Source organism: Nostoc sp. 106C (assembly GCF_002154725.1).
GTDB lineage: Bacteria > Cyanobacteriota > Cyanobacteriia > Cyanobacteriales > Nostocaceae > Aulosira.
In genome coordinates, this window is record NZ_MTAW01000162.1 from 1 (window position 1) to 57,671 (window position 57,671).

Consider the following 57,671-nt stretch of genomic DNA (forward strand, 5'->3'; position numbering starts at 1 on the left):
AAATTACTTTAATCTCGCTTCAGTATTTTCTCACAAATGATTCCGGATTGCTATATTAGTCCAGCACAAGCTTATCCATGTTATTCCGAGTGGCAAAATTACCGAACAAAAACCACTAAAGATAAAGATTATGAAATTGTCAGTCTTGCATTGCCATCTAACATAAATAATCGACCTAGTTCTCAGGAAACTTATCAACAAGTCCAAACAGGACATCTAGGTAAAGTTGCCCCAATTTGTTTACAGTACGCTGATTCTAAAGATAAAGTTAAAAACTCGGAAAATCAGCAAACGGTAAAAAGCATTGAGCAGAAACAAGCGAAAATCAGCACCCTTGAACAAGCCAATCGCAATATTCACGCTCAATATGATTCAACACTTTTAGAAAAAATTGCCGGACAACCTCGTGAGCAATCAATTAATCAAGTTGCTGCTGAAAAAGCCAAAGAGAATTTAGAAAAAAATAATAGCCAAATTTCTACTCTAAAAAATGAAATTTCTAATCTTAAAAGTGGATTGGTATCAAAACCAGAAAGTGTTAGTTTTCTAACCTTTATTAAAGATGAAAATAAATTCAGCGAAGTTGAAAAAGGCTACAAACAAGCATCATTTTGGTATCCAAGTATCCAACTTGGTTTTCAATCTCTCTTTCTGATGCCGCTAATTCTTATCGCCTTTTCAGTTCACAACTTTGCTCAATGCCGAAGATATGGACTGATTTCGCTAATTAGCTGGCATTTACTAATCATCTTTTTTATACCACTAATCTTAAAAATATTTGAATTCCTGCAAATCGGTGTAATATTCCAATTTCTCTTTGATATCATTAGTGCGATTTTTGGCGGGTTGCTATTTCTAATCAGTTATATTTATATCTTGCTAATTCCACTTGTGGGTTTTGGCATTATCAAGTTTTTTCAACAATTTGTTTTTAACGCTAAATTACAAGCAGCTAAGAGAGTTCAAAACTCTTGCTGTGTTAAGTGTGCTAAGAGAATTCGGCAACAAGATAACTACTGCCCACACTGCGGTTATTATCAATATATGGAGTGCGAAAACTGCCATGAGCTTACTTACAAACATTTACCGTATTGTAAACATTGTGGAGACTTTCAAGATTCCAGTAATTTGTAAATAGTCATAAAAACGAAAAACCTCAGTTTTCTTGTTTTTTTACTAATCTATAGTTACTATAGAAATCTGATTTTATTCTTGAAAAAATCTAAGTATGTGTATGGTGTGTTATGGCGTAGCCTAACGCACCAATCAAAAGTTTTGGTACGTTAGTCTTTGGTTGTGATGTTAATATAAAAAAAGGTGTATGAGTCTCTATACATTAATTTAGAGAGTAAATTAACGCCTATGAATCTACAAATTCAGTCAGAACTAGAAGTAAGAAGGATAAACTTTGAGTTTCCTGAACAGATTGAAAGGTACTGGTTTGGGAAAAGTGTCTTTAAAACTCATTTATTAAATAGTTTGACAATTCTGCTTCCTGATATTGAACAATACCTGATTCATAATATAAAAAACAGAATCAAGCAAATCGGCAATCCCCAACTAAAACAACAAGCTCAAGCATTCATTGGACAGGAAGCACAGCATTCACAGCAGCACAGCAAGTTTTGGGATAATTTACACCTTTTTGGTTATAAATTTGATTCATATCTGCACTCTCTGCGAGCGATTCTTTTTAAGGCTTTGGAATCTCGACTGAGTATTAGCTTAAATTTATCTATCAGTGCAGGTATTGAACACCTAACAAATTTGATAGCTGAATACGCCTTAGAAAGTGATTTCATGGCAGAAGCAGAGCCAAATTTAAAACAGCTTTTTGAATGGCACGCTGTTGAAGAAATTGAGCATAAAACTGTTGTATATGATGTCTTTCAAAATAGAACTAAGAATTACTTAATTCGCATTCTTGGTTTGTTCATATCCAACATTTTGGTTTTATTTTTCCTAATTTGGGGTTTAGTAATTCTTTTATACCAAGACAAAAAGCTGCTGGATAGAAAAGTTTGGCAGGAAAGTATTGATTTCTTCTTGTTCAAAGATAAATTTTTCTACAGAGTCTTATTAAACTCAAGAGATTATTTCCGTAAAGGCTTTCATCCTTCACAAAAAAATAATTTATTTTTGATTTAAGAGGTAAGCGCCTTTTGAATTGGTATTAGATGAATTGGAAAGCCTACACACAACCGTTTTCCAGCGTAGGTAGTTTACAGCAAAGCGTCTGGGTCTACACCAAGTTCCCGTAACTTTTGTGCTAGTATTTGCACACGTTCCTCTGGTGTGCGTAAACGCAGTCCTTGCTCGTTATACCAGAACAGCCACTCCCTCGTAATACCTTGGTAAATTCCTTGTTCGCTACCAATTCCTAAACCTACCTCTGGTAGCCACACTGGATTTCCTGAGAGCAACTGATATTCATTACTGACCAATTTATAAACTTCTAGGCGTGACTTACGGCGACGCGTTGGATGATAAATGACGTAGTACAACACTCCCAATTTTGCGTACTGTTCTTTCTTAGTTGTATATTCTCCACGGTAAGTTTGAGATACAACTTCTAGAACCAACATTGGGACTTGTTCTTCTTCCCAAATAGCATAACTGAGGCGGAGGTTTTCATCAAAAAATCGCTCGACTCCTAGACTTAAAAATCCATCTGGTACTATTGCTGGTAAATTTGGGTCATAGTAAACACCCATATCAGCCCCAAAAAACCAGTCCATTCTATCTGCCCATGCGATCGCTAAAATAGCTTTGAGTAACCCAGGAATTAAATCTTGTAGTTCGTTATCCACAGCAGTATCATCTGAGTCAGGCAGTTCCTCAGAGGAGGGCAAGCAGGCTAATGGATTGTAGTCTAACATGATAGTTTTGGTGATTTCTCAACAATCCAGATCTTTTAAATTCTAGCTAGATTGTATCTGACAAAGTACTGATACCAATTCTATGTGAGGCTGCACATTAACGCTTCTCGTCTGAGGTGCTATTTGCTGAAAATTAATGCACCCGTTGCGGTTTGCGGTAGTGGCTTGGGATTAACGAAATTACTTCCCTTTTTATGTTCCGGTTGCAATTACAAATACTACAATTTGATTGCATACTTATACCAATAGAAACAAAGAATGCGACTATGAAAGCTCTCTACAACTGGTAACCAGCTATCTTTACTGTAAAAAAAATTAGGGTAACCCTAGAATTTCTAGAATTACCCTAAATTTATCAAATTTCAAATTTCAGTCAAAACTGCTTATGCAAAAGCGGCAGTTTTCACATCATTATTTGCCAGAATTTCTTGCAACTCATCAGCATCTACTGTTTCTTTATCAACCAGCATTTGCGCGATTTGATCGAGGATGTGGCGGTTGTTTACTAACACTTCTTTAGCGCGAGTGTAAGCTACTTCTACTAGTTGGTGAACTTCTTCATCAATTGCCGCAGCAGTTTCTTCGGAGAAATCGCGCTCTGACATGATATCCCGTCCAAGGAACATATTGCCTTGCTGGCGACCGAGAGCTACGGGCCCGAGTTTATCGCTCATACCAAAGCGTGTAACCATCTGACGAGCAACACGTGCTACCTGTTGTAGGTCGTTAGAAGCACCAGTGGTAACTTCTTCTTCACCAAAGATTATTTCTTCGGCCAACCGACCGCCTAAAGCTACTGCCATCTGATTTTCCAGATAAGCGCGGCTGTACAAGCCAGTATCCATCCGGTCTTCGCTAGGGGTAAACCAAGTTAAACCACCAGCACGACCACGAGGAATGATGCTAATCTTTTGTACTGGGTCATAATCGGGCATCAAAGCACCAACTAAAGCGTGACCAGCTTCGTGATAAGCAACTAAGGTTTTGCGCTTTTCGCTCATTACCCGGTCTTTCTTCTCTGGGCCAGCTAACACCCGATCGATCGCATCATTGATTTCATCCATCGAAATTTCGGTTAAATTCCGCCGTGCTGCTAGAATTGCGGCTTCATTCAACAGGTTGGATAAATCTGCACCAGTGAAACCAGGTGTACGACGAGCGATTTTATCTAAGTCCACATCTTTCGCCAAGGTCTTACCACGGGCATGAACTTTGAGAATTTCGCTACGTCCAGCATAATCTGGACGGTCTACAACAACTTGACGGTCAAAGCGACCGGGACGCAACAAGGCTGCATCTAATACATCAGGACGGTTGGTAGCAGCAATAATGATGATACCAGTATTACCTTCAAAGCCGTCCATTTCAGTGAGCAGCTGATTGAGGGTTTGTTCCCGTTCATCGTTACCACCGCCTAAACCTGCACCCCGTTGACGACCGACGGCGTCAATTTCATCAATAAAGACGATACAAGGAGCATTAGACTTGGCTTGCTCAAATAAGTCACGGACGCGGGAAGCACCCACACCGACGAACATTTCGACAAACTCAGAACCAGAGATGGAGAAGAATGGTACGCCTGCTTCACCAGCCACAGCACGAGCTAGGAGAGTTTTACCTGTACCAGGAGGACCAACTAGCAACACACCTTTAGGAATTTTTGCGCCAACTGCGGTAAAGCGATCGGCGTTTTTAAGAAAGTCTACAACTTCATTTAGTTCCAGCTTGGCTTGGTCAATACCCGCAACATCACCAAATGTCACTTGGGTTTGTGGTTCCATTTGCACTCTGGCTCTAGATTTACCAAAGTTCATCGCTTGGCTACCTGGGCCACTTTGAGCACGGCGTAGCAAGAAGAATAAGCCAACTAGAAGCAATACAGGGAAAAATAAGCTGCTGAGTGCCTTAAACCAGAAACCTTCGTCGGTTTGGGGCAATACAGAAATATCAACGCCTTTTGCAGTAAGAGTATTAATTAAGTCAGGGTCATTGACTAATGTCACTACCTTTTTATTACCGTCTCTGGATGTAACCAAAGCTGTAGAACGGTCTGCACTTAAACTGACTTTATCTATTCTGCCTTTTTCAACTTCTTGAATAAACTGGCTGTAACGTAATGGCTCTCTGCTTTGAGGTTGCTTGTCAAAGAATGCTGTTCCTAAGGCAATGACAACTATAAAAAGCAGCGCGTACAGCCCCGCATTTCTCCATCTTTTATTCACTGAGGTGAATCCTCCTAATATTTTTCGTGCGATCGCGTAACTTCTCTGAAAAGAGAGGGCATTTTTAAGAATTATGTTAACTTATCTTAACGTATACCAAAATGGTGACGTTGTCATGCTAAAAAAACTCCGGAGTATTTGCAAGCTAGGATGGTGAGGATTATATTCTAACGAGCCTGCGGGCTGCTTAACGGTATGGATAGGAATGATTTCCACCACACTGTTGCTGTAAGCGATCGCTTCAAATCCTTTAACTAAATTCATTGTCCAAGGTTGCTCTTTCACTTGTTGTTGCTGGTATTGCAGCCATTGGATAAGCTGCGATCGCATAATTCCTGGCAAAATACCCACAGTTAAAGGCGGCGTCCACCAACAGCCATCACGCCATCCCCAAAGGTTACCTGTACTGGTTTCTAGCCAATTTCCCGCCCTATCTATTAAAATCGCTTCTTGGGCATTTAACTTTTGACTAGTAGTTTTGGCTAACCAAGCACTCAGGTAGTTACCTGTTTTATGAGAAGGAAGGCTGCGACCAAATTCCGCACTAGCAACAGCGCAGACAACACCATTTGTTTGTTTTTCTGTCAAATCCTCTGGTAACAACCTACCTGTTATCCACTCCCTTCCATCGGAAAACAGAGTAATTCTGAGAATGGGGAAGTGGGTGAGGATAATTTTTGCACCTTGACGTACAAGATTCCAATCAGGTTGCTGCCAACCAAAAGTTTTGAGTGATAATAGCAAGCGATCGCAATGTAAAAGCCAGTGAGTCAAATTGCTATCGAGCGAGTTCTCATAAACCCGCATGGTAGTAAAAATTGTCGCCCCGTAAAGCAACCCCAGATCGTTAATATCTAACTCTAGGGATTGGGACTGAATTAATTTACCCTTATACCAATAAATAACACTAACCTCAAAAGGGGGATGGGGAAGCAGAGGGAGATGAGGGAGCAGAGGAGAAATAAATCTTGCCTTTTGACTCTTGACTCTTGACCCTTGACCAATTACTAATCTTTTGCAGGCATGATAATTTTGTTACCTTGAGGAGTAGAAACTACCTTAGCGCCTAATGTCTCGATTTCCCTAATTGCTCTTTTACGACTTTTTTCATCAACTCCGTTATTTAATACCATTGTCCATGTAGAAATTCTAGCAATTTTACTATTAGGATTACGATTTAAAAATTCAGTAGTTTTTTGAGAATTATAAGCTATTAGCTTGCTTTCTTCGTCTGAAGATTGGCTAGCCCAATCAGCAGTTTTGATAAAAGATTTCTTGGCAGCTTGAGAATCCCCTAAAAATAATAATTCATCTATGCCTTTGTAACGCCATGCATAATAAGACTTCTCTGGAAGTTTAGGCGATAAGAATTGTAAACTTTGTTTCATCAAGTCTATAGAGCGTTCAGGTAGCCCAGCATACAGAGAAGTACTAGTTGATAGACTTAGATAAGCAGCTAAAAATCGTGGATCGCGTTCTAGAATGACTTCAAAATATTCGGGGCTAAAACTGTAGCCTATTTTGCTGCGTGCTTCGTCATCGCCAAAGTATTGCAAAAAATTAATATATACCCAATCGGCAATCAAGTTATCGTAACCAAAACTAGGTATTTGTTTAAGAAGATTGAGCCGAATTTTTTCTGCTTTAATTTCTGCTTCTAGAGTTTCTAAAGAAGAAGTTTCTCGACTATTTAATAGTTTTTGCAGTTGAGGATATTGCATTAAGCCAACACCTAACATACACAAACAAACTGTCAAAGATGCACCAATAGTTTGACGGTATAGAGCGAACATGACGCTTGACTGACCTTTTTGTTATAGATCTGTTGATATGTATATATAATTACAGCACAATCTAAATCAGCAGCCAAGGCTAATGGCAACGCAGAGAACAACTAAACAAAGATTGTAGGTGTCATTTTTTACTTTCTCAAAATTTGCCAACATTGTTGAGCGATCGCCCAGTCTTCCTGAGTATGGATTACCAATACTCGCACGGCTGATTCTGGGGTGGCAATATCAACATCGACAGGGTTTGTTTGATTCTGCTGTGGGTCGATTTTCAGCCCTAAGAACCCAAAAGCTTCCGAGACCGCTTGGCGAATTCCAGGAGATTTTTCACCAATACCTGCGGTAAAGACCAAAGCATCTAATCCGCCCAAACTGGCAAGCATAGAACCAATACCAGAACGCAAGCGATGTACGTAGATATCCCAAGCAAGTTGGGCACGATAGTTACCTTGGGCGATCGCCGCAATTACTTCCCGTAAATCGCTAGATATCCCAGAAATACCACGTAACCCAGAAGCCTTATTGAGAACATAATCAAGACTTTCAGCGGAGTAATTAGATTGTCGTAGCAGGTAAATTAGAATTCCCGGGTCGATGGAACCAGAACGACTGCCCATCATCAGCCCATCTAAGGGTGTGAAGCCCATAGTAGTATCAATGCTGCGACCGTTTTTAATAGCTGCTAAAGAGCAACCGTTGCCTAAATGACAAGTAATTAATCGCAAGGACGCTAAATCTTTTCCGAGGATGTCAGCTGTACGTTGAGCGCAGTATTGGTGACTGATGCCATGAAACCCATAGCGACGGATACCTTGTTCCACCCATTCATAAGGGCCGGGGTAGATAGCTGCGGCATCGGGGATAGTCGCATGAAATCCGGTATCAAAAACTGCTACTTGTTTTACTGAGCCTAAGCTTTTCTCTATCGCTTCTATCCCTTCTACAGCCGCAGGATTATGTGCTGGTGCTAAAGTCGCAAGTTGAGTGATCGCTTTTTTCACATCCTCAGTAATTACAGTACTATTACGGTAATCTTGTCCACCATGTACTACACGATGACCTACCACATCAATTTCTGATAGCTGACCAATCACCTTAGTGGCACCGCGAGTCAGAGTATAGAGCATATAGGTAACGTGGGCTTGTCGAGAATCCGCATAGATAGATTCTTGCAGCTCTTCACCTGTAGCTGTTTTCACCTGAATTTCTGCCACACCTCGGTCTTGCGTCCAGTTGACTTTGCCTTCCCACAGAGGGTGAGGTGCTAGCTTAGGCAAAGCATCATCAGTTATCTCATACAGACAACTTTTTTGACTACTAGATCCGGCATTCAGTACAAGGATTTTCATGATTATTCAGAACTTAGTGCTGATCGATAGGCTCTAACTTGGATGTCAATACCAGTGATTGCAGTGCCAACTACAACAGCATCAGCCCCTAAATCTAAGGCTTTACGAGCCATTTGGGGTGAGGCAATACCACCTTCACAAATCACGGGAATGTTTACCTGTTCTACCATCTGGCTCAGGAGTTCCCAACCTGGAGGCTGAAGATGCTTGGTTGAGGCAGTGTAACCAAAAAGAGTCGTTCCCACAATATCTGCTCCAGCATCCGCTGCTGCTTTTGCCGCCTCAATTGTATCGATATCTGCCATCACTGGCTTATTTAATTCCTGATGAATTCGGGCAATCATCTCTGCTAATTTTTCATCACCAGGGCGGCTTCTGATCGTCGCATCTATGGCAATAATGTCTGCGCCTGCTTGCGCCACAGCCACAGCATGGTGAAACTGTGGCGTAATGTACACATCAAAGCCAGCTATTACTTGCTTCCATAACCCAATAATTGGCACTTTCACACTGGCACGCACAACGCTAATGTGGTTTGGGGTATCTATGCGTACACCTATAGCACCATTATTTACAGCAGCTTGTGCCATTGCTGCAATCACTAGCGGTTGATGCAACGGTGAATCAACAGGAGCTTGACAGGATACAATTAGTCCTTTTTTTAAGTTTGTCATTTGTCATTTGTTATTTGTTATTTAAGCAATAACTCTTGACTATTGACTCATCCCCTCACTACCGTTATCGGCTGGGCTGGTATCCAGACAGTAAAAATTGAGCCGATGCCTACAGTAGACTCTACTTCAATTCGACCGCGATGAAGTTCCACAAGTTGTTTAGTTAACGCTAAACCAAGTCCTGTACCTTCGTAACGGCGACGATAGGGTGTATCTAGTTGCTGAAATTTCTCAAACAATAATGGTAATTGTTCTTCAGGAATGCCAATACCAGTATCTTCTACTTGAAAGATAGCAGTGTCGTCTTCTACCCAAAGTCGCAAGGTAACGTTGCCACCTTGAGGCGTAAATTTAATGGCATTAGCTAATAAATTGGAAATAATTTGTTCTACTCTTGTAGCATCGGCAGTAAAGCGATCGCGTCTTGGGTCAATTTGCAAATCAACTGTGAGATGCAGCTGTTCGTTTGTAGCTTTGTCTTCTAGCGCTTTCACAGTATTTTCCGCCACATTCCTTAAGGAAAATTCCGTAATATTTAAAACTGTTTTGCCAGCCTCAATTTGAGATAAATCGAGGATGTCATTAATCATTTCTAATAAATGTTCGCCACTGTCGTGGATTGTTTGTAGATAATCGCGTTGTCGTTGACTCAACTCACCCAAAGGCCAGCGTAACAGTGTAGAAGACATGCCAATGACATAAGTTAAAGGAGTCAGCAATTCATGGCTGATGGTGGCGAGAAATTCATTTCTGAGGCGGCTAGCGGCTTCGGCGGCAAGAAGGGCATCACGCAATGCCATTGTGCGTTCCACAACTCGTTGTTCGAGAGTGTGTTTTTCTTGAGTTAGCGATCGCATTAATTCTGATTGGTGAATTGCGATCGCTAATTGTTCCGCAATCGAAGTCAGCAAGTTTGTTTCGCTTTCACTCCATTCTCGCGGACTATTGCACTGATGAGCAATTAATAACCCCCACAGCTTTTCCTCAAACATAATTGGGGCAGCTAACTTTGCTCGTACCTTGACTTCCCTTAAAAAACTTAACAAACACTCTTCTAGAGCATAAGTTTTTTCGACATCATCCACAGCCAAGGTAAAGCCTTGACGATACTTCTCCCAACATTGGGAAGTGTGCAGAAAGCACATTTCTTCTCTGTAATTCAATACTGAGGGAATTGTATCTGTTGCCCGGACTTCATAAACAATACAACCCCCATGCTGTTGATAGTCTTGTAGTGGGGGTTGGGGGTTGAGTGGCGTTTTTGGTGAGTATGGCCCGTTGAACGACTGGGGAAGATCTCCTCGTTGAGCACCCAGCCTTGTACGAAGGTTCGTGCCATTTAAGGCAGCAGTGTCAAACGGATGTTGTAAACTTGTACCTCTAGAATCCTCAAATTTATAAATTACTAATCTATCTAATTCTAGAAACTCACGCACTTGTGTAACTGCCGTCGCCATAATTACTGATAAATCTAGGCTGCGGCGGATTTGGTTTATCACCTGATTCAACAGTCGCTCTTGAGCAATCTGTTTTTTCAGAGCATCTTCTACTGGCTGACAGATGTAAGTGATGGAATAGTCTGGAGCCGTTGCTACATCCACCTCCTGTTTCATCTGCGGCAGAAGACATTCTAATAACAAGAGGCTAAATTGACCTTGAAGCGTACCATCATTAGTAGCGGGAATTTGACTATAACGTTGAAGATTTTGGTAAGTATAAGAATCAGAGCCAAACAAATCTCGCAACTTTACAAGGAAGGATGCGATCGCTTCTGAATTAAATGTCAAGCTAGTAGTTAGTTCTGCTGAGTCCTGATGACTGTAGACGCCTCTGCGGTGCCATCTAGAAGAAAGTTGCTGAGGTTGGTTAAGAGCGTTAAGCAAACTATCAGTTGGGCTTACACCCGTTGTAGAAACTGATGTTGTGGAGTTAATTGCTTTTTCCTCTGCTTGTGTGCCAAACAGCAGTTGCTCCTGGACGCAATGCCCCAGCAAAAGCGCACTAAACTCTTCAGAAACTAGTAATGTAAAACGTTGTTCCTGCCACTCAGCAGGTACGCGTATCCTGGTCAGCACAGCTTCTGTTACCACCAAAGTCTCACTTTCCACTGCTTGAGCCATCTGCTGTAACAATTCCCCAAGCTGATTAAATGTATCTGAGGGTAAGGTTCGGGAGAAGCTCAAATCAGAAGAACTAAGCATGTTCAAGAATTTAGTGAGGGGCTGGCTGCTAGGCTAAAAGGTTGTTTCTTGTATTGTAATCAACAGTTTAAGACGGTAATACAGAATTATGCATCGTGTAAGTGCCACATCCGGAGGTTGGAATCAGTCAGAAGACCTGATTTTTATAGAACAAACTCCAGCTCCCTTTGTATTTATTACGGCTGCTGATACCGACATTCAAACTCTGGCAGCTGCGGTTCCCAAACTACCTGCGACATTCCCTGATTTAAGAGTCGCAAACTTATTGCAGTTACAGCAACAAATTAGTATTGACACTTACGGAGAGCAAGTTTTAGAACTTTCCCAGATTATAATTTTGCGCCTATTAGGAGGACGTTCTTACTGGGCTTACGGCTTAGAAGTGGTGCAAGAAATTGTTCAACGTAATAATATAACCCTCATTGTAATGCCAGGGGACGATGCTTTTGATCCCCATTTAATTTCTCAGTCTAACTTGCCTTTAGATATTGTTAACCAAGTCTGGCAATACTTTAACCAAGGTGGTGTAGATAATTTTGTTAACGCACTCAAGTTTATTGCTGATACTTGCCTATCAACTTCTTTCAATCCTCCACCACCGCAGTTGGTTCCGCGTATGGGTTTGTATGAGTGGGCAACAGAAGCAGGGGTGCAGGGGCGCAGGGAGCAAGGGGAGGAAAGAAATAAATATTGCCCAATGCCCAAAGTCGGTATTCTCTTCTACCGCGCTCATTATCTGGCAGGAAATACAAAGGTAATTAATGCTTTATGCCAAGCCTTGGTACAGAAAAATTTACAACCAGTGCCAGTGTTTGTTTCTTCACTGCGCGAACCGGATATCCAAGTTGAGTTGAGCGAGTTTTTTCAGCCAAAAGACTCGGAACAAATTGCACTGCTGCTCAATACCACCAGTTTTTCTCTGGCGCGGTTGGAAACAGAAACACCTCAGATTGAATTGTGGGAACAATTGGATGTGCCAGTTTTGCAGGTAATCCTTAGTGGTGGTGCTGTTGAGCAGTGGGAGTTACAGTGGTCGGGTCTTTCTCCCCGCGATATCGCTATGAATGTGGCACTTCCAGAGGTTGATGGACGAATTATTAGTCGCGCTGTCTCTTTTAAAACAGTACAAGCTCGCAATCAGAATTTAGAAACAGATGTGGTAGTTTATGAGCCAGTGAGCGATCGCATTGAGTTCGTCACCCAACTAGCAGCCAATTGGGTGCGCCTGCGTTCCAAGCCACCCCAAGAACGGCGCATAGCCTTAATTGTCGCAAATTATCCTAACCGTGATGGCCGCCTAGCTAATGGTGTGGGACTGGATACCCCAGCTAGTTGTATCGAAATTCTCCAGGCTTTGCAGTTGGCTGGCTATCAGGTTGAAAATTTACCTGCTGATGGCGATGCGTTAATTCAACGTCTCACTGCTGGGGTGACAAACGATCCAGAAGGTAAAGATTGGCGTCCAGTACAGCAAAGTCTCTCTTTGTCAGAGTATCAAGATTATTTTGCTACTTTGCCAGAGCCAGTACAGCAAGGTATATCTCAACGCTGGGGACAAGAAGAAAATAACAATGCCCCATGCCCCATGCCCTATGCCCAATTCCCAATTCCCGGTATTCAACTCGGTAACGTCTTCGTAGGAATTCAGCCAGCACGGGGTTATGAGCTTGACCCTAGTTTGAATTATCATGCACCAGATTTAGAACCAACCCACACCTATTTAGCTTTTTATTATTGGGTGAGGGAATGTTTTGCTGCGGATGCTGTGGTTCATGTAGGCAAACATGGAAATCTCGAATGGCTTCCGGGTAAAAGTCTAGCTTTATCGAGTAATTGTTATCCAGAAGTAGCTTTGGGGCCAATGCCTCACTTATACCCATTTATTGTTAATGATCCTGGTGAAGGTTCACAAGCTAAACGTCGCACTCAAGCCGTAATTATTGACCATTTAACACCCCCCATGACTCGTGCAGAACTATATGGTTCACTGCAACAATTGGAGAATTTAATTGATGAATATTATGAAGCTGAAAGTTTAGATCCAGTGCGATTGCCAATGATTCGCGATCGTATCCGCGAACTCATTCTTCAAGAAAATTTACATCAGGATTTAGGCATTAGCAATGACCAAGAGATTTTGAATTTAGAACTTTTAATTTTGAATTCAATCAACGGTTATCTTTGCGAATTAAAAGAAGCTCAAATTCGTGATGGATTGCACATTTTTGGGCAATGTCCTCAAGGAAGGCAATTACGCGATTTAATAGTAGCGATCGCCCGCATACCCAATCGTCATTCTATCGGTATTACCCGCGCTTTAGCTCAAGATTGGGGTTTAGATTTCGACCCCCTGATAGCAGATTTGTCAATAGTCAGTGGTCAATGGTCAGTAGTCAATGGTAAAAATTGTCATACTCTGGGTGATATCGTTGAAGTTCTAGAAGAACACGCCGCTTTCCTAGTCGAACAACTCATAACTCACAACTCAGTACTCACAACTCAGCACTCACAACTCAGCACTGTTCTCAACTGGATATCCGCAAAACTCCTCCCAGCTTTGCAACAAACCCAGCAAGAAATTACCAACTTGTTACGCGGACTCGATGGCAGATATATCCAGAGTGCTGCATCTGGCGCACCCACACGTGGTCGCCCCGAAGTTTTACCCACTGGTAAAAACTTTTACTCTGTCGATATTCGCGCTTTGCCTACAGAAACAGCCTGGGATATAGGTAGAAAAGCAGCCGAAACCTTGATTGAGCGTTATACACAAGATAATGGCGAGTATCCCAAAACACTAGCATTATCTGTATGGGGCACTTCCACCATGCGAACTGGAGGTGATGATATCGCGGAGGCGTTAGCGTTGTTAGGTGTGCAACCTGTATGGGATGGTGCAGCCAGGCGTGTAGTAGATTTTGAAATTTTGCCACTGTCAGTTTTAGGAAGACCTCGTGTCGATGTCACTTTACGAATTTCTGGGTTCTTCCGAGATGCTTTTCCTAACTTAATTGATTTATTTGACTCAGCCGTACAAGCAGTAGCGGCGTTAGCGGAATCACCAGAGCAAAACCCGCTAGCAGCGCAAGTTCTCCAAGATACTGATTTTTGGACTGCACAAGGTTTAACTTCAGAAGAAGCAATTGTGCGATCGCGCTACCGCATCTTTGGGTCTAAACCAGGTGCTTATGGTGCTGGACTCCAAGGCTTAATTGAATCGCAAAATTGGACAGATGACCAGGATTTAGCTCGTGCCTACATCAACTGGAGTTCTTACGCCTACACTAACGCTAGTTCACCTCAAGAACAAGGGGGCTTAGGGGGCATTTCTGCACCCGAAGCCTTGAAGCAACGTTTGATGCAGACACAAGTTGTCTTGCACAACCAAGATAACCGCGAACACGACTTGCTTGATTCGGATGATTATTACCAATTTCAGGGTGGTTTAACAGCCGCAGTGCGATCGCTTCAAGGAAAAAACCCCCAAACTTATTTTGGTGATAATTCTATTACTGCTCAACCACGAATCCGCCTACTCAAAGAAGAAATTGCCCGAGTATATCGTTCTCGTGTAGTCAATCCTAAATGGATTGCAGGAATGATGCGCCACGGTTATAAAGGAGCATTTGAAATGGCAGCAACAATGGATTTTCTTTTTGCTTATGATGCTACAGCTCAATGTGTGGAAGACTATATGTATCACGGGATATTACAAGCTTATTTACTCGATCCGATTGTGTCAGAATTTATTTACAAAAAAAATCCTTGGGCATTGCGTGATATTGCTGAGAGACTATTAGAATCATACCAGCGCGGTTTATGGCAGGATGTAAATATACAAACATTAGAAATGTTACGAAATCTCGTACATCAAGCTGAAGCCGCGATAGAAGAACAATAAGTGGTGTAGGAACCGAATATGGACAACCTCGCGTATTTCCACCTAGCTTTTGCTTACGAAGACAGTCAACCCAGCGAATTGGTTTCCCTTAGCTCTCTGTTTAACAAAGCAGCAACACCAGACTGGAAACGGCTTTCTGGCAGGGCTTGGAGGTACATGTTACCTCTTGCCCTCACCTTGTCTATTCTCAGTGCTGTAAGTAGCGTTTTGGCACTTGAACGAGGCGATCAAGGCCCTTCTGTCAGGAATCTACAACAACAGTTGAAAAAAGTAGGCTTTTATCAAGCTCCTATTACTCAAATCTATGATTTTCCTACAGAAGATGCTGTCCGGCGTTTCCAAAAATCAGCTGGTTTACCAGTAGATGGTGTCGTCGGAGCCACTACTCTGCAAAAATTAGAAAGCTGGCGTCCAAAGGCTGCAAGTGCAAATACACAAACGAAAAAACCCAGTACTAGCAACTCAGCTACTAAACCCACTGTTGTAAGTACAACTACACAGACGAAAAAACCCAGTACAACAAATACAGCAGCTAATACAACAGCTAAAAAAACTACTATTGCTACTGCATCCACTAGCAAGCGTAGCAATTCCAATTATCTTGTTAGAGGCGATGAAGGTGAAGAGGTCAGAGTTCTGCAAGAACGGTTGCGAATTGCTGGCTTTTACTATGGTAACGCCACAGGAATATTTGGCCCGATTACTGAAGAAGCAGTCAAGCGATTCCAAGACGCTTACAAACTAGATGCTGACGGCGTTGTTGGACCAGCAACTTTAGGGAAATTGCCACCAATTGGTGTTGGTGGTGGTGAAGATGCGCCCAAAGCAGTGGTTGATCGAGATAAACTGCGCATCGGCGATCGCGGTGAAGCAGTTCGCGTTCTCCAAGAACATTTGATCAAAGCTGGATATTTAGAGGGAGAGCCAAACGGCTACTATGGACCCTATACGGCAGATGCTGTCCGCCGATTTCAAGCTGCTAACTATTTAGCACCTAGTGGTGTTGCTGGTCCAACTACCAGAGCTAAGTTATATAGCTTAGTGACTAATGCTCCCAAGAGTGAGTTTAGTGTGTTGGAAATTCAAAGGCGATTACAGGAAAAGGGCTTTTACAAAGGTCAACTGAACGGAGTGATGGCAGACGATACCAAAAAAGCGATTAAGCAAGCCCAAGAATTTTACGGTATCAGTCTCAGTGATATAAGAAGCGGACGCTTTTAGCATCCGCTTAGATACTGGCAGTAAGATGTCCCCAACTGATTGCTACCTCCGATAACAGCGAATAAGAAACTGCTCAAAATTCCATATTTTGATTAGATTGAGGCTCCGCCTTCTTATCCCACCCAGGTGCTATAACGGCATCAGTGCCCTTTGGCACTTGGGACATACTGCATGGATAGTTAGCTGACAATCAAGAAGATGGAAACCTTCTTTTTGAGCAGTTTTTGCTCCAATTTTCAAAATTGAGTCATTTTTGAACTCAATCGTACTGTTACATCTGACACAGATGAGGTGATGGTGGTGATGAGGATAAGGCTGATTAAGTTCGTAATGTTTATGCCCTTCTCCCAGCTCTAATTCCCGTAAAATACCCATCCTGGCCATCAACTTTAAAGTTCGATAAATAGTTGACAGACTTATGCCTTCCCCATCAGTTTCTAGTCGATGATAAAGATCCTCAGCACTGAGGTGCTCACCTTGCGGAAGTTCTTGGAAAATGTGTAGAATTGTTTCTCGTTGAGGAGTTAAACGCCAACCTCGGTCGTTTAATTCTGCTTTGAGTGAAGTAGAAGTGTAAACAGTCATACTAATTTTTCTCAACAAAGCCTAATAGTTGAGAATATAGCAAATATTTTGAGGAATTTGCAACAACCATAGCTTATTGAGAATCTTTATTAAAGACTGAAGAATCATTTATGAAATCTTGATGAACTAAAGTAATAGATGATCCCCTCTATCAAAGCATCTTGAAAGTAGAGTTCGCAAAACTCCAGCTTAATTAAATGAAAATATTTGCCATAAACTCAAGAGAGATTTTGGCAACGGGGATCAAGCAACTTGGTTAGCTATAAATAGTTCAGAGGAGCCAGTGCGTTGTTAAGGTAGCAACGTTTTGGGGTTTTCCATAAACAACTGTTGAAAGGCTCCGCCGACTTTACTCTAGAGGAGAACCCGTAGACGCCCACATAGTGGTTTGGAGTTCAATGTAATCGTTCCCGCTTTCTTAGGGTAGCAAATGGCGTTTAACAATCCATATACTTGGATTTTGTTCACTTCACTATTAACTAGCTTAGAGACTCCAAATAGTCGCGGATCAGGTTACGTCGCTTTGGTTGACGTAGCTTTTGTAAAGCCTTGGATTCGATCTGCCGGACTCGTTCCCGCGATAAATCGAGAGCGCGGCCAATTTCCGCTAAAGAGTAGGGATGACCATCTGCCAAACCAAACCGCATGAGAATTACATCACGCTCGCGGCTTGTTAAATCTGACAACAGATGTTGCAAGTCTCTTTGTAAAGATTCTCGCATTAATAGTTCTTCTGGGGTGACACTGTCAGTTTCTAGTAATTCCCCTAACTCTGTATCTTTATCCTTGCCTACTTTGGTTTCTAGAGAAACGGAGCGAGGCACCCGTAACAATACTTCCCGTACTTGAGTAGGAGTCATTTCTAACTCAATAGCTAGGTCTTCCAGTGTTGGAGTACGACCTTTTTCTTGAGCAATTTTACGTTGGGCTTTTTTGATTTTGTTCAGCTTTTCGGTAATGTGAACAGGAAGGCGAATTGTCCGGCTAGAAGTAGCGATCGCCCTTGTAATTCCCTGACGAATCCACCAGTAGGCGTAGGTACTAAAGCGATAACCCTTAGTTGGATCAAACTTCTCGACAGCTCGCTCCAACCCTAGTGTGCCTTCTTGGACTAGATCCAACAATTCTAGTCCGCGATTTTGATACTTTTTAGCGACAGATACTACTAGGCGAAGGTTGGCCTTAATCATGTGTTCTTTGGACTGGAGTCCTTGGGATTGAATTTGCTCCAGTTCTTCCACAGTTATCTTGGCAATTTCTGCCCAGCGACGCTTGCCTTCTGACAAAATTGGTTTCAAATCTGACACGTTCACACCAGCAGTGCTAGCCCACCTTTCCAAAGACGGGCGATGTCCTAGTTCAGATGCTAGACGTTCCTGAACTTCAATTAAGCGCAAATAAGGCTCAATTACTGCATCTCCTTGTTTGGCGGCATTAGCAAGTACTATCCGCATACGTAAGTAACGCTGGACTTTTTGAGCCTCTGAAACCTCCTCATCCCGCCCTAACAACCGCACCCGACCAATCTCTTGAAGATATAAGCGTACTAGGTCTGTGCTTCTACGGTTGGTATTCGCAGAAAAATGAGCAGGATCAACAGAAGCCAACTCCAAATCTTGCAAATCGTCTATCGGTAAATCGTCGTCTACCGTGAGATCTCGGTTTAGGATATGCTGAGATTTTGGGGCATTGTAGGGGGCATCTGCGTAAAAAGATGTTGCTGGCATAAAGATCGTCTCAATGGCTCCAGGTAACAATAGATTACGGTCAGCTAAAAATTATGGTCAGCTAATTAACTGTTGCTATTGTTCCCGTGATTCAAGATGAACTAACACGGTTGAGAGTTACATTACAGTTTTTTTTTAAAAAAATCTCAAAAAACTGTACTGATAGTTTTTTAAACATGACTACCGAAATAGTCGGCGGCTGTAGCACTCTGATTGAACCAATAGCTATTCACATCTACAGCTAGCCTTTAAGCTTTGAAATACCTTTTCAACATTTCAAATTTGATGGGACTTGACTGTTACAAAAGTAACGTGGTATAAACATATTTCAGTAAAAATCATGTTCATAATCGGCATAGTCATATCTACACGGGGATAGAAGTACTATCCTGACAATTTGCTAATTTTTCTCTAGGGAATATTTGGTAAGAAGAGTAAGTGATTGTCATGGTCAGTGCGTTAGTAGTAACGCTGAAGTGCTAATACCAAGCTCATACTGTCTCAGTATTCTCAAGAGTGGTACTGAATTGTGAATTTCTAAAGGAATTGGGGATTGGGGGCCGGGGTTTGGATACTGGAAAAAAGCGGTAAATTTGAACCAGCACCAAAATTTGAACATCTTTTACAATACAAACATCAGTTGTCAATGTTCACTGACAACTGATAAGGGAATACCAAAAAGTAAATTATTCAATAGACTTCTTGCAAAAATGCGAATCAGCAAAAAACCAACCACAGATAAACACCGATAAACACTGATAAATATCAGTGTTCATCTATGGTTTGATATTCAAAATATTGACTTATGCAAGAGATCTAATATTCGTAGCGCCCATTAAAGTAACCGCTTACTGTTGCACAGAAGCTAGCTACGCGTAGCGTCTTCAACTGGGGTAAAGGTAGTACTCAGTACTCTTTGAAACCAGTAAAGTGGTAGGTGTGGGCACAACTATTTAGAAGGCCAACGCAAGTCTAGAGAAAATACAAATATTTATCGGTGTTTACCTGTGACTCTTAATCATCAACTAGGATTTTTACAGTAGATCTAAATCTCTAGTTATATCAACTGAAGATAATTACTTATGATTCAAAACTCTCTCTAACTCTGGGTTGTGCTATGCAGTACGGGTGACACTCGTTCCTCGCTATCGCTGCGCTAACACTACCACTCGCTAACTCTGCCAAGAGTGCTGCTTGTTTGCGTCTGTGCGTCTGTGTGCCAGTCTTAACGATCAGTTTCTCAACCAAACCTGATATTAGACAAGATCATTTCTATGCTTTAGAAAACTGTCAACTAATTTAAATTGGTTGACAGTTTTCTGGATTAGTCGAAATCCCTTAACACAACATATCCTCTAGTTGAGCATTAGAGGATATTGATGTTTTTTTACGAAGCTAGTGCTACTTCTACTAATTGTTGTAATTCGCCTTTCTGGTACAGTTCAATTAAGATGTCTGAACCACCAACGAATTCACCATCAATAAAGACTTGCGGAATTGTTGGCCAGTTGGAATATTCTTTAATTCCTTGACGAATTTCAGAGTCTGAGAGGACATCAACAGTCTCGAAGGGAACACCCAACGTGTTCAGAATCTGCACAACGTTGTTGGAGAAACCACATTGGGGCATTAACTTGGTTCCCTTCATGAAAACCAAAATCTTGTTTTGCTGTACCAAGGTGTCAATTTTTTCTTTGAGTTCTGGCGTCATGATTTTTCCTTTTCCTACTTTTGCTTATAGTCGAGAGGAGCCAGCCGCGTGCTGAGGTAGTTCAGTCTTGGGGAGCCAGTTCGTTGCAGGGGTTTCCCTCCGCAGGTGATTGGCGAACCCGAAGGGGGGTTCCCAAGGCACTCCTCAGGATAGCAACTGGCGTGCGACTGGCGTTCAACAGTCAGTATTTAAACCACTAAGAAGCGGCTGTTGTCTGCCAAGCTTCGGGAGTATAAGTTTTTACTGCCAGAGCATGAATCGCTTCAGTTGACATAGCTTGCCGCAACGCACCGTAAACTAACTGATGCTGTTGCACCAGCCTCTTGTTTGCAAACTGCGATGAAACTACTGTCACTTGATAGTGGTCACCACCACCAGTCAAATCTTGCACCTGAACCAGGGCGTCTGGCAGTTCCGCTTTGATCATTGCCTCAACCTGTTGCGGACTAATCATCGCAATTCCTGAAAAAAACTTCTTTTCTATTATTAACAGATATAGAGCGATCGCCTTTACCGCTTGCAAGTTTTGGCAAGCTTAAGGAGCGACGCGCCCTAGGCACGCGTTTTCGATAATGCCTAAACAGATGGCAGATAAATCTATCCTACCATTAGGGCATTCACAAGCCACGCCTCCCACAAAAAGGAAGATTGCTAAATTTGATTATTTTTGAGATGAAGAAGAACTACCACTTTGCCGAGGATAGGGGGCATCAACAAAACCTAACTCATATAACTGTTGGTAGGCTTTCTTGCCTAAATCCCTTGTGGGATTTTGACTTTTGATAATTTGTATTAGCAAAGGTACTGCTAATTCTGATTGATTTTGTGCTCGATGTACCAATGCCAGTCTATATGTAGCTTCATCTCTCAGTTGAGCGCTATCTCTGGCTTTTTGCCGCTGAGAATCAGAAACTCTGTTGTCAATTCCGGAGAAACTAGAGTTGAGATCTTGATAAAAATTAGATAGCTGATTAAAAACCTGACGTGCTTCTTGGAGTTTCTTGGCAGCTACGTCATATTTTTGCGAAGAAACAGCAGCTTCTGCTTCTTTGAGGAGACGCTGCCCACTTTCAATACTCAGCAGGGTACTATTTTGCGATACAGGACGCAGATTATTTGGATTATTGGGGTCAATGGGTTGTGGTTGGTTATTGCTTGGTAGCTGGATTACCTGAGCATTAACAGGTGATAGCAGACTGAGGCCTGCTATGAGCGATAAAGAAGTGAAGCGAATCCAGGGAACAGCAGCAGCTAGGTTCATGGGATCAATTCGTGCGACAAATATATAAAAAGTAATGGAAACTTCGGGTATCTTAACTCTGTTTTTGTCTTTGACCAAGCAAAGCAACATACTAAGTTTCTCTGTTTTAGACTGAAAATCAGCCTAATTGAGTTCCCTTAGCTCTTAATCATACTATCTAAAATTGCTCCTATGAATGATCCCGTCAATTCCTCTAATTCTACCAACATAGGTATACCAGCTACCAATCTGGGAATGATATTACAACGCGGTGGTGAAGAATTAATTTTAGAAAAGGCTTTGGATCGTTTCACCATCCGTCTTGTTAATGACATACCTCCCCAAGAATTATCTCAGATGAGTTGGGGGACTTGGCAACGCAGCATTCCCCAAGCAAAGCTAGAACTTTTTACGGTAGCACCCAACCAGTTAGAAACAGCAATGTCTCAAGCACGTGCTGACCAAAATGTTGCTTTTGCTAGTCATATTTATAAACTCAAAGATAATCCTGGAACTTTTGTTTATCTCAATGACCAAATCACAATTCAATTTGCCATTAGCGTTGATGACACTCAAATAAATGCTCTCAGCACTGCATTTAACCTAGCCCAAGAAAAACCAGTTCTTGATCTGCCTAATACTTTTGTGTTTCGTGTCAGTAAACAAGCTACAGAAAATCCCATCAAAATTGCTAACCAGTTGCAAGGACTAAAAGAAGTATCACTTGCTGAACCTAATATCCTTGTGCGTCAGGAGACTCACTACAAACCACGCGATCTTCTTTATCCCCAGCAATGGTATCTCAACCATAATGGCGGTAACCAGTTAGCAGTTGGTTCTCATATTTCTGTGGAAAAAGCTTGGGATATCACTCGCGGTGTGCGTTCTGTCGTTGTGGCTGTGGTTGATGATTCTTTTGATTTGAACCATCCAGATTTCCAAGGCAGTGGTAAGATTGTCGCTCCTAGAGATTTAAAAGAAAATGATTTTTTACCTTTGCCTGATGAACAGGAAACTAGCCACGGTACAGCTTGTGCTGGGATAGCTGTAGCCGAAGAAAATGGTAAAGGAATTGTTGGGGTTGCCCCTGGTTGTGCATTAATGCCAATTCGCACCACTGGGTTTTTGGATGATGAATCAATTGAGGATATATTCAATTGGGCAATAGACAAGGGCGCTAGTGTGATTTCTTGCAGTTGGGGAGCATCTGCGGTTTATTTTCCGCTATCTTTGCGTCAACGTGCTGCTATTACCCGCGCTGCAACCAAAGGGCGTAATGGTAAAGGTTGCGTGATTTTGTTTGCTGCCGGCAATGCTAACCGCCCAATTGACGGTACTGTTTACGAGCGCAATTGGCCCAAAAATCTGTTAGTGGGTAATACAGATTGGTTAAGTGGTTTTGCAGTACATACAGATGTGATGGCTGTTGCTGCTTCCACCAGCTTGGGTAAGAAATCGGCTTACAGTAATTGGGGAACTAATATTGCAGTATGTGCTCCTAGCAACAATGCTCCTCCTGGTATGTGGTTTCAAGAAGCTGGGTTTATGGAAACCCAACCTGCGATCGCCACTTCTCTTTCGGGATTAGGAATGCTTACCAGTGACCAATTGGGAGCCGCAGGTTACGACCCTGGTGACTTTACCCGCAACTTTGGCGGGACTTCTGGTGCCACGCCTGTAGTTGCAGGTGTGGCAGCATTAATGTTGTCAGCAAATCCTGACTTAACAGCCCAACAAGTCAGGCGCATATTACAAGAAACTACTGATAAAATTTTGGACACGAACCCTGACCCTCAACTGGGTTTACGAGAAGGTACTTACGATAGTAATGGTCATTCTCAATGGTTTGGTTATGGCAAGGTAAATGCTGCTAAAGCAGTGCAAACAGCACAGCAAATGCGTACAGGTGCATCAACTGCTAGCAAGCAAATCAAGGGCAAAAATGACAGCCAAATCGGAATTCCAGATAATAACAAACAGGGAATAAAAAGTGCGATCGCCATTGCTGAGGCGAGTTTAGTCCAAGATATTCAAGTAACAGTTAACATCACCCATGATTTTTTAGGCGATTTAGAAATTTATTTAATTGCACCCAATAATCAACAAGTTTTATTGCAAAATCGCACCTTGGGTCGCCGCACCAATTTACAAACAACTTTTACAGTGCGATCGCACCCAACCCTCAAACAGTTGCTATCCTCATCGGCTAAAGGACGCTGGCAATTATGGCTCGTCGATTATGCACCACAAGATGTCGGTCAGTTGAATAGCTGGGAATTAAATTTGAGTATTTAGTCATTGGTCATTTGTCATTAGTCATTGGTTATAGGTATGAAATAAAAGAAAAATGATACCAAATTAACATAAGTAAGATTGTTTGAGATTCCTGGAATGGCATATTTATAAGGAATTTTCACCCAAAATCCTCAAATACTGTTGACACAGGACAAATGACTAATGACAAATAACAAAATCAAGAATTAGGAATTTCAGCAAATGTGTGGCTAGCAATTTCTGATTCTTGGTGGTTGAGTTGTTGCAAAACTTTAGCTAAATCACTAGTTAAGCATTTAGCATTTTGTTTTATACAACCATTATTGTAATCAGCAACTTTTATTGCTGGGCCGATATGAATAATCGCATCGGTACCCCAATTTGGATAAGTTTGGCTGTAATTAATACTTATAGGTACTATTTTAATTCCCAAATCTGGCTGACTAGATTCAGCACTCAAAGCTAGACGCGCAATTCCTGGCTTTAATGGGTGAACTTGACCATCACGGTAAATTCCGCCTTCGGGAAAAATTACTAGGGTTTTTTTCTGCTGAAGTAGCTCTACCCCATGACGCAAGGTAGTAATTGAAGGGTGTTTAGGATCGACAGGAAAGCCCCCTAAGCGTCGGACAAACCAACCTTGCAATCCTTTGCATTCGCTACTAGTTACCATAAATCGCAGGTCTTTTTTTGCCTCGCAGGCGATCGTCGCATAGGGTACAAGCAATGCATCCCAACGAGCACGGTGGGTAGGAGCAAGAATTACAGGACCAGTTTTAGGAATATTTTCTTGCCCAATAATTGTAATCCGCCCAAAGAATAACGGTAAGAGGAAGTGGCGTCCTAATAGATATGCCAGAGGCGCTAACCAGGGACAAACCCGCGAGGTATTAGAGGTAGTATAAGCCACCGAGGTATTTGCGGGGGTATTTGCTAGTTTTTGCTGAGAGGTAGGATTAGCAGAGTAAATTTCCATCATGATGGTGGCTGCTGATTGTCAGATAAAATGTGACGAAACCTTAATTAACTACACCGTAGATTTTCTTTCATGACTTGTGTCCTACCTATTGGACAGTTTCATCTCTGTCTGCTAATTTCGCTGATGCCGTCGGGTAGCAAACCAGGCTTGCAATTGCTGACGACAGGCAGACTCTAAAACGCCTCCAATGACTTGTAGGCGATGATTAGAGGCAGCACTATCAGGGATGTTGGTAACAGTACGAATTGCACCAGTTTTTGTATCGTCTACTCCATATACCAGCAATCCTATACGTGCGTGTATAATAGCACCGGCACACATCGGGCAAGGTTCTAAAGTTACATAGAGGGTGCATTGATTGAGACGCCAATTTTGTAAAGTTTTAGCAGCGGCTCTCAGAGCGAGAACTTCTGCGTGAGCCGTGGGGTCTTTGTCGCGTTCTTTTCTATTTTCACCTTCCGCCAACAGTTTGCCTGAAGCATCCACAATTGCAGCTCCTACAGGGACTTCTCCGGCTTCACCTGCTGCTTGTGCCAATTCTAAGGCATGAGTCATCCATTGCCGATGGACAAGATACTCTGGGTATTCAATTACCATAAAATTATTGCTAAAAATTCTACATAGTCATAACTCACAGACTTTAGTTCGTAGTAGTCACTAAAGTGACTAAAAATACTTAGATATCAACTATAAGTTAGCTTACAGTGAACAACACTAAAGTACTTACTACGAGATATTATTACAAAGCCCGCTGAAGCGGGCTGATTTGATTTTAAATTTAGTTGTAGCCTGGAAGTATCCAACCAGCCTTTTGAGACTAATTTTGTGTTTAAACGGCTGTTTGGGCTAAGAGAGAGTCGAGTTGACCTTGTGTATCTAATTGATAAAGATCATCACAGCCACCAACATGCTGATTATTGATGAAAATCTGGGGTACTGTGCGGCGTCCATTGGCTCGTTGTGCCATTTTAGCTCTGGCCGCTTCGTCGCCGTCAATTTTATATTCTTGGAATTCAACGCCTTTCCACCACAGCAGCATCTTAGCGCGAATACAGTAAGGGCAAGTTTGCCAGGTGTAGATCTCGACGTTAGCCTTAACTCGCTCTGGATGGCGATTTAATAGGGGATTGAGAAAATCCAGCATATTTGCGTCTTATCGATTTATGTGAATTGTCTCTAGCCTAGATCATTGCTGGCATTGTTCATCGCATTGGGGCTGGAACCCATTTTTGGAAACTGTCTAAATGATTCCAGTAAGCCCAATAACTAGCTAATGCCCAAATCAGCGCCGCTACGATTAACACTGCTGCACCAATTAACCACCAGGTTCGGTTTGGTTTCCAATAGACAGTTTTTAATTTTACCCTTCCCCAGAAGCGATCGCGCCATTGCATCCCTTCTTCCTCTGGTTCTGAGACTAGTTTTATCCTTGTTTGCGCTGCTGTTCTAGATGTTGGCGGTGAATTTCGGGGAAATTCTCTAAATCTTCTAATGACTTGGGTGCTGGGTAAACTTTGGCGTTGGGGTTTTGGAACCTGTCAATGTAGATTTGAAGCGCTTCTTCATCTTCCCTATGCTCAAGGATATATTGACGAAATTCGGGACGGGTCATTGTTGTGAAATCAGGCTTGCTCACAAATACCTCCAATATCCGTTGGTGTTAATGATGATTTCTGTTTCGTCCCCAGCCAAGATAAATGCGTCTTTTGTACGACTATCTACAGTTACTAAATATATTGGTACATACATTTTAGTTAATCTGTAGCAGAGAATGAAACAGGTTTCGATTTGTTCTTGCGTTGGCATATTCTGAAGCGCACCTTCCAATTGCAAACCAAACCATCTTTGAAAGTAAAACTCTATAGATAAATAAATTTGAGTTTTACCTGATAAAGCTTTTAACTAGCTAAGTTTGATAACCTGTTGCTTAAGTAGAGTTATTAACAGTTTTTGAACTATACCAAATAAAGTACCAATAAGAGGAGTAGGCACAGTTAAGAGATATCGGCGGAAAGTTTTGACATCGAAGGGCCAAACGGGTAGCTCATCAGTCATCGTGTATAAAGTGCGTAGCTGCTGAATTTTTTCAGATTTTTTCTTAAAAGTTTCTGTGTCTTCAGCCAGACTAGTATAAATTCCTGAATACTCTGCTCGGAATTGTCGAGCAATTTTATGTAAAGACTCTTCTTTAGCTTTTTTCATACCGCTATGTGCTGCCAGCAATGGCCCAAAAAAACATACCACTGATAGAAAAATATACAATGGAATTACGAGATGAACAAACGAGAATCCTTTTCCGACATCTTGTGTAATCATCTGATACTCAATCACGCCAATCCAGATACCCAAAACACTAACTAGATAGGCAGTTTTAAGGGAGTAATCACTCAGACATTGAAGACCGCCACAGCGATCAGGATGAAGAGGATTAATATCGAGATTCTTCTTCCCTAAAATTTTATAGAAAATCCAAATATTTGTAATTAGATTGAGGACAAGTATACTACCCATATATACGACTGCAAATGTGGCAATCGTAATGGTCAATCCTGGCAGAAGACTAGAGCTAGTCCAACTGTCTTCTAATCTAGGTCTGACTATAAAAACAATAATGCTGAAAAAGATAGCACTGGCAAGTGCAGAAAGTTTGCGCCATTTTTGAGAATAAAGGTTAATAACGAGTTGATCAATCTCTAATTTGTCAATTTCTAATACGTCAGATGTTTCAAGGTCTTGAATTACTTTATTGATTGCTTTAAAACTCCACAAGTAATATCCCAATGTAACTGGACTGATAAAAATTCCTACAAACCAGGGAATCCAGTCTTGAAGCAACCCCATCTGCCCTGGCTTAGACCATAGTGTATTACTTACCCATCCAATAAACAAATAAACTCCAATAGCAGTAACTGCTGCCAAAAGTGCAAAAGTTAGAGGGAAAAGACGAAGTTTTTCAATTACTAAATATGCAACAGGATCAAAACAGTATAGATTTCGTTGTTGAGAGAGCTTATGGTTCGTCATTTTTTATTTGATAATGAGTCAGGTAAATAACACCATACATATTTAGGAGTGACTGTGCCAATTTTGGCAAAATCCGGATTTCTCACAATTGACAAATCCGGAATTAGTCATCGCATTGGGGTTGGAACCCATTTTTGGAAACCTTCTAAATGATTCCAGTAAGCCAAATAACCAGTCAATGCCCAAATCAGCGCTGCTACGATCAACACAACTGCACCAATTAACCGCCAAGTTCGGTTTTTCCAATAAAGAGTTGGTGCAGCACAAACGCCACTTAATCCAGTAAGAATAAAGCCGATTCCTGACATCAATGGTTGCTGTGTAATACCCAAGTTGATGATGCGGATACCAATAATAATCGCAACCAAACCTGCAAAGAAAGCATAAATTGCCAGCATTAGTAAATCCCATCCCAAAGAAAGTGCGATCGCAGCTGCAATAAACAAGATGCCAAATAGAAGTGTCGTTTCACCGAAAGCGATGTTAAAACTACCTCTAATTGGCCAGGTAAAGCTCATGTGTAACCCAGTTGTAAATGCGATCGCACCTGTAACCCCAAAGCCAGGAATCCAGCGTTTCTGATTATCGCTATCTATGCCGCGATATACGTAATCTGCCAGTAAAAATAACCCGGCGACCATATTGATCAACATGAGTGTGATGTAGTCAATAAACACGATTTACCTCTAGATGGCTTTCTGTTTTTACGATCATTTTCTAATTAATTGAGATTAATTACTATTTATTGGGACAGTTTAAAACAGAGTAAAGATGTCACAAGTAGCACTTGACAAAATTTATAGCAGCAAAACTTAACATACAGGAGAAGCAAGACTATTTTCCACGTGTATCCGCCCTTTGGTAGACTTGAAGACTGGAATAGCTAGATAAAACGACGCTAAGTCAAGCAGTTGAGAGGGCGACTCTGTGGAAAATACACTTGGATTAGAGATTATTGAGGTAGTTGAGCAAGCCGCGATCGCATCCGCCAAGTGGATGGGTAAAGGCGAAAAAAACACTGCTGACCAAGTAGCAGTGGAAGCAATGCGGGAACGGATGAACAAAATCTATATGCGTGGTCGCATTGTGATTGGTGAAGGCGAACGCGATGACGCCCCTATGTTATATATAGGGGAAGAGGTAGGTATCTGCTCCCGTCCAGATGCTAAAGACTTCTGTAACCCAGATGAATTAATTGAAATTGACATTGCCGTTGACCCTTGTGAAGGTACGAACTTGGTAGCATACGGGCAACCCGGTTCAATGGCTGTATTGGCAATTTCTGAAAAAGGTGGATTATTCGCCGCTCCTGACTTCTACATGAAGAAGTTAGCTGCACCGCCAGCAGCTAAGGGCAAGGTGGATATCAACAAGTCAGCAACGGAAAACCTCAAAATTCTCTCCGAGTGTCTAGATCGTTCTATTGAAGAACTTGTGGTAGTCGTGATGAAGCGCGAACGCCACAATGATTTAATCAAAGAAATCCGCGACGCTGGAGCAAGAGTGCAACTGATTTCCGATGGTGATGTAGGTGCAGCTTTATCTTGTGGCTTTGCTGGTACTAACATCCACGCCCTAATGGGTATTGGTGCTGCTCCTGAAGGTGTAATTTCCGCAGCCGCAATGCGTGCTTTAGGTGGACACTTCCAAGGTCAGCTAATCTACGATCCAGCAATCGTCAAAACAGGTTTAATTGGCGAAAGCAAGGAAGCTAATCTGGAGCGTCTGAAGTCTATGAATATCAATGACCCCGATAAGGTCTACGATGCTCATGAACTCGCATCTGGTGAAACCGTTCTGTTTGCTGCTAGCGGTATTACCTCTGGAAACCTCATAGAAGGTGTACGCTTTTTTAAAGGTGGGGCCAGAACTCAAAGCCTAGTTATTTCCAACCAGTCAAACACTGCTCGTTTTGTGGATACCATTCACATGTTTGACTCGCCTAAGACCGTACAATTGCGATAAGCGATAAACAGTGAAGAGTTAGGAGTTATGAAGTCTCTTCCTAACTCCTAACTGACCATTCACCATTTAGCAATTACCATTTAGCAATTACCAATTAGCAGATGAATATAGCAGTGGTGGGGTTAAGCCATAAAACAGCCCCAGTAGAAATCCGGGAAAAGCTGAGCATTCCAGAACCTCAAACAGAAAGCGCGATCGCTCAACTGACCAGCTATCCCCATATTGACGAAGTTGCCATCCTGAGTACTTGTAACCGCCTGGAAATTTACATCGTGACTGATGAAACAGAACATGGTATTCGGGAGGTAACTCAGTTTCTTGGTGAATACAGTAAATTACCTGTAATATCTTTGCGACAACACCTATTTATGTTGCTGCATGATGACGCTGTGATGCATGTCATGCGCGTGGCAGCTGGGTTAGATAGTTTGGTACTCGGAGAAGGTCAAATTCTAGCTCAGGTCAAAAATACCCACAAACTAGGGCAGCAATATAACGGTATAAAAACAATTTTGAATCGATTATTTAAACAAGCTTTAACAGCGGGCAAGCGAGTTCGTACAGAAACTAGCATTGGTACTGGCGCAGTCTCCATCAGTTCGGCAGCAGTGGAGTTAGCACAGATGAAGGTAGCAAATATGGCGGCTTGCCGAGTGGCAATTCTCGGTGCTGGTAAAATGTCGCGCTTGTTGGTACAGCACCTAATTTCTAAAGGTGCTGGGCAAATTAGTATTTTAAATCGCTCTCGCGATCGCGCCCTAGAATTGGCCAAGCAGTTCCCCGATCAGCCTCTGGAAATTTATCCCCTATCAGAAATGATGACGGTAATTTCCCAGAGCAATTTAGTATTTACTAGTACTTCTGCAACAGACCCAATACTGGATCGTGCCAAATTAGAAATGGTTTTAGAGCCTAAACAGCCTCTAATGCTATTTGATATTTCCGTGCCACGCAATGTCCATGCAGACGTAAATGAGCTAGCCAATGTGCAAGCTTTTAATGTAGACGATTTGAAGGCTGTAGTCGCGCAAAACTACGAAACCCGTCGGAAAATGGCTCAAGAGGCTGAGAAAATATTAGATGAAGAAGTAGAAGCTTTTGATGTTTGGTGGCGTAGTCTAGAAACTGTCTCTACTATTAGCTGTCTGCGCAATAAAGTCGAAACCATCCGCGAACAAGAATTAGAAAAAGCATTGTCGCGCTTGGGTTCGGAATTTGCAGAAAAACATCAAGAAGTGATTGAGGCTTTAACAAGAGGAATAGTTAACAAAATTTTACACGATCCGATGGTGCAATTGCGAGCGCAGCAGGATGTGGAAGCCAGACGCCGATGTATGCAGACTCTGCAAATGTTATTTAACCTAGATGCAGAGGAACAGTTTAGCTAAATTAGCTAAATCTGACTTAGCATTATTGGTGCGTTGGAGTGAATTCTAACGCACTAATAATGTACCGTGTCATAGCTTTTTACTTGTCGCAAAATTGTTATTTTAACAATATCAGCCTGAGTCAAAGCTTTAAGGTGCTTAGATAAATTTTCCTGTCCTAGTCCAGTTGCAGCGATAATTTCTGTGATATTTTTGGCACGAAATTTTAAACAACACAAAACTTGTAACCGACTGACTTCAGATAGTACTTTGAAATAGCCCGCGACTAGGCTTAATGCACCAGGCACTATCTCTGATATGAAAAATTAAAAATAAATTTATGGGCTTATATTTACTATCATACTATATAGTAATATAAGGTTTTTTCCCGCAATTCTTATTAATAGCTGTTTTTAGGTTGTTTGTGCATGGCTAAAGCTAGGAAATTCAGACTCGTTTGCGATCACGAAAAATGCTCCAAGCTTCTGAACTCAGCAATATTTTGATTATTTATTAATAAACATTGTAAATAGGACAACAATTATTATTAATCAAAGACATAGTAAAACCTATGTTAGTATATTTAAGCTTTTTAGGTAATAGAACTTTGCTAAGTATATTTCTAGTTACTCGCAAACATAAAAATTAATGGTGTAAGGTAAAAGGAATTTTTATACAAACTTTTCCTCTTACACTATCACCATTAAAGAACAATTTAGATATTGACCAGATTAGATTTTTAACAGAATTGTTAACACTTGCATGAGCGAATTCCTTATAGAACAGGCCGAGTTCTAACTTTATAGTCCATTAAAGCGCCTTGGCTAATGACAGTTCGCCCATTTCTTCTGCTGGTGGGAATTTGTCCTTTTTGCAGAGCCATATACAGAGTACTTTGGTCTATACCTAAGAATCTAGCTGCTTGTACCAAGGAAGTACCCTGCTTGGGTATACTTCCTTTCCATTTATTCCGACTTGTGAATGGTCTAAACATAGCGAAATGTAAAGAACAACTTAAGAAATCTCAACTTCTGACAGAACAAATCGCAAAATTAACAATAATTCACAACTAAGTAAAACACGGACTCTGTCTATTCAGAGGAGAACAACATAGCTAATTCGATTTCTTTCTAATTAGATCGAAATCGAATTTGATTATAACAAATTATGAGGAAAGAACAGTTTCAGACTTTACTACAATTTTTTAAAGCTTTAGCGGATGAGAGCCGATTGAAAATTGTAGGTATTCTAGCTAACCAAGAGTGCAGTGTTGAAGAATTAGCAGTGCTATTACAACTCAAGGAACCGACAGTATCCCATCATTTGTCAAAACTCAAGGAACTGAATTTGGTGACTATGCGCCCTGAGGGTAACAGCCGCTTCTACCAGTTAGATAGCGAAGCTTTGCAAAATATTAGCAAGGAAGTTTTTACCCCGGAGAAAATAGCATCCTTAATTGAAGATGTAGATACTGAAGCCTGGGAAAGCAAAGTCTTAAGCAACTATTTGGAGCGCGATCACAACTATACAGAAGAAGTACAACGCCTCAAGGAAATTCCCGCTAGCCGTAAAAAGCGCTTAGTCATTCTCAAGTGGCTGGCGAATAAATTTGAGGAAGGGGTTCAGTACCCAGAACGAACAGTGAATGAAACGCTCAAGCGCTATCATCCTGACTACGCTACCTTGCGGCGGGAGTTAATTGGTTACCAGTTAATGCAGCGAGAAAATGGAGTTTATTGGCGGTTTAACACAGATGTGAGATCAGTCTCTAATACCGTCTTATAAGATGGTGCTGCCAGAGCAGATGCATACATTCATTAAGATATACTACTAATTAGATGGGTATCTAATTAGTGTTTATGTATAACGAGCAGTTTCAACTCTTGTTGCATTTTTTCAAAGCTTTGGCAGACGAGAGTCGATTGAAAATTGTAGGTATTTTGGCTAATCAGGATTGCAGCGTTGAGGAATTGGCGGTGCTACTACAACTCAAAGAGCCGACAATATCCCATCATCTGATGAAACTCAAAGAATTAGATTTGGTGAGTATGCACCCTGAAGGTAACACCCACTTTTATCGGTTAGAAAGTGAAATATTGCAAAACTTAAGTAAGAAAGTTTTCACAACCGAGAAAATAGCATCTTTAGTTGAGAGCTTTGATAGTGATGTGTGGGCTAACAGAGTATTGCAAAACTATACAGAAGGTGAGGAACCTGCCCAAAGCCTCAAGGAAATTCCTGCTAGCCGCAAAAAGCGCCTAGTGATTCTTAAGTGGCTGGTAAGCAAATTTGAGCAAGAGGTTCAGTACCCTGAAAGCATAGTGAATGAAATTATCAAGCGTTATCATCCTGATTGCGCTACTCTGCGGCGCGAGTTGATTGCTTCGCAATTAATGCAGCGAGAAAATGGGGTTTATTGGAGGAAATGAGAGTGTGTTAGTAAGTGGGTGTCTTGCTTGTAATGTCCTAGCTGGAAAAGTTAAAGCTCCTGGTGGAGCGATTTGCGAAGACGATTATTGGATTGTCGAACATTCTTTAGTTCCTGTTCTGTTATCGGGATATTTAATTATCAAACTTAAAAGACATTGCGAAAATTTGGCAGATTTGACACCACAAGAAGCTATTGCTTTAAGCCCCATTATCCGAAAAACCTGTTTGGCACTATCGCGGGTAATGAAACCAGCAAAAATTCATGTTTGTTCTTGGGGTGAACAAATTCAGCCCATCCACTTTCACGTTATACCTCGCGCCTGGGATATGCCAGTAGGTAATCTTCAATTGTTAATTTACTTGCGGTTCAAAAAATTAGCCAATCAACTAAGTTTTGGCAAGTGGATAAGCGCTGAAGCAGCCGCAGCATTAGCAGCAAAAGTGCGCCATGAAATCGAACATTTATGATTGAGTGGGAATTATAGTTAACAACTGTAATATCCCATCTCCAATGCCGCCTTATCTATTATTTTCCTAGATAGGCTTCCAAAACTTTGGGATTAGTTTGAATTTCTGCGGGTGTACCGTCAGCTAGATTTTTTCCTTCAGCCAGCACCCAAACCCGATCGCACAAGGACATAATCACATCCATATTGTGTTCGATAATCAGAAAAGTCATGCCATCTTGGCGGTTCCAGTTGAGAATGCGATCGCAAATATCATCAATCAATCTCGGATTCACCCCGGCGGCTGGTTCATCCAACAAAATCAACTTGGGATTAGTCATCAGCGCCCTTCCCATTTCTAGTAGCTTGCGTTGTCCTCCAGACAAACCACCAGCATAGTCATGGGCTTTTTTTGCCAATCCCACTGACTCTAACAGGAACATCGCTTGTTCTTTAAGTTGCTTTTCTTCCTTAGCCACAACCTGCGGTTGTAATTGCACCTGCCAAAAATTCTCACCAGTTTGTTTTTGCGCCGCCAGGAGCATATTTTCTAATACCGACAACCGCGAAAGAGTCCGGGCTACCTGAAAGGTGCGAATTATTCCTTGTTGGGCAATTTGGTATGGTTGCAGGTGATGAATGGGTTCGCCATCAAAAACCACTCGCCCTTTATCTGGACGGATGAAATTAGACAGTAAGTTAAAAAAGGTAGTTTTGCCAGCACCATTAGGGCCAATCAATCCGGTGATGCTGCCTTTAGCTACTTCTATATTGGCGTCATTGACTGCTTTGATACCACCAAAGCTTTTGGAAAGTCCAGTGGCCGCCAGCAGGGGAAGTTGGGGTGACTGGTTATTTACCAAGAGTAAGTTCCTCCTTTTTCCCTAAGATACCTTGTGGACGCCAAATCATCAGTACCATCAAAATTAAACCGATAACCATGATGCGAAATGCACCCAGACGTGCTTCGTCAAGGGGAATGATTTTGGGTAAGACTTCGCGAGTAATAGCATCATAAGCAAAGTAAACCACCGCACCCAAAATTGTGCCGATATTATTACCAGAACCGCCTAAAATCACCATGATCCAAGCGTCAAAAGTTAGCTGTGGTTGGAAATTATCCGGGTAAATCGCGCTGAGTTGCCAAGCGAAGAAACTACCAGCAATCCCCGCGATCGCACCGCCTAACATCAGCGATTGTAATTTATACCAAAAAACATTTTTCCCTAGGGCTTTGGGAATTTCCTCATCTTCGCGGATAGCTTTGAGAACTCGACCCCAAGGCGATCGCACCAACATTTCCAAGCGCCAGAATACAAATGCTAATACCAACAGCGATACCAGCATTAAACCCGCTTTAGGAATGTAGTTGTACAGGGTGATGATCCCAGAAATATAAATAATTACTGCCAACAACCCCAAAATTATCCCCACTCCCAAACGGGATGCGAATTCTTGTTTGCTAGTTTTTCTCGTTAATGTCTCAGTCACACCAGAAACTCTGGTAGTGCGAATCCAGCGCCACAACGAAAACAAAGTTACAGCCAAAAGCAGCGTCAGCAGCCCCATCATCAGCAATCTAAAAAACAAATTGGGTGTTGTGGATAGAGGTATAGCGTAACTTTGGACACCAAACGCCCCAGATATCCAAGTGTCGCCCACAGGTAAATCCTGGTTATTCACCACCAAACGAATTAGTTCTCCCACACCGATGGTGACAATTCCCAGATAATCTTCTCGCAAGCGCAGAGTAGCGAAACCAATTACCAAGCCCAACAAGGCGGCGACAATTGCCCCAATAATTGCCGACACTAGTAGAGGAACGCCTTTAAAGCTTAACAATACTGTTGTGTATGCTCCTAAGGTCATAAAAGCAATATGACCAAAGTTAATTAACCCCGTAAAGCCCCACTGCAAGTTAAGTCCCAAACCGAACAGTGCAAAAGTGGCTGTAGAAATTGCTAGGAAGATTAAATATTCAAACATATAAAATTAGTCATTTGTCATTAATCATTTGCCATTAGCCATTCTCCGTGTCCCTAAGTCACCGCGTCTTCCTCATCTCCCTCATCCTGGTAAGTGAATAGATTGTAGTGTAGAGGATCGTACCGTCTTGCGGTTAACCATTGCCAATTTTGTGGGCATACTATGGTTGGGTTAGGGGTAATAACTGAATGTGTAAGAATCCTGTTTGATTTAAAAAAAATGTTGTACTCCTCTACCTGCCTTGTTTCCTGTTGTCTATTAAGAGCCTCTACAACTAAGTTCACAAATCAAGTAGGAGTGCTATATGAATTTGCTGCGAACGAGAATCCATCACTTAATCGAGCAGTTAGAGGATGAAGATCTGCAAAGCACTTGGGACGTTGTTCACAACCTGCATTGTGACTTTTATATGCTGAAAGCTATAGAACAAGTCAAGCGATCGCAGCAACCGTGGGACATCTTAACCCAAGATGAAGCGATTCGACTGTTAATGTTTTTCTGAGTGACGCCTTGTGATTGTAGAAGTGCGCTATGCCAGATCTTTTTTATTAGATCTGAAGAATTTAGAACCATCTGCCTATGAGCAGGTGTATGAATTTGTCTTTGCCGAGTTTCCTCACCACTGGCAGATGCGTTCTGTCCCAGAACTGCGGCAACTTGATGATGAGGGTATATTTCACCGCTTCACCATAGATAATTATTTAATTGGGATAGAAGTCAGAGGTGAAATTGTTAAATTTTTACGTGTCATACCTATGCCAGATGTCTAAGGGCAGAAGTTATGTCAACACTTAAAACTGTATAAGGCAAAGCAGGGATCGCTATAACCTTACATTAAACTGGTTTTTGAAAAACACTTTACTTGAGATTTCCCTATGGATGCTAGGGCACTTTGGCAACGATACCAGAATTGGTTATATTTCCACGAGGGATTAGGACTGTACTTAGATGTAAGTCGGATGCGGTTTGATGATGCCTTTGTGGAATCGTTGCGGCCGAAGTTTGATAAGGCGTTTGCGGATATGGCAGCACTCGAGAAGGGTGCGATCGCTAATCCGGACGAAAATCGCATGGTTGGACATTACTGGCTGCGAAATCCTGATTTAGCACCTACTCCAGAACTTACACAAGAAATTGTTCAAACCTTAGAACAAATCGAAGCCTTTGCGGAAAAAATTCAAACAGGTGCTATTCATCCTCCCAGAGCTCAACGCTTCACTGATATTATCTCCATTGGCATCGGTGGTTCTGCCCTCGGTCCGGAATTTGTCGCTGAAGCCCTCTCGCCTGATTTTCCACCTCTGAAAATCCACTTTATCGACAATAGCGATCCGGCAGGGATCGATCGCATTCTTACTCACTTGAGAAATAGCCTCGCCAGCACTTTAGTCTTGGTGATTTCTAAATCTGGGGGAACACCTGAGCCGCGCAACGGCATGATTGAAGTCAAAAAAGCCTATGCTGGGCAAAATTTGGAGTTTGCCCAATATGCCGTAGCTATTACCAGCGTGGATAGTAACTTAGACAAATTAGCTAAAGCTGAAGGCTGGCTAGCTAGGTTTCCTATGTATGACTGGGTGGGAGGACGCACTTCAGAAATGTCTGCTGTTGGCTTAGTACCAGCCGCATTGCAAGGCATTGATATTCGCGCCATGCTAGAGGGTGCCAAAGAGATGGATGATGCCACCCGACAAGCTGACATCAAAAATAACCCAGCGGCGCTACTTGCCTTATCTTGGTACTTTTCTGGCAATGGCAAGGGTGAAAAAGACATGGTTGTGCTTCCCTACAAGGACAGCTTGCTTTTGTTCAGCCGCTATTTGCAACAGCTGGTAATGGAATCTTTGGGTAAGGAAAAAGACTTAGATGGTAACACCGTCTATCAAGGTATCGCCGTTTACGGTAACAAAGGCTCAACGGATCAACATGCCTATGTTCAGCAGTTGCGCGAAGGTGTACCAAATTTCTTCGCTACCTTAATCGAAGTTTTAGAAGATCGTAAAAGTCCATCTCCAGAAATCGATCCCGGTGTGACATCAGGCGATTACCTCTCTGGCTTTCTGCAAGGAACTCGACAAGCGCTTTACGAAAATCACCGCGACTCAATTACAGTCACCATTCCCCAAGTTAATGCTCGTACTGTTGGGGCGTTAATTGCTTTGTATGAGCGTGCTGTTGGCTTGTATGCTAGCTTGGTCAACATTAACGCTTACCATCAACCAGGGGTAGAAGCTGGTAAAAAAGCTGCCGCCGCTATTCTTGACTTACAAAAACGCGTCATAGAAGTGCTGCAAAAGGAAAAATCTGCACTTTCTTTAGAAGAAATTGCTGAGAAAGCAGGCGCAGCCGAACAAACAGAGGCAATTTACATAATTCTGCGTCACTTGCACGCCAATCAGCGAGGTGTGGTGTTGCATGGTAATCTTGGACAACCCAGCAGTTTAAAAGTTTCTGCCGACTGACGAATATATCTAGAACATCAATCTGACTCTCTTCCCCTATTGTTGCCAATGCAACAATTTTTTATGGTTAAGCATCCGAAGAATTGAAGCTCAAACTTCTATTGTTCGGATGCTTAACTTATTTACAGCAGTTTTCATATTTTTAGACACACTCTTGTATTCGCCTCTGCGACTCTGCGGCTCTGCGTGATAAAAAAGTTGAATCCCACCAACGGAATTGACTATACATTTAAACTCTTAATTATTTGAGACAAATGCTCGATAAAATCTTCATCAGCCCAGTAACCGTCATGGCTTTGGGGATTCCAGGATTGCCAAAGATTACCTGAATCAATTTCTATATCCTTTTCTACTACTAAATCATAAGAAGGAGATAAAGGTTTCAATGGCCATCCTAAAACATCATCTTTGTCGTAATAGTTAAACCATTTAAAATTAGGTTTAGGCTTTGGAATTGCTACAATCTCTGCAAATCCAGCCACAAATAAGGGAATATTGCAGCCAGTTGTAAAGAGATATCGGAGAGATTTCAATTTCAAAAAATCTTCTTGTTCTGGTGGAAATTCTGGATAATCAGGGCTACCTACCTGCCAAATACCTTTATTTTTTTGAGTATCCCAAAGATAGTTAGAGATAACTTGGCAACCTAAAGAATGAGCTAAAATGATGATAGGTACATCATTAGTAGAAAATTGTTCTCTGGCAATTTTTAAAGAATAAATAATAGATTTTTGAATTTTTTTGTATACACTGCCATCATCGGTTGCCCGATGTTCTATTGCAGATGCATCGCTAAATCCAAACAGCATAAATTTTCGCAAATCTTGCCATGATAGTGGTGCGCTTTGCCGCATTTTCTGCCAAACATTATATTGGTAATCTTGCAGATCGGACTGATAGTGAATTGGCTCAAAGTGAACTTTAGCCCAAATATCTTTACCTAAAGGTTTTTCTAGAGACTGTTTGAGAATTTGATAATAGTTTTTATCAGTTTCTCCCATACCATGTATAGTGAGAAATGCTAATTTTTTAGCCATAAATGAATTACTGAAGCGTGTGAGTCTGGTTAGTTTATCAGGAGTTTATGCAATAGAGGATGCGGGGTATTGGGGTCATCGCATTTATGTTTCTGTTAAATTAATTTAAGCTTGAGCGATGTCTACGACGGGCTACGCCTATGTACCCATTGGCATGAAAAATTGTGTTCATATCTATATGTCTGGAAATATCTTCAAGAATTTGATAGATGTAAAATGAATTCAAAGCAGTAACCAGAATTGAGGTTAAAAGTGTGATGCAATCAACACCAAAACAACCTGCACGTAGAGGACGAATTTTTCCAGAACGAACTTTATCGCCAGAGGAATTGGCTAGGTGTAAAGCTGAAGATGAAGCATTTGATCGGCGTTGCTGGGCAATTTTTGAGCGTGTACGTCCCGATTTAATTCAAGAACACTATGGCTGGTATGTTGGCGTAGAGCCTGATAGTGGTGATTACTTCATTGATGCAGATAGAATGCAAGCTCACAAAAAAGTTCTTGAGAAATACCCTAATAAAGACCATTTTGTATATTGCCTTAATGAGACAGGAACTACTGGCAGAATATGATTCAGGGTATTTTTGGTAGTGAGGGGCAGCTATTTTTTGAAATAGATTTGATTACTAATGATGGACTAAATCTGCCTGTAGCTGCCATGTTAGATACTGGTTTTACAGGCTTTTTAGCTATGAATAAGCAAGATGTAAATGATCTAAATTGGCTTTACGTTGGTAAAGAACGTTTGCGAACTGCACAGGGAGAAACAAAATTTTTAATTTATTCAGGTACGATACTCTTGGATGGACAGGAGTATCAAATTCCTGTTTATGCAGGGGATGAAATTACAGAGGTATTGTTAGGTTCAGAGTGGTTGAAGATTTTACCGTTAGTGGTGAATTATCAGGTTGGAATATTGACGTTTGGATAAAAGCGATGTCTACGATGGTTACTGAGCTTGCCGAAGTGCGGGCTACGCCTACGCACTTTTGAAACGAATCGCGAAGTACGCAAAGGGTGCGAAGGTACAAGAACTAAAGGGGTAAGTCGCGCAGATAATAAAAGCGATCGCTCTTCCAATCACTTCCCCTTTCCCGTCCTAAATAGCCTGTTAATGGTGAGGAAAGTTCAAGAACAAACTCTCTAACTGTCTCATCAGTGTGCTTAGGGTTGTGCTTTGCATTGTAATGAGCGCGAATTTCGGTCACTGTAAAACACTGAGGTGTAGCTTGTGAACTTTCGTTATCCTGCTCAGAAAGTTCTTTCACTGTTTTGATGATCTGCGATCGCAACTTAATTTCCCTCTCAACTTTCTCAATATATTCATCAATTTTATAGTCAATTTGTCCAGGCTTTAGATAGTGCTGTAATTCGACTAAATTAATGGCACCTGGATATTTGGCTTTGAATTCAACTAGCTTTTGTAGAGTCATTACATTTATAATACTGATTTTAGATATCTCAGCAGATTCTTTGAGATTTTTAGTAGGCTTACCTGGGCCAATAATCAACCGCATGGCTTGAAGATAATTTTCTTTCAGATGCCTTTTACCAAGCCTATCTAATTCTTCTACTGCACGATCAGGAATGCTTTTACCAGCTTTACATTCGCAGACAAGAGAATAAGGTTGAGAGCAAAATAAGTCTAAGCCACCTGCACCACCTTTGTAAGCATCCTCAACCTTAAATCCTAAAAAATCAAGGCTACGGCGTGCAATATTTTCAAAATCTGTACCAGCTTGATAGTTATTTTTACCCTCATCTTGTTCGATGCTGCGATTACCTAATGCTGCAATTGTTTTAATCCATGTTAATTCTGTATTACTTGACTGAGTAAGTAATTCACCACTCCAACCTAAAAAGATTTTGATATCATTTTCTAATTGTTGTGCGGCTGGATTGCTCATTGCTAGTTGTGCTAATGCACTTTGCAATTCTTCCCATTCAGGATTTAGAGGTGGTTCTAATTTTTCTAACTGGGATTTGCGTTGGATAAAAATGCGATCGCTTAATACGGATTTAGCTTCAGAACCAGAAATATTAGATAAACTAACAAATTTACCTATTTTGTCTTGAATATTTGAATTAGCTGGAACTTGGTAGGGTTGAGGTAAATGGTAAACTCGCAAGTAAGCAAGAAAAATATTCTGTTGTTTCTGTATGATTGCCTCAAAAGCTTCTGGTTTCCATATTGTTAATTGAGATAAAACATCTAAAGGTTTAGTTTTATCTAGAATTTGGCAAAGTTCGCATTTAGCCCACGCTTTAATTGAAACTGTCTCAGAATTCACTTGCTTGATAGCAGTTTGAGCGCTGGGTAAAAAATCTGCGCGGTAGTATTGCTCAAGCGAAAGTAGATTGGCTGATGTGTCAAGGGGATAAAGTGCAAATCTTTGCCCAGAACGAAGAAACATCTTAGGTAAAGCTGCAACTGTTCGCCCCTGTATTAAGACTTCAATATCAGAGGCGGGTAGACACAGCGCTGTTGGTAGTGAAAACAGCTGATTCATTTATATTTATCTATAGATTACAGTTAATATTACTCAGCATTAGCAATAGGCTGAGGAATAGCGATAGGAAATTCATCATTAACCCAATAATCATAAGAAGGAGGGCTGATAATTTCTCGAATGAGAGGATTATTTATTGCTATTTTTTTCTCCCTGATGAAGTCTAAAACCTGATTCCGAAACTCTATAATCTCTTTTTCGTCTGTGATACCGTAATTTTCAGTACCCCAGTAAACCCATGAGATAGCTACAAGAGTTTTAATATCTTCACTTTGTAGTGCTACCCACTTTCCGCCCTTTTTTTTGTCCAAAAGTATTCTCAATTTTTCTTTAGCTACTGTTGCACCTGGATTAATAATATTTGAGCGAATTAAACAACCACGAGTTAAGTTAAATGTTTCGTAGTCAATTAGTCGTTTCAATGCAGCGCCTACATTCGCACCGTCTTGCTGAACTATATCTACTCCTACCCTCAATTTATTCCGTTTGCCGATAATTTTACCGATAATCTTGAAATCCATAAAGCCATTATTTGCTGCGCTAGGCTCTACTTCTTCCACTGATTCTATTGTTACTTCCTCTACAGTTTCCCCAATTAAGCTATAAAAGGAAAGCCAAATAGCGTCGGAAATTGCTACCTCATTTCCTAATAATTCATCAATAGCCCCATTCACATCTGCCAATTCTTGTTGGTAGTATGTTTCAACCTGTGTTGGTTTAGGAGGAGGTGGTAGTGGTGGTGGTAGTGGTGATGGGTTATTATCAAAATTCTCTGCGCACCAATTTAAAACTACTCTAATAGTAGGTTTACCTTTACCAAATTCTCTGAGTTTATTTTCATGAAATGGGTAGAGAGGATGAGGCGGATTTTGGTGATTTCTTTGATAAAAATCTTCTAACCATCTTTGAACAAGAGCAATAATATCATCAGAATTTAGATATTTTAACTCAATTGGTTCTCTATCAGGTTGTTCACTTACTAATCTATCAATAGCTGCTTCAGCTTGTGGCAAAAATCTGATTTGGTCATTCCAAGTTTCAGGATACATCGCCAGTAGGAAAACACCTCTTTTTAGATTGTTATATAGATCCTTAACTAAGCTTCCAATAACTTGTGCTGTTGTTAAACCATTTTCTGCAACGTCTGCGTTATCTAGTTCATCAAAGCAAATAATTGGAACTCTGTAATGACTAGTGATATCTAGAATTTGGCGAACATTACGTAAGGATTCAGTCTCTCTATCCTCTTTTTTTAAATGTGGCAACCCCATTGCTTTAGCTTCTTCCTGTGTTATTTCTAAACCAGATAGCCAGCAATTTGCATAATTAACATGGGCAGGAGAAAGTGTCCACAAAATGGCTTGAACTATGTAAGGGTTGCTAATTTCAGGTAGTATTGGCAGAACAAGTTTCGTCAATTGTTCAACGAAATTGTTTGAGTATTTATTTAACCAATTTGGATATTGACTAATATAATGTTGTGGTGTGTAGTTCCATTGTTTTGCTTGGTTAATTAAAGCCGCCGCAATTTCTTGCCATTGCATCACATTTTGGCTACCAAAAGCTCTGAGGCTAGAGGCAACAGTCTGCAAAAATTCATACTTAATTTGATTTAAGTTGTCATATCTACTCATGTAGATAAATAAGCTACCATCTTCTGCCTGTAAACGATGGCGAATTCGACTAATAATATGGCTTTTACCTAGCCCTCTTTCTGCGACAATTGTGATACCTGCGGTTGTACGCTGCCCTTTACGAATTTTTTCAACTGTCTCAAATACTGCATTAGATGCATGAGCATTAATTGAGGGTACGTCAGGAAAACTTTTACCCCATATTTGCTGCGGTTTAACAACCAGATGCCCTGCAAATGGGTTTTGTTTCTTAATCAGTTCATCAATGGTAGATGTTTGAGTAATCATAATGGTATGGGGTTAATGAGTGAAGAGTCGAAGCAAGAAATATTAAGGTTTCAGGCGTTTGGCATAGCAGCGTAATCCATTGAGTTCTGTAGTAATGGAATCTTCGATTTTGTCGCGTGCATTGTCTTCCACAGTTCCGCCTTGCAGTTGGAAAATTTCGTCGGCTTGCGTTTCCAGTAGCCAATCATTAAACTGTGTACGACTCACGCGATCGCCTATTTCTCTCCTAATCCTGTAAATTGGCACTAGATGATTAAAGTTGTATTCATAGTTCAACTTGTCGTAGACTTCCAACGCCACTGGCTTGAATTCTTCGTAAGATGCGATCGCATCTCTCGCACTCTTTCCATTAACTAATGCAGATGTACTAGTTACTGCCACATCTATTTGATTAATCCACTTCACCAGCGCATTAGCCGTCCAAGTAGCAACAATCGTTCCTTCAAATTTAAAATCGCTATCCTTCAAACCCTCATCTAATACCTCTAAACCCTTGGGAGATGCCAAAGAGTATCCTTTTTTGGAGATTGCGATCGCACCCTGTTTCTGCAATTCCTCAAATATGCCCTGATAATCTGCTACCTTCTTGCCTTTGGGTACAATTCTTTTAGTGACTAGTCCTTTTGTTACTTCTTGCTGCGTTCCTCCCAAATCCCACAAAGCTAAAAGTAGACAAGTTTTAGTTTGATTCGCCGCTTGTAAGTTATTCTTTTTTATACCCATTTTATGTAGCCTATTTAACTTGCTCTCACTATAATAGTTTTATATTTTTTACATTGCCTACTGAGAAAGTATCGAAAACTTGCTTATAAATTCTGAATAATCTCTGCATTTATTCACTAAAAATAAGCACTAAATTTTAAGCAAGTATCTTTACTTAGTTCTAAAATAGACAAATTACTGTGTTCGTAGAATTTTTATAGCTTCAAGGCACTAAATGCCAAAATCTCTGTGAGTTAAAGAATAGCGATCGCTACCCCCTGCTCAAAACAGAAGAAAACTACTTGGTAGATTCACAACATATTTCCTTCGGATGAATACAGTTCTTTCAAAGGCAGGATGGAATAGTTGCGAAACTGCATCACCATAACAGTGAAACGCTTTACTTGTGCTGTTGTGAATGAGTGCCCAAGATTTTTTCAATGTCAGAAAAAACACACGCAATTCAGATTCTGTTTTTGCAACAGCACGGCTTTAGCAAATGCAGTTACTCAAGAAAAACGATGAACACAACATACGGAGAGCGTAAAATAGTTTCGCGTCTGCTGGCAATTTGTCTGTCAGCATTGCTAATAGTACCAGTGCTGACTAGCTGCGGAGGTTCCCGAACTGCTAATGTACCACCACCAGTTGATGACAGTGTTGGTAGAACAGTGAGCGATCGCAACACCACAAACCAACCCCAAGCTAAAAAAGGATTGGGTACTGGACAGAAAGTAGCAATTTTGGCAGGAGCCGCAGCACTTTACTACCTCTACAACCAGCATAAGAATGCTCAACAAGAAGGGCCCCAAGGCAAGTACTACCTTTCTAAAAACGGGCGTGTATACTACCGCGATGCTCAACACCGCGCTCATTGGGTAACTCCACCATCAGAAGGAATTCGAGTACCTGAATCCGAAGCGCAAAGATACCGCGACTATCAAGGCTTTAACGGGCGCGCTACAGGTCGAGATTTAAGTGGCATAACTGCAACTGAAGCTCCAGCACTTTAAATAAGTGAAACGTGTGTGTAAATCAAAGCGACTTCCCGAAGATAACGCCTGTCGCGCACGTGGAACCACGATATTCACAAAGGACATAGATCATGGTAGATGATTTTTTCCGCAAGGCGAAGGATTTGTTCTTAGGAAGGAACGACAATCAAGCTGAAGAAGAGGATTACCGCGATCGCCAGGTACGTCCAGCCAGCGAAGATCCATACGGTGACCCAGCCGACCAGAATGTTTACGGCAACGCCATCCCTGCCAGCCAAGATCCCTACGGCGACCCAGCTGACTTTTACGGGAACGCCATCCCTGCCAGTCAAGACCCCTACGGTGACCCAGCCGACCAGAATGTTTACGGGAACGTCATTCCCGCTAGTCAAGATCCCTACGGCGACCCAGCCGACCAAGGATTTGGCGATGTCCGCCCAGCTAGCGAAGATCCCTACGGCGATCCTGCTGATGAAGAATACCGCCGCTAAAGCAAACTAAGATTTTGATGCGTCGGTAATTTTCGATAAAAGAATAACTTGGCAGAATAGTAAACAAGGCAGTAGTTTTAAATGCTACTGCCTTTTACTTTTGTTAACGTTCGACATATTTAAAGAAAACCTCTCCAAATCTCTGCCCGCAACGGGGAGAGGCTGAAAAAGCTTAGCTTTTTATGGTAATAAATTTTATTTTCTGCCCAAAATTAGAATTTGTCTGCCCCTCTCCGATGCGGAGAGGGGTTGGGGAGAGGTCAGTAAAACGTACTATAAATTACGCAAAACTAAGATAAACTACGCCTAATTACTTAGAAGCAAGATTTTCCAGGGTCAATTTATTAAACATTAACCGCAGCTAACATTTCCTGTGCTCGGTCAATATTCTGACGTACCGATTTAGCAGAACTATGTAAAGCTGCTCTTTCTTCATCGGCGATATTTAATTCCAACACACTCTCAATCCCACCGCAACTCAACCGGCACGGAACGCCGATTACGACGTCCTTTAAACCGTACTCACCTTCAAGATAAGCTGCAACAGGCAATAAGCGCGATTGATTGAGCAAAATCGATTCCACCATCACGCTTACAGCAGAAGCCGGAGCAAAAAAAGCACTACCTGTATGCATCAATTCCACAATTTCTGCACCACCATTGCGAGTTCTCTCTACTAAACGGTCAATGGTGGCTGTATCTAACAATTCTGTAATCGGAATGCCGTTGACATGAGCATAACGAGGCAAGGGAACCATCAAATCGCCGTGACTACCCAGTACCATAGCTTTAACATCGGCGGGTAAAACCCCTAACTCTAAAGCAATGAAGGTTTCAAAGCGGGCTGAGTCTAAGACGCCAGCCATACCCATAACGCGATCGCGCGGTAACCCTGTTGCTTGCCAAGCTAAATAAGTCATCACATCCAAAGGATTGGTGACGACGATAAAAATAGCATTAGGCGAGTGAGCGATCGCATTTTTGGCTGCTTCCACTACAATCTTGGCATTGGTTTTGAGTAAATCATCTCTACTCATACCTGGTTTGCGGGGAATCCCTGCGGTAATCACCACGATTTCCGAACCAGATGTATCAACATAGTCGTTAGTGCCGATAATTTGGCGATTATGTATTTCAATTCCCCTAGCCTCCATTAAATCTAGTGCTAATCCTTGAGGCATTCCTGGGACGATATCTAATAACACTACATCTGCTAGGTTTTTCTCCGCAATTCGTTGAGCTAGGGTACTACCAACTCTACCTGCACCAATAACAGTGACACGGGGTAAGTGGCACAGAGCCGGAGATTCAGGATAAGAAGACATATATAGGGGTACGACTAATAAGCCGGAGATAATATTTCATTGCCTACCTGACCCGGTAGGCTGGGTTTCTTGAACCTCAGACTACATTTAAGTCTGAGGCTTTGAATTATTTAAATTCTTCTAGTTGATCTAGACGCAGCCAAAAGTTAGGTGTTGGTACTTTGCCAAACTTCACCTGGGCGTAATCACCTTTGATATCAACAATTTCGCCTTTGCTGTCAAATATGTAGCCAGGAAAGCGAGTATCACTGGCTTTTGCTTCCACGCTGTTTTCCAACTTCTCGCGGACAGCGCGAACAATATCACCTCTTTTGATTGGCATGAGTTTCCCTCTCTATTTTGCAGATCCTTTTATACAGGATCTTAGCTCGCGCCAATACATAAAGGGACTAAAGCTAACATTGGTATATTTTTGTGTTAAAACTTAACTCAACTAATGTTGGCATTCAGGGCAAAAGTGGCTGGAACGCCCCGCTAACCTAGTACGCTGTATCAAATTACCACAAACTCGACAGGGTTCTCCAGTGCGATTGTATACTAAGGCTACACCGCCATAGTTTCCATTGATGCCCTTGACATTGAGGAAATTACTAAAAGTTGTACCACCAGCCTCAATACTCGCTTCTAATACTTGAATAATGGCAGCTCGTAAATCCTTGATTTGCTCTCGCTGCAAATCTATACATAGGGTTTCTGGTAAAACTCCACTCTTAAAAAGTGCTTCATCAGCATAGATGTTACCTAATCCTGCCACTACTGATTGATCTAGTAAAGCAGTCTTGATTGGACGGCGACGATTTTGCAGCTTTTGCGCCAAATACTCAACTGTGAATTCTGGTGAAAACGGATCTACTGCGAGTTTTGCTAAACCAGTAATCACACTTTCGACAGGAACATTTGGGGGAACCCACCACATTTGACCGAAGGTACGCTGATCAACAAAGCGCAATTCTTGTTGATCCCCAAAGAATAATCTGACTCTGGTGTGCTTATGTAGTGGTTCATCTCGATGCAGCCACAGTAGTTGACCTGTCATTCGCAAATGTACTCCCAGGTAGCCAGGAGAGGGGGACACAGAGACGGAGAGACGCGGGGAAGCAGTGACATTTCCACTCCCCGCTTCCCCCTCCGGGTTCGCAGTTCCTTCAACGGAGGGAACCTCCGCAAGGGACTGCGCACCGCGTCCCCCTGTCTGTGTGTCTTCTTCTTTGGCGGATGGAGATAATTCAGCGAGGAGATACTTACCACGACGATACCAAGTGGCGATGGCATTTCCTTTAATACTATGAATAAACTCCCCAACAGAAAACGGGTAGGCAATGGTGCGATCAAGCAACACATCTCCACCCGTAATTTCTTGATTGAGGGTCAACTGATTTAGACCCCTCCGGACTGTTTCGACTTCAGGCAGTTCAGGCATTCAAGCTGATTAAGCAATTTGCTATTTAGGAATAGAGGATTAGAGCGTTGGAGGTAATGAATCACCGCCAAAGTTCCGATGGTTGGCTTGTAACCATAGAACACCTCTCTATCATCCCATTAAAAAATCCCTTTATAGCTCAATTGCTTACTTTTTCGCTTTCGCTGCTGGAGCTGCAATCTCTAATAATTCGTCTGGGGCATAGTTATTAGTGTTAATGCCTGAGTAATTTACATTATCAAACCGGACGATCACTGAATACTTGATACCGCTTTGGTCAATAGACGCCACGGTTCCTACATCTTGATACCAGTAGGATTCCGGGCGGAGAATACGTACTTTAGAACCACGTTGAACCATGAGTTTTTTCCCTTTTAGTTATCAATCGCCAATATATACGGCTAATTGATTTCACTCTACAACCTGAAGGACGCAGCCAGAGGCTTTGTTAAGTTATTTTTCTAGTTGAGGAACTTGTCAGTTATCAGTTGTGAGTTACCTACTCTATCCCTGGATCTTTCCCATTTCTATGATCCCCATCTACCGCACTTACCGAGCTTCCATCTCTTCAACTAAAAAAGGTGTGTAACCCTGCTTGACAAAAATCTGACGATGAATTAATTTCATGTCGTTCGCAGATAACACTTCAGGAAACCCTCATACTTTATTAAGTACAAAAACACTACCTTCGTTACCTCTACCGATCCGTAGATCGGTATCTAAATAAGTGATATCCAACCATCCTTGTTGTCTATCACTGTTAATCGCAGTATCAATTGCTGTTAATTTTTCACCAGCTTCAATTTGTTGGATCAAATTTTCTGGAGAATTGTAACCTAATAACCGTTGCCAACCGATGATACTTCGATTAAATTTGACTTGGACACGACGACCTGAGACTGGCTCAAATTTGGCAGCAACACTGACCAATCCTTCTAAATAAGGTAAGCCATATATTTCGGCTATATTGTAAACGCTAGAATTCTCTACGCGAATATACTGATAAATTTGTCCGAGCTTGCAAAAAGGTAATCGATCCAGATTTAATAGTGCTTTGCTTGTGGTATATATTAATCGCCAATTACCATTAAGCAAATTAGGAGCCTCTACAGGACGTGGTGTGGGATTAAGGTCTTCTAAAGTGGCGATCGCTGCTAATATAGCTTGTTTGTGTGGCTCACTAGCCAGTAAACCGCGATTAGTACCTGCGATCGCATCTAAGACAGCCGTTTTTCCAATCATCGCCTATCACCTCAAAAATCATCAGGATGAAATCAGCATCAAACATATATAAATATCAAATGTATAGAGTCTAACTAGATCGTTAATAATGTCCTGTCATCTGTCATAAGGTAATTAAATAAATGTCTTTTGTCAGATTGCGGATTGTTCAACTATTGAGTTGAATTAATAACTAAATTAACTCATATCCAGTGATAGACTCTTATTGTCTAGTTACTTGAATGTTCTCGTTTCTTGGCGATATGTTGAATTCACCATTACGTGAAGAACCCCGCAACCAGCGAGCTGCTGTTATTCCTTTAAAACAAGAGACTTCTCTTTTAGATTGGTTACAAATCAGCGGTAGGATTATAGCGCGTGACGTTCACGAACCTGAGTTTCTGGAAGATGAAGAAGAAATATCAGAGTTTCTGGGTGGAGAAGATGGTATCGGTGATTATGATCTTGATGACGACGACGATATAGTTATTGCCGAAGATTAGCCTGTTACGGCTGGAACTTTGTGGCAGCTATCGTCACTATTGTTCAGTTTTGTAAGTGTGGAGTGAAGGGAAATTTCCGTGGACGCTAAATTATCTCCTGACCAAGGATTAAACTTTTCTGGAATCGGTATCGCTTCGTGTTTGGCTATAGGGCTAGGCGGGGCAGCATTGATTTTGGATTCGATGAGTAATAGGTTGCCTTGGCAGGGTATGTCTTTAACCCTGCCACTATTGTTATCTGCGCTGTGTTCAGCGGCCTTAGGCTTCTGGGTGATCCCGCTGCTACAGGCACTCAAAACTGGACAAATAATCCGTGAAGATGGCCCCCAAGCTCATCTGAAAAAAGCAGGTACGCCGACAATGGGCGGGATATTTTTTGTTCCCGTAGCTGTGATACTTGCCTGCATATTGTCTAATTTTGCAAAAGAAGTGGTTGCGGTTTCCGCATTGACACTCAGTTATGGATTTATTGGCTGGTTAGACGATTGGCAAATTCTTCGTCGTAAGTCAAATAAGGGTATATCCCCCCGCACAAAACTAACTTTGCAGGTCGGTTTTGCAGCAGTATTTTGTCTGTGGCTGATGTTTAATCAACCTACAGGAATTACAAATATTGCTTTACCCTTAATAGGCGCTTCAATTCCCCTAGGGTTTGTTTTCTGGCCTTTGGCTGGCTTTGCTCTAGTTGCAGAGAGTAATGCTACCAATCTGACTGATGGCATTGACGGCTTGGCAGGTGGAACCGTAGCGATCGCTCTTTTGGCTCTTGGTGCTGTAGTTGCACCCACCTCACCTGGATTGATGATTTTCTGTGCTGCGTTAAGTGGCGGTTGTTTAGGTTTCTTAGCCCACAATCGGAACCCAGCTCGTGTTTTCATGGGAGACACTGGTTCCTTGGCTCTGGGTGGCGCTTTAGCTGCTGTAGCACTGCTAACCAACAGTTTAGTCATGCTGTTCATTCTCAGCGGCATCTTCTTCGTAGAAACTCTTTCTGTGATGGCACAAGTAAGTTATTACAAAGCCACTAAAGGTCCCGACGGTAAAGGTAAACGCCTGTTGAAAATGGCACCACTACATCATCATTTGGAACTTACTGGTTGGTCAGAATTACAAGTGGTTTCCGTGTTTTATATAATCGCCGCGATTTTGGCAACCATTTGCATGGCAATCCGTTAATTTTCTACGATTTGAAAAAAAGCATTTTGAATAAATAGTAAATTCTTAATCACCAACCCCCACTAATTTGGGGGTTATTTTTATGGTTATAAAACAATACGGTGATGAATGCAAAATTGTCAGATCATTTACGCATTTGACTAACCAAATGAACCAGTTCCGGCAAAATTAGTTTTTCCATTCCCAGTTGCACAGCATTACTAGAACCAGGAAGAGAAAAGATTAATTTGTTTTGATAAACACCAGCAACAGCACGGGAGGCGATCGCCCGCGAACCAATTTCTTGATAACTTAAAAAACGAAACAATTCTCCAAATCCTGGCAAGGTTTTCTCTAGCAATTTTTCAATTGCGTCGTAGGTAGTATCTCTGGGTGCAATCCCTGTGCCACCATTGAAAATCACAACATCCAGACTTGTAGTTTCACTCAACATTTTTATTTGTTCTTGAATCTGCGCTGGTTCGTCTTTGATAATTTTGTGAGCTAATACAGCATGATTGGCAGTTAAAAGTAATTCCTTAATTAGCTGACCACTTTTGTCTGTTTCTAGAGAACGTGTATCGCTAACGGTAACAACAGCACAATTTACCGTTATTCTCAGCGAGTCTGGGTGAGGTTGTTGCGTCATAGGTAAGTTCTTCACACAGAGTTATTAGTCCTTAGTCTTTAGCTAATGACTAATGACTAATGACCCTTCGGGTTCGCTAGTTGCTTATGAGGGAAACAACGCCACTTGCAACAAGAGCGGCTCGCCGCCCAACGCAGTGGCTCCCCAAGACCGCACTAGCTCACTAATGACACTTTATGATTTGCTAAATTCCAAACCGTTTTCTTCAGCGTACCGCTGCATAAAGCGAATAAAACGCTCCCATTCTTCGGCAGATTTAATTAGATAAATTGCTTCTAATGCTTCTGGTCTGCCGTTGACAAATCTAGCCTTCACTTCGCGGGTGATGATTTCCCCTTCTTGGTCAATCATGTACATCCCGGTGATATCTTCAGTAGTAGTTTGAGCCAAAGCTTTAGGATTGACAAAAATAAATGTTGCAGTACCACTTTCACCAGTACGCGATCGCGTTAGGCGAACATCAGGTACTACATCTTCGTCTATACCTCTAGAAAATTGGATTTTTGCCATGATGAGTGAACTTAAAGTTTTGTAATGATTAATTTATTATTTTCTCATCATTTGAGAACCAAGCAATCTTAGCTATTACTGATATTCTTGATTTACGGATAAATACTTAAGTAGCTTCTCGTTCTAGTAACAAAGTTACAGGCCCGTCATTTTCGATTGCAACTTGCATCATTGCACCAAACTCACCAGTTTCCACTTTTAAACCACTAGTACGTAATTTGGTAACAAATCTTTCATATAAATCTTGAGCTAATGAAGGAACAGCCGAACGATCAAAGGAGGGACGGCGACCTTTGCGACAATCACCATAAAGCGTGAATTGACTAACTACCAGCAACTCACCACCAATGTCTTGCACAGATTTTTGCCAGCGGTCGCCCCCTTGTTCATCAGGAAATAACCGCAATTCCAAACACTTTCGCGCCATCCAGTCGAGTTCAGCATCGGTATCAGTATCAGCAATACCTACGAGTAAGTTAAGTCCGCGACCAATTTTGCCGACCATTTCACCATTAACGCTAACTTGAGATGATTTAACTCGCTGGATGATAACGCGCATGAAAACAAATGTACTACTATTAACAATTTACTCAAAGTCAGATAAAAAAGAATTAATGAGTATGAAATTCGCAGTACAATAGCTAATTTTATAGTCAAAGCTAGGAATTTACAGCTAAAAGCTTCCAGACTGCGGCTATTTGCTGAAACTCTCACAATAATTAGGTTTTTTAAATGGCTCAGGTCGGATTTGAACCAACGACCCCAGGCTTATGAGTCCCGTGCTCTAACCAACTGAGCTACTGAGCCATGCTTTTTCACATGATTTCTAAATATAGCAGAAAAATTTGGTCATTTCTAGTCTTGTTGGCAATTAATTTTTGCTTGGAGGCTAGAACGACTAATACCCGTTCTCTTAAAGGTGGCTACAGATGACAAGCAGGAGAGAAGAGAAAAATTATTTTTAGCTCGAAATTAGATAATCGCTATGCCAAGCAAAAGAGGGAGTTTAGCTCCCCCTATGAAAAATGTAATGATTGAATTCTAAACAGCCAGAAACTAGATACGGTTTGCCAAGTAGGTAATTGGGTTAACTGCGCCCTTACCTGATGGATGAATTTCAAAATGGCTGTGTGGACCAGTACTAAAACCAGTGCTACCCATAAGAGCAATTGTTTCTCCTTGATGCACTTGCTGACCTGCCTGCACTAGAATTTTGCTGTTATGACCATAGCGAGTCATACTGCCATCAGGATGGCGGATATCGACAAGATTGCCATAGCCACCATTATTCCAACCTGCCTTCTCGATTACGCCGTCAGCTGATGCGTAAACTGGCGTGCCGGTGGAGTTAGCAACATCAATTCCCTTGTGCATTTTGCCCCAGCGCCAGCCAAAGCCGGAGGTCAGCACACCCTTCGCTGGCCAAATGTAAGCAACGGATGAGGAGGATGGGGGAGGGATAGCCTCGTCAATGGGTTTGGGTAGATATTGATCTACTGCTGACAAAGGTGGTAGGCCAGGAGAGACTGTGGTTCCCCGCATCTTTCCTAGGGAGTCAGAAGCATTAATTCCCCGAGGAGGAGTTGCAATTCTAGCAGTAGGTGTCTTACGTCCAGGGGCTTGGTTAGATAAGAACTCTGGATTTACTGGCTCGTTAGTCGGTTGAGTTGCTCGGTATTGGGGCTTCATTGGTTGGACACTATAGTTAGTCGTCCCAATGGGCGAAGGCACAGGAATTTGTACCGAATTCCGTGGCAAAGTGGGGCTGGATACCGCAAAATTATTCGGATTACCAACCGGAACCGAGACCGCAGCGTTGTTATTTTCGCTAACTGCTGGGGTGACTACACCAGCTTGCTGGGCGCGATATTTCTCACGCAATCTCTGAATTTCTGCTTGTAAGCTCTGGAGACGCTCATTACTTTTGTTGCTTGCTAGCTTCTGCGGTTTTTGATTCAACTGCATTTCGGCAAAAACCTTTGGCACCGGAGCATCACCACCCATACCGTAAGCATTAGCAGGGCTGGGGACTGTTTGCGAAGCGATCGCAGTATTTACAGGAATCGGATTGCTCGTAGCTACTGGTGTCGGTACGGTAACATTGCTGTTGTTAGCAACGACTGGTAACTGTGGTGTCACAGTTATTGGGTTAGCAATAGCTGTGTTTACAGGGGATGGAGCTACTTTGAGCGTAGCATCAGACTGCTCTACCGTAGGATTAATTGCTAAGGTGGATGGGTTAGCTGTGTTGCGCTCAACCCCAGCAGCAGGAATAACCAGTTTTTGACTGATTTGCAGTTGATTTGGATCGCTCAGATGATTTGCCTTGGCTAACTCTGAGACGGAAGTACCGTAATTGCTAGCGATCGCCGCTAGAGTATCTCCGGGCTTAACTTCGTAGGCAACAGCGGCCGATGGTGTAGCGGCTTTGACTGTAGCTGGTACAGAAGTTGCTAATGGCGCAGAGCCAGCTTTCGACTGTTTTAGTCTAGATATCAGGCTTGCTTTGTTGGCATCAGTGCTAATTGGCAACTGCTCAGTTGCAATCTTGCTTGCGTTGAGTTGTGGCGCTTTCTCAACTACAGCTGTTGGCTGAGACAACCCCACATTAGCTTGTGATAAATTCTTACTCTCCCCAGACCGCAACTCCGCCAGACTTTGTTTTAAACGGTTCGATTTTTCTTGTAACCGATTCAGCGCAAATTCCTGCTGCGCCTTCAGTTGAGCAGTAACTTCATTGTTAGCAGTTTGATTCTCTGTAGCTACTGCGCTCAGGGATGTAGTTGGCGAGCTAACTACACTATTAGCAATAGAAAGTTTTTGTACTTCTTGTAGCTTGTTGGCTACTTGCAAACCCTGTACTAATTGGGGTTGCTGATAAAAAGAACTCTTATAAGTTGCTGTAGCTTTGCCAGTTGCTGCTGAAACCGGAACTGGCACAGACATTCCATTTGCCGCAACTTGCAATTTAGCTTCAAGCCCAGGCACTTGTGAAATTGCTGTTGGTTCCACTATGACAGGATTTTCCGGCACGCTCACTAATGAGACGGTTTGGTTTTCCAGCTTTGTGGGAGCAAATTTCATCTCAGTGTCAGGAGCAGCTGGAATCGTTGAGGCTGCCTTTTGGCTGCCCACAGGAGCGGCTGCTTGAGCTTGATCGCTTTGTCGAGTCACCAAAAGACTTGTTGCTCCCATTGAGAGCGCCAAGCCAATCATGGCGGCTTTTGTCCGCGCCCGGTGGTTGCTCACAGAATTATTCATGTTTGACTGTTCTACCGGGGCACCGTCACTGCTGGTTGTATTTTTCAGCACAGCCTTTACTCTCTTTTTCAATGCTCGTTTCAAAGACGACCTCCTATGATCACTAGCGCTTAACTGACCTTGATTTTTTTCAGTCTGATACTAGTCAATGATTTAGATCACATCAAATGATTGATCAAGATCACACCCACCAGAGATACTTACGCAAGATTAACCTGCTTCTCTGATTTAGACAAGTTCACACCTTTTAGCAAAACTTAAAATTGCTGTGCTGACTTGTCCGTTCTGTTCCTCACACCTTATGATGTTTTGCTTTTTGCAGTTGTCTGCGCCTGTCTTGCTGAAGTAGCTGGGAATGGACAAACATAATAAACTTTGCCAAATCCACTGTTGCTCTTTGCAATTGATTAGCTAAGACTTCTCGAAAAGCAAATCTCCCTGCTGTAGATATCTTCAAGAGATTTCTATCCAATCCGTCTACCCAACACGAGACTTTACGTTGATTATTCCCTAAAAAACAACCGTATTATCTCGCAGCTACTTTTGCGCTTCTTCCAAATACCACTTGAGCCAAAAATGACTAAATGCCCTATAAGACTAGGTTTTACCCGTTTTGTTCCCAAGTTTTAAGATAATTGAAATTCATCAAAATCTATCATTCAAATTCCGAATCGACGCAATTTTTAGATACAAATTTCTTATATAAGCTCACCTAAGTTTGAAAGTAATTTTTACTCACTTTTAGAAGAGCTTACAGAATCAAGTATAACCATTCACATCGTTTTGGCTGTAACAATGGCTATATTTGCTGAAATCAACTACTTGGACATTATGATATCCTCAGATATCATAGAATTATTTAAGTATTTTTACTTATAAATATCTATAAAGGTTCTATTGCGAATAACCCAATTGACGGCGCGCTTCAAACAAACCCACTGCGACACTCACAGAAAGATTCAAGCTACGAACTTGAGGTTGAGCCATAGGTATGTATAAGGTTGCATCACAAGCTGATAGAATTGTTGGCGCTAAGCCAGTGGTTTCGCTACCAAACAGCAGCCAGTCATCTGCTTGAAAATTAAATTGGGCATAATTAAAACTGCCACGTACACTAAAACCCAACCATCTACCGCCACGTTTCTGATGGATATTTTTAAAGGCTTCTAGAGATTCATGATAGTTGAGCTTGACATAAGGCCAGTAATCTAAACCAGCTCTTTTGAGGTAGCGATCGCTAATTTCAAACCCTAAAGGACCAACCAAATGTAATTCTGTACCCGTAGCAGCACAAGTACGAGCAATATTGCCTGTATTCGGGGGAATTTGAGGGTTAACTAAAACTACCTGGGGCATTATTCAGTGGCAAGAATGTAGTGTAAAAAACAATGTATTAACTCCGCACATTCTACCAAGGGTTAGGCACTATCTATAGGTTTTGTTAATAATTAATCAAGCTCTTCCTATCGATTAGATTTTTAAAACATAGCAAATTCACTCTCAGATAAGTATCTGAGAGTATTTCTGGTTAAGACCG

55 protein-coding genes, 1 tRNA gene and 1 pseudogene are annotated in these 57,671 nt (G+C 41.7%); 19 read left to right on the plus strand and 38 right to left on the minus strand.

Going from position 1 to position 57,671, the window contains the following annotated elements; all coding sequences use genetic code 11:
* Positions 1 to 36: 36 nt before the first annotated feature.
* Together BV375_RS24340 and BV375_RS24345 are read left to right on the plus strand one after the other, a co-directional pair.
* Complete coding sequence (locus BV375_RS24340; protein ID WP_339376848.1) at positions 37 to 1,134, plus strand: hypothetical protein; 1,098 nt, start codon at positions 37 to 39, stop codon at positions 1,132 to 1,134.
* A 228-nt stretch (positions 1,135 to 1,362) separates the two neighbouring features.
* Positions 1,363 to 2,148: a metal-dependent hydrolase gene (locus BV375_RS24345; RefSeq protein WP_086765302.1), complete on the plus strand. Its 786-nt coding sequence runs from the start codon at positions 1,363 to 1,365 to the stop codon at positions 2,146 to 2,148.
* Positions 2,149 to 2,222: 74 nt separating this feature from the next.
* Here the strand turns inward: BV375_RS24345 and BV375_RS24350 are convergent, their stop codons facing one another.
* The 7 genes from BV375_RS24350 to BV375_RS24380 form a co-directional block, all read right to left on the minus strand.
* Complete coding sequence (locus BV375_RS24350; RefSeq protein ID WP_086765304.1) at positions 2,223 to 2,879, minus strand: Uma2 family endonuclease; 657 nt, start codon at positions 2,877 to 2,879, stop codon at positions 2,223 to 2,225.
* 383 nt (positions 2,880 to 3,262) lie between these two features.
* Complete coding sequence (gene ftsH3, locus BV375_RS24355; protein WP_086687916.1) at positions 3,263 to 5,101, minus strand: ATP-dependent zinc metalloprotease FtsH3; 1,839 nt, start codon at positions 5,099 to 5,101, stop codon at positions 3,263 to 3,265.
* A gap of 81 nt (positions 5,102 to 5,182) precedes the next feature.
* The gene (locus tag BV375_RS24360; RefSeq protein WP_086765306.1) at positions 5,183 to 6,004 is read right to left on the minus strand and encodes an aminotransferase class IV; all 822 of its coding nucleotides are present in this window, start codon (positions 6,002 to 6,004) and stop codon (positions 5,183 to 5,185) included.
* 104 nt (positions 6,005 to 6,108) lie between these two features.
* Positions 6,109 to 6,894: a hypothetical protein gene (locus tag BV375_RS24365; protein WP_086765308.1), complete on the minus strand. Its 786-nt coding sequence runs from the start codon at positions 6,892 to 6,894 to the stop codon at positions 6,109 to 6,111.
* 128 nt (positions 6,895 to 7,022) lie between these two features.
* Complete coding sequence (locus BV375_RS24370; protein WP_086765310.1) at positions 7,023 to 8,240, minus strand: acetate kinase; 1,218 nt, start codon at positions 8,238 to 8,240, stop codon at positions 7,023 to 7,025.
* A gap of 2 nt (positions 8,241 to 8,242) precedes the next feature.
* The gene (locus tag BV375_RS24375) at positions 8,243 to 8,914 is read right to left on the minus strand and encodes an N-acetylmannosamine-6-phosphate 2-epimerase (protein WP_086765312.1); all 672 of its coding nucleotides are present in this window, start codon (positions 8,912 to 8,914) and stop codon (positions 8,243 to 8,245) included.
* A 47-nt stretch (positions 8,915 to 8,961) separates the two neighbouring features.
* Entirely contained in the window at positions 8,962 to 11,115 is a 2,154-nt protein-coding gene (locus BV375_RS24380; RefSeq protein WP_086765314.1) for a GAF domain-containing sensor histidine kinase, read from the minus strand.
* An 88-nt stretch (positions 11,116 to 11,203) separates the two neighbouring features.
* On the opposite strand from BV375_RS24380, the gene cobN reads away from it, so the two are divergent.
* Together cobN and BV375_RS24390 are read left to right on the plus strand one after the other, a co-directional pair.
* Positions 11,204 to 15,016 carry a cobaltochelatase subunit CobN gene (cobN, locus tag BV375_RS24385; protein WP_086765316.1) on the plus strand — a complete coding sequence of 1,271 codons (3,813 nt, stop codon included), beginning with the start codon at positions 11,204 to 11,206 and terminating at the stop codon, positions 15,014 to 15,016.
* Positions 15,017 to 15,034: 18 nt separating this feature from the next.
* Positions 15,035 to 16,237: a peptidoglycan-binding protein gene (locus tag BV375_RS24390; RefSeq protein WP_086765318.1), complete on the plus strand. Its 1,203-nt coding sequence runs from the start codon at positions 15,035 to 15,037 to the stop codon at positions 16,235 to 16,237.
* Between the two features lie 129 nt (positions 16,238 to 16,366).
* Here BV375_RS24390 and BV375_RS24395 read toward each other — a convergent pair whose 3' ends face one another.
* The 5 genes from BV375_RS24395 to BV375_RS24415 form a co-directional block, all read right to left on the minus strand.
* On the minus strand, positions 16,367 to 16,822 hold the full coding sequence (locus BV375_RS24395) for a transcriptional repressor (protein WP_086687924.1): 456 nt from the start codon (positions 16,820 to 16,822) through the stop codon (positions 16,367 to 16,369).
* Positions 16,823 to 17,301: 479 nt separating this feature from the next.
* A complete protein-coding gene (gene sigC, locus BV375_RS24400) occupies positions 17,302 to 18,549 on the minus strand; it encodes an RNA polymerase sigma factor SigC (protein WP_086765319.1) in 1,248 nt (415 codons plus the stop codon).
* A gap of 1,387 nt (positions 18,550 to 19,936) precedes the next feature.
* Positions 19,937 to 20,260, minus strand: coding sequence for a Grx4 family monothiol glutaredoxin (gene grxD / locus BV375_RS24405; RefSeq protein ID WP_086687926.1), 324 nt, complete (start codon positions 20,258 to 20,260; stop codon positions 19,937 to 19,939).
* Between the two features lie 196 nt (positions 20,261 to 20,456).
* Positions 20,457 to 20,714: a BolA family transcriptional regulator gene (locus BV375_RS24410; RefSeq protein ID WP_086765321.1), complete on the minus strand. Its 258-nt coding sequence runs from the start codon at positions 20,712 to 20,714 to the stop codon at positions 20,457 to 20,459.
* A 207-nt stretch (positions 20,715 to 20,921) separates the two neighbouring features.
* The gene (locus tag BV375_RS24415) at positions 20,922 to 21,521 is read right to left on the minus strand and encodes a hypothetical protein (RefSeq protein ID WP_086765404.1); all 600 of its coding nucleotides are present in this window, start codon (positions 21,519 to 21,521) and stop codon (positions 20,922 to 20,924) included.
* A 171-nt stretch (positions 21,522 to 21,692) separates the two neighbouring features.
* Here BV375_RS24415 and BV375_RS24420 point away from each other — a divergent pair, with 171 nt between their 5' ends.
* Complete coding sequence (locus BV375_RS24420) at positions 21,693 to 23,795, plus strand: S8 family serine peptidase (protein WP_086765322.1); 2,103 nt, start codon at positions 21,693 to 21,695, stop codon at positions 23,793 to 23,795.
* 178 nt (positions 23,796 to 23,973) lie between these two features.
* On the opposite strand, the gene BV375_RS24425 is transcribed toward BV375_RS24420, so the two are convergent.
* From BV375_RS24425 to BV375_RS24455, 7 genes are all read right to left on the minus strand, one after another.
* Entirely contained in the window at positions 23,974 to 24,753 is a 780-nt protein-coding gene (locus BV375_RS24425; protein ID WP_243714035.1) for a 1-acyl-sn-glycerol-3-phosphate acyltransferase, read from the minus strand.
* A 111-nt stretch (positions 24,754 to 24,864) separates the two neighbouring features.
* A complete protein-coding gene (gene tadA, locus BV375_RS24430; RefSeq protein ID WP_086765326.1) occupies positions 24,865 to 25,350 on the minus strand; it encodes a tRNA adenosine(34) deaminase TadA in 486 nt (161 codons plus the stop codon).
* Positions 25,351 to 25,582: 232 nt separating this feature from the next.
* Complete coding sequence (grxC, locus tag BV375_RS24435) at positions 25,583 to 25,897, minus strand: glutaredoxin 3 (RefSeq protein WP_086765328.1); 315 nt, start codon at positions 25,895 to 25,897, stop codon at positions 25,583 to 25,585.
* Between the two features lie 58 nt (positions 25,898 to 25,955).
* Positions 25,956 to 26,147 (minus strand): hypothetical protein, encoded by a 192-nt coding sequence (locus BV375_RS24440; RefSeq protein ID WP_086765330.1) that lies wholly within the window; start codon positions 26,145 to 26,147, stop codon positions 25,956 to 25,958.
* A 29-nt stretch (positions 26,148 to 26,176) separates the two neighbouring features.
* Positions 26,177 to 26,389 (minus strand): hypothetical protein, encoded by a 213-nt coding sequence (locus BV375_RS24445; RefSeq protein ID WP_086688182.1) that lies wholly within the window; start codon positions 26,387 to 26,389, stop codon positions 26,177 to 26,179.
* Between the two features lie 266 nt (positions 26,390 to 26,655).
* Positions 26,656 to 27,777, minus strand: coding sequence for a hypothetical protein (locus BV375_RS24450; protein WP_208099182.1), 1,122 nt, complete (start codon positions 27,775 to 27,777; stop codon positions 26,656 to 26,658).
* A 107-nt stretch (positions 27,778 to 27,884) separates the two neighbouring features.
* Entirely contained in the window at positions 27,885 to 28,454 is a 570-nt protein-coding gene (locus BV375_RS24455; protein ID WP_086765332.1) for a DUF981 domain-containing protein, read from the minus strand.
* A 250-nt stretch (positions 28,455 to 28,704) separates the two neighbouring features.
* On the opposite strand from BV375_RS24455, the gene glpX reads away from it, so the two are divergent.
* Both glpX and BV375_RS24465 read left to right on the plus strand, forming a co-directional pair.
* Positions 28,705 to 29,742, plus strand: coding sequence for a class II fructose-bisphosphatase (gene glpX / locus BV375_RS24460; protein WP_086765334.1), 1,038 nt, complete (start codon positions 28,705 to 28,707; stop codon positions 29,740 to 29,742).
* 101 nt (positions 29,743 to 29,843) lie between these two features.
* Positions 29,844 to 31,130 (plus strand): glutamyl-tRNA reductase, encoded by a 1,287-nt coding sequence (locus BV375_RS24465; RefSeq protein ID WP_086765336.1) that lies wholly within the window; start codon positions 29,844 to 29,846, stop codon positions 31,128 to 31,130.
* A gap of 104 nt (positions 31,131 to 31,234) precedes the next feature.
* Here the strand turns inward: BV375_RS24465 and BV375_RS24470 are convergent.
* Both BV375_RS24470 and BV375_RS24475 read right to left on the minus strand, forming a co-directional pair.
* Positions 31,235 to 31,429, minus strand: a pseudogene (locus tag BV375_RS24470) (ArsR family transcriptional regulator); the annotation flags it as partial.
* Positions 31,430 to 31,884: 455 nt separating this feature from the next.
* Positions 31,885 to 32,103, minus strand: coding sequence for a helix-turn-helix domain-containing protein (locus tag BV375_RS24475; RefSeq protein WP_086765340.1), 219 nt, complete (start codon positions 32,101 to 32,103; stop codon positions 31,885 to 31,887).
* Positions 32,104 to 32,276: 173 nt separating this feature from the next.
* Between BV375_RS24475 and BV375_RS24480 the strand changes: the two genes are divergently transcribed.
* The 3 genes from BV375_RS24480 to BV375_RS24490 all read left to right on the plus strand — a co-directional run bounded on the left by BV375_RS24480 (position 32,277) and on the right by BV375_RS24490 (position 34,007).
* Positions 32,277 to 32,894, plus strand: coding sequence for a metalloregulator ArsR/SmtB family transcription factor (locus tag BV375_RS24480; protein WP_086765342.1), 618 nt, complete (start codon positions 32,277 to 32,279; stop codon positions 32,892 to 32,894).
* A 74-nt stretch (positions 32,895 to 32,968) separates the two neighbouring features.
* Positions 32,969 to 33,538 carry a metalloregulator ArsR/SmtB family transcription factor gene (locus tag BV375_RS24485; RefSeq protein WP_086765344.1) on the plus strand — a complete coding sequence of 190 codons (570 nt, stop codon included), beginning with the start codon at positions 32,969 to 32,971 and terminating at the stop codon, positions 33,536 to 33,538.
* A 4-nt stretch (positions 33,539 to 33,542) separates the two neighbouring features.
* Complete coding sequence (locus BV375_RS24490) at positions 33,543 to 34,007, plus strand: HIT domain-containing protein (protein WP_166507519.1); 465 nt, start codon at positions 33,543 to 33,545, stop codon at positions 34,005 to 34,007.
* A 58-nt stretch (positions 34,008 to 34,065) separates the two neighbouring features.
* Here BV375_RS24490 and BV375_RS24495 read toward each other — a convergent pair whose 3' ends face one another.
* A complete protein-coding gene (locus BV375_RS24495) occupies positions 34,066 to 34,848 on the minus strand; it encodes an ABC transporter ATP-binding protein (protein WP_086765349.1) in 783 nt (260 codons plus the stop codon).
* Positions 34,838 to 35,971 (minus strand): branched-chain amino acid ABC transporter permease, encoded by a 1,134-nt coding sequence (locus BV375_RS24500; protein WP_086765351.1) that lies wholly within the window; start codon positions 35,969 to 35,971, stop codon positions 34,838 to 34,840. Before BV375_RS24500 ends, BV375_RS24495 begins: the two co-directional genes overlap by 11 nt.
* 304 nt (positions 35,972 to 36,275) lie before the next feature.
* On the opposite strand from BV375_RS24500, the gene BV375_RS24510 reads away from it, so the two are divergent.
* From BV375_RS24510 to BV375_RS24520, 3 genes are all read left to right on the plus strand, one after another.
* Positions 36,276 to 36,473, plus strand: coding sequence for a hypothetical protein (locus BV375_RS24510; RefSeq protein ID WP_086765355.1), 198 nt, complete (start codon positions 36,276 to 36,278; stop codon positions 36,471 to 36,473).
* 10 nt (positions 36,474 to 36,483) lie between these two features.
* Complete coding sequence (locus BV375_RS24515; RefSeq protein ID WP_086765357.1) at positions 36,484 to 36,741, plus strand: cytotoxic translational repressor of toxin-antitoxin stability system; 258 nt, start codon at positions 36,484 to 36,486, stop codon at positions 36,739 to 36,741.
* A gap of 105 nt (positions 36,742 to 36,846) precedes the next feature.
* On the plus strand, positions 36,847 to 38,433 hold the full coding sequence (locus BV375_RS24520; RefSeq protein ID WP_086765358.1) for a glucose-6-phosphate isomerase: 1,587 nt from the start codon (positions 36,847 to 36,849) through the stop codon (positions 38,431 to 38,433).
* Positions 38,434 to 38,654: 221 nt separating this feature from the next.
* Here BV375_RS24520 and BV375_RS24525 read toward each other — a convergent pair whose 3' ends face one another.
* Positions 38,655 to 39,470 carry a hypothetical protein gene (locus tag BV375_RS24525; RefSeq protein WP_086765360.1) on the minus strand — a complete coding sequence of 272 codons (816 nt, stop codon included), beginning with the start codon at positions 39,468 to 39,470 and terminating at the stop codon, positions 38,655 to 38,657.
* Between the two features lie 254 nt (positions 39,471 to 39,724).
* Between BV375_RS24525 and BV375_RS24530 the strand changes: the two genes are divergently transcribed.
* Both BV375_RS24530 and BV375_RS24535 read left to right on the plus strand, forming a co-directional pair.
* The gene (locus tag BV375_RS24530; protein ID WP_086765362.1) at positions 39,725 to 40,042 is read left to right on the plus strand and encodes a hypothetical protein; all 318 of its coding nucleotides are present in this window, start codon (positions 39,725 to 39,727) and stop codon (positions 40,040 to 40,042) included.
* The gene (locus BV375_RS24535) at positions 40,039 to 40,401 is read left to right on the plus strand and encodes an aspartyl protease (protein WP_086765364.1); all 363 of its coding nucleotides are present in this window, start codon (positions 40,039 to 40,041) and stop codon (positions 40,399 to 40,401) included. Before BV375_RS24530 ends, BV375_RS24535 begins: the two co-directional genes overlap by 4 nt.
* Before the next feature lie 103 nt (positions 40,402 to 40,504).
* Here the strand turns inward: BV375_RS24535 and BV375_RS24540 are convergent, their stop codons facing one another.
* From BV375_RS24540 to BV375_RS24550, 3 genes are read right to left on the minus strand one after another with little or no spacing between them, the layout of a single operon-like run.
* Positions 40,505 to 41,980 carry a DUF1802 family protein gene (locus BV375_RS24540; protein WP_208099183.1) on the minus strand — a complete coding sequence of 492 codons (1,476 nt, stop codon included), beginning with the start codon at positions 41,978 to 41,980 and terminating at the stop codon, positions 40,505 to 40,507.
* A 29-nt stretch (positions 41,981 to 42,009) separates the two neighbouring features.
* The gene (locus BV375_RS24545; RefSeq protein ID WP_086765366.1) at positions 42,010 to 43,902 is read right to left on the minus strand and encodes a hypothetical protein; all 1,893 of its coding nucleotides are present in this window, start codon (positions 43,900 to 43,902) and stop codon (positions 42,010 to 42,012) included.
* A 42-nt stretch (positions 43,903 to 43,944) separates the two neighbouring features.
* Positions 43,945 to 44,625, minus strand: a complete 681-nt coding sequence (locus BV375_RS24550) for a hypothetical protein (RefSeq protein ID WP_086765368.1) — start codon at positions 44,623 to 44,625, stop codon at positions 43,945 to 43,947.
* Positions 44,626 to 45,125: 500 nt separating this feature from the next.
* Between BV375_RS24550 and BV375_RS24555 the strand changes: the two genes are divergently transcribed.
* A complete protein-coding gene (locus BV375_RS24555; protein WP_086765408.1) occupies positions 45,126 to 45,617 on the plus strand; it encodes a hypothetical protein in 492 nt (163 codons plus the stop codon).
* A gap of 92 nt (positions 45,618 to 45,709) precedes the next feature.
* Positions 45,710 to 46,090, plus strand: a complete 381-nt coding sequence (locus tag BV375_RS24560) for a translation initiation factor (RefSeq protein WP_086765370.1) — start codon at positions 45,710 to 45,712, stop codon at positions 46,088 to 46,090.
* Between the two features lie 344 nt (positions 46,091 to 46,434).
* On the opposite strand, the gene mdh is transcribed toward BV375_RS24560, so the two are convergent.
* From mdh to BV375_RS24585, 5 genes are all read right to left on the minus strand, one after another.
* On the minus strand, positions 46,435 to 47,415 hold the full coding sequence (gene mdh, locus BV375_RS24565; protein ID WP_086765372.1) for a malate dehydrogenase: 981 nt from the start codon (positions 47,413 to 47,415) through the stop codon (positions 46,435 to 46,437).
* 106 nt (positions 47,416 to 47,521) lie between these two features.
* Positions 47,522 to 47,737, minus strand: coding sequence for an NAD(P)H-quinone oxidoreductase subunit O (locus BV375_RS24570; protein WP_086765374.1), 216 nt, complete (start codon positions 47,735 to 47,737; stop codon positions 47,522 to 47,524).
* 111 nt (positions 47,738 to 47,848) lie between these two features.
* Positions 47,849 to 48,835 carry a DNA-formamidopyrimidine glycosylase gene (locus BV375_RS24575; protein ID WP_086765375.1) on the minus strand — a complete coding sequence of 329 codons (987 nt, stop codon included), beginning with the start codon at positions 48,833 to 48,835 and terminating at the stop codon, positions 47,849 to 47,851.
* A 147-nt stretch (positions 48,836 to 48,982) separates the two neighbouring features.
* Positions 48,983 to 49,195, minus strand: coding sequence for a photosystem I reaction center subunit IV (locus BV375_RS24580; protein WP_086765377.1), 213 nt, complete (start codon positions 49,193 to 49,195; stop codon positions 48,983 to 48,985).
* 297 nt (positions 49,196 to 49,492) lie between these two features.
* Positions 49,493 to 50,077, minus strand: coding sequence for a PAP/fibrillin family protein (locus BV375_RS24585; RefSeq protein WP_086765380.1), 585 nt, complete (start codon positions 50,075 to 50,077; stop codon positions 49,493 to 49,495).
* A gap of 242 nt (positions 50,078 to 50,319) precedes the next feature.
* On the opposite strand from BV375_RS24585, the gene BV375_RS24590 reads away from it, so the two are divergent.
* Together BV375_RS24590 and mraY are read left to right on the plus strand one after the other, a co-directional pair.
* Positions 50,320 to 50,559, plus strand: coding sequence for a DUF3134 domain-containing protein (locus BV375_RS24590; protein ID WP_086765382.1), 240 nt, complete (start codon positions 50,320 to 50,322; stop codon positions 50,557 to 50,559).
* A 78-nt stretch (positions 50,560 to 50,637) separates the two neighbouring features.
* Positions 50,638 to 51,735: a phospho-N-acetylmuramoyl-pentapeptide-transferase gene (mraY, locus tag BV375_RS24595; RefSeq protein ID WP_086765384.1), complete on the plus strand. Its 1,098-nt coding sequence runs from the start codon at positions 50,638 to 50,640 to the stop codon at positions 51,733 to 51,735.
* Between the two features lie 124 nt (positions 51,736 to 51,859).
* On the opposite strand, the gene BV375_RS24600 is transcribed toward mraY, so the two are convergent.
* From BV375_RS24600 to BV375_RS24625, 6 genes are all read right to left on the minus strand, one after another.
* Positions 51,860 to 52,363: a molybdenum cofactor biosynthesis protein B gene (locus BV375_RS24600; RefSeq protein WP_086765386.1), complete on the minus strand. Its 504-nt coding sequence runs from the start codon at positions 52,361 to 52,363 to the stop codon at positions 51,860 to 51,862.
* A gap of 174 nt (positions 52,364 to 52,537) precedes the next feature.
* Positions 52,538 to 52,873, minus strand: a complete 336-nt coding sequence (gene psb28 / locus BV375_RS24605; RefSeq protein WP_086765388.1) for a photosystem II reaction center protein Psb28 — start codon at positions 52,871 to 52,873, stop codon at positions 52,538 to 52,540.
* A 106-nt stretch (positions 52,874 to 52,979) separates the two neighbouring features.
* Entirely contained in the window at positions 52,980 to 53,432 is a 453-nt protein-coding gene (gene dtd, locus BV375_RS24610; protein ID WP_086765390.1) for a D-aminoacyl-tRNA deacylase, read from the minus strand.
* Between the two features lie 174 nt (positions 53,433 to 53,606).
* Positions 53,607 to 53,680 (minus strand) — tRNA-Met (locus BV375_RS24615).
* A gap of 249 nt (positions 53,681 to 53,929) precedes the next feature.
* Positions 53,930 to 56,218 carry a peptidoglycan DD-metalloendopeptidase family protein gene (locus tag BV375_RS24620; RefSeq protein ID WP_086765392.1) on the minus strand — a complete coding sequence of 763 codons (2,289 nt, stop codon included), beginning with the start codon at positions 56,216 to 56,218 and terminating at the stop codon, positions 53,930 to 53,932.
* A gap of 810 nt (positions 56,219 to 57,028) precedes the next feature.
* Positions 57,029 to 57,490 carry a tRNA (cytidine(34)-2'-O)-methyltransferase gene (locus tag BV375_RS24625; protein WP_086765394.1) on the minus strand — a complete coding sequence of 154 codons (462 nt, stop codon included), beginning with the start codon at positions 57,488 to 57,490 and terminating at the stop codon, positions 57,029 to 57,031.
* Positions 57,491 to 57,671: the final 181 nt, after the last annotated feature.

Excerpts from the sequence above, each read along its gene's own strand:
- BV375_RS24425 (WP_243714035.1), bottom strand. The coding sequence starts at position 24,753 with ATGATGGAAATTTACTCTGCTAATCCTACCTCTCAGCAAAAACTAGCA.
- BV375_RS24350 (WP_086765304.1), bottom strand. The coding sequence starts at position 2,879 with ATGTTAGACTACAATCCATTAGCCTGCTTGCCCTCCTCTGAGGAACTG.
- BV375_RS24380 (WP_086765314.1), bottom strand. The coding sequence starts at position 11,115 with ATGCTTAGTTCTTCTGATTTGAGCTTCTCCCGAACCTTACCCTCAGAT.
- BV375_RS24390 (WP_086765318.1), top strand. The coding sequence starts at position 15,035 with ATGGACAACCTCGCGTATTTCCACCTAGCTTTTGCTTACGAAGACAGT.
- BV375_RS24540 (WP_208099183.1), bottom strand. The coding sequence starts at position 41,980 with ATGAATCAGCTGTTTTCACTACCAACAGCGCTGTGTCTACCCGCCTCT.
- BV375_RS24365 (WP_086765308.1), bottom strand. The coding sequence starts at position 6,894 with ATGTTCGCTCTATACCGTCAAACTATTGGTGCATCTTTGACAGTTTGT.
- tadA (WP_086765326.1), bottom strand. The coding sequence starts at position 25,350 with ATGGTAATTGAATACCCAGAGTATCTTGTCCATCGGCAATGGATGACT.
- BV375_RS24415 (WP_086765404.1), bottom strand. The coding sequence starts at position 21,521 with ATGAACCTAGCTGCTGCTGTTCCCTGGATTCGCTTCACTTCTTTATCG.
- BV375_RS24625 (WP_086765394.1), bottom strand. The coding sequence starts at position 57,490 with ATGCCCCAGGTAGTTTTAGTTAACCCTCAAATTCCCCCGAATACAGGC.
- BV375_RS24395 (WP_086687924.1), bottom strand. The coding sequence starts at position 16,822 with ATGACTGTTTACACTTCTACTTCACTCAAAGCAGAATTAAACGACCGA.
- BV375_RS24580 (WP_086765377.1), bottom strand. The coding sequence starts at position 49,195 with ATGGTTCAACGTGGTTCTAAAGTACGTATTCTCCGCCCGGAATCCTAC.
- BV375_RS24450 (WP_208099182.1), bottom strand. The coding sequence starts at position 27,777 with ATGACGAACCATAAGCTCTCTCAACAACGAAATCTATACTGTTTTGAT.
- BV375_RS24550 (WP_086765368.1), bottom strand. The coding sequence starts at position 44,625 with ATGGGTATAAAAAAGAATAACTTACAAGCGGCGAATCAAACTAAAACT.
- BV375_RS24590 (WP_086765382.1), top strand. The coding sequence starts at position 50,320 with ATGTTGAATTCACCATTACGTGAAGAACCCCGCAACCAGCGAGCTGCT.
- BV375_RS24420 (WP_086765322.1), top strand. The coding sequence starts at position 21,693 with ATGAATGATCCCGTCAATTCCTCTAATTCTACCAACATAGGTATACCA.
- BV375_RS24500 (WP_086765351.1), bottom strand. The coding sequence starts at position 35,971 with ATGTTTGAATATTTAATCTTCCTAGCAATTTCTACAGCCACTTTTGCA.
- BV375_RS24510 (WP_086765355.1), top strand. The coding sequence starts at position 36,276 with ATGAATTTGCTGCGAACGAGAATCCATCACTTAATCGAGCAGTTAGAG.
- BV375_RS24480 (WP_086765342.1), top strand. The coding sequence starts at position 32,277 with ATGAGGAAAGAACAGTTTCAGACTTTACTACAATTTTTTAAAGCTTTA.
- BV375_RS24410 (WP_086765321.1), bottom strand. The coding sequence starts at position 20,714 with ATGATTAGTCCGCAACAGGTTGAGGCAATGATCAAAGCGGAACTGCCA.
- sigC (WP_086765319.1), bottom strand. The coding sequence starts at position 18,549 with ATGCCAGCAACATCTTTTTACGCAGATGCCCCCTACAATGCCCCAAAA.
- BV375_RS24440 (WP_086765330.1), bottom strand. The coding sequence starts at position 26,147 with ATGCAATGGCGCGATCGCTTCTGGGGAAGGGTAAAATTAAAAACTGTC.
- BV375_RS24535 (WP_086765364.1), top strand. The coding sequence starts at position 40,039 with ATGATTCAGGGTATTTTTGGTAGTGAGGGGCAGCTATTTTTTGAAATA.
- BV375_RS24575 (WP_086765375.1), bottom strand. The coding sequence starts at position 48,835 with ATGCCTGAACTGCCTGAAGTCGAAACAGTCCGGAGGGGTCTAAATCAG.
- grxD (WP_086687926.1), bottom strand. The coding sequence starts at position 20,260 with ATGACGCCAGAACTCAAAGAAAAAATTGACACCTTGGTACAGCAAAAC.
- psb28 (WP_086765388.1), bottom strand. The coding sequence starts at position 52,873 with ATGGCAAAAATCCAATTTTCTAGAGGTATAGACGAAGATGTAGTACCT.
- BV375_RS24545 (WP_086765366.1), bottom strand. The coding sequence starts at position 43,902 with ATGATTACTCAAACATCTACCATTGATGAACTGATTAAGAAACAAAAC.
- BV375_RS24525 (WP_086765360.1), bottom strand. The coding sequence starts at position 39,470 with ATGGCTAAAAAATTAGCATTTCTCACTATACATGGTATGGGAGAAACT.
- grxC (WP_086765328.1), bottom strand. The coding sequence starts at position 25,897 with ATGCTGGATTTTCTCAATCCCCTATTAAATCGCCATCCAGAGCGAGTT.
- dtd (WP_086765390.1), bottom strand. The coding sequence starts at position 53,432 with ATGCGCGTTATCATCCAGCGAGTTAAATCATCTCAAGTTAGCGTTAAT.
- BV375_RS24600 (WP_086765386.1), bottom strand. The coding sequence starts at position 52,363 with ATGACGCAACAACCTCACCCAGACTCGCTGAGAATAACGGTAAATTGT.
- BV375_RS24520 (WP_086765358.1), top strand. The coding sequence starts at position 36,847 with ATGGATGCTAGGGCACTTTGGCAACGATACCAGAATTGGTTATATTTC.
- BV375_RS24465 (WP_086765336.1), top strand. The coding sequence starts at position 29,844 with ATGAATATAGCAGTGGTGGGGTTAAGCCATAAAACAGCCCCAGTAGAA.
- BV375_RS24375 (WP_086765312.1), bottom strand. The coding sequence starts at position 8,914 with ATGACAAACTTAAAAAAAGGACTAATTGTATCCTGTCAAGCTCCTGTT.
- BV375_RS24475 (WP_086765340.1), bottom strand. The coding sequence starts at position 32,103 with ATGTTTAGACCATTCACAAGTCGGAATAAATGGAAAGGAAGTATACCC.
- BV375_RS24485 (WP_086765344.1), top strand. The coding sequence starts at position 32,969 with ATGTATAACGAGCAGTTTCAACTCTTGTTGCATTTTTTCAAAGCTTTG.
- BV375_RS24560 (WP_086765370.1), top strand. The coding sequence starts at position 45,710 with ATGGTAGATGATTTTTTCCGCAAGGCGAAGGATTTGTTCTTAGGAAGG.
- BV375_RS24555 (WP_086765408.1), top strand. The coding sequence starts at position 45,126 with ATGAACACAACATACGGAGAGCGTAAAATAGTTTCGCGTCTGCTGGCA.
- BV375_RS24340 (WP_339376848.1), top strand. The coding sequence starts at position 37 with ATGATTCCGGATTGCTATATTAGTCCAGCACAAGCTTATCCATGTTAT.
- BV375_RS24370 (WP_086765310.1), bottom strand. The coding sequence starts at position 8,240 with ATGAAAATCCTTGTACTGAATGCCGGATCTAGTAGTCAAAAAAGTTGT.
- BV375_RS24345 (WP_086765302.1), top strand. The coding sequence starts at position 1,363 with ATGAATCTACAAATTCAGTCAGAACTAGAAGTAAGAAGGATAAACTTT.
- mdh (WP_086765372.1), bottom strand. The coding sequence starts at position 47,415 with ATGTCTTCTTATCCTGAATCTCCGGCTCTGTGCCACTTACCCCGTGTC.
- BV375_RS24570 (WP_086765374.1), bottom strand. The coding sequence starts at position 47,737 with ATGCCAATCAAAAGAGGTGATATTGTTCGCGCTGTCCGCGAGAAGTTG.
- cobN (WP_086765316.1), top strand. The coding sequence starts at position 11,204 with ATGCATCGTGTAAGTGCCACATCCGGAGGTTGGAATCAGTCAGAAGAC.
- BV375_RS24585 (WP_086765380.1), bottom strand. The coding sequence starts at position 50,077 with ATGATTGGAAAAACGGCTGTCTTAGATGCGATCGCAGGTACTAATCGC.